At 60.7% G+C, this 48405-nt stretch carries 43 protein-coding genes and 4 pseudogenes (1 of these 47 only partly in view); 31 read left to right on the top strand and 16 right to left on the bottom strand.

The window, feature by feature from the left end:
• From MUN73_RS17985 to MUN73_RS17965, 5 genes and pseudogenes are all read right to left on the bottom strand, one after another.
• Nucleotides 1–72: pseudogene (locus MUN73_RS17985) on the bottom strand (IS6 family transposase); the annotation flags it as partial.
• A 58-nt stretch (nt 73–130) separates the two neighbouring features.
• Nucleotides 131–343, bottom strand: a complete 213-nt coding sequence (locus MUN73_RS17980) for a hypothetical protein (protein WP_250141884.1) — start codon at nt 341–343, stop codon at nt 131–133.
• 133 nt (nt 344–476) lie between these two features.
• Nucleotides 477–662, bottom strand: coding sequence for a hypothetical protein (locus MUN73_RS17975; RefSeq protein ID WP_250141883.1), 186 nt, complete (start codon nt 660–662; stop codon nt 477–479).
• On the bottom strand, nt 659–1009 hold the full coding sequence (locus tag MUN73_RS17970) for a HalOD1 output domain-containing protein (protein ID WP_250141882.1): 351 nt from the start codon (nt 1007–1009) through the stop codon (nt 659–661). The genes MUN73_RS17975 and MUN73_RS17970 overlap by 4 nt, the downstream gene beginning before the upstream one ends.
• 84 nt (nt 1010–1093) lie before the next feature.
• Nucleotides 1094–1738 carry a helix-turn-helix domain-containing protein gene (locus MUN73_RS17965; protein WP_250141894.1) on the bottom strand — a complete coding sequence of 215 codons (645 nt, stop codon included), beginning with the start codon at nt 1736–1738 and terminating at the stop codon, nt 1094–1096.
• Nucleotides 1739–1928: 190 nt separating this feature from the next.
• On the opposite strand from MUN73_RS17965, the gene MUN73_RS17960 reads away from it, so the two are divergent.
• Together MUN73_RS17960 and MUN73_RS17955 are read left to right on the top strand one after the other, a co-directional pair.
• Nucleotides 1929–2594 (top strand): helix-turn-helix domain-containing protein, encoded by a 666-nt coding sequence (locus MUN73_RS17960; RefSeq protein WP_250141881.1) that lies wholly within the window; start codon nt 1929–1931, stop codon nt 2592–2594.
• A gap of 57 nt (nt 2595–2651) precedes the next feature.
• Entirely contained in the window at nt 2652–3059 is a 408-nt protein-coding gene (locus tag MUN73_RS17955; protein WP_250141880.1) for a DUF7344 domain-containing protein, read from the top strand.
• Between the two features lie 650 nt (nt 3060–3709).
• Here the strand turns inward: MUN73_RS17955 and MUN73_RS17950 are convergent.
• On the bottom strand, nt 3710–3904 hold the full coding sequence (locus tag MUN73_RS17950; RefSeq protein ID WP_250141879.1) for a HalOD1 output domain-containing protein: 195 nt from the start codon (nt 3902–3904) through the stop codon (nt 3710–3712).
• A gap of 197 nt (nt 3905–4101) precedes the next feature.
• On the opposite strand from MUN73_RS17950, the gene MUN73_RS17945 reads away from it, so the two are divergent.
• The gene (locus MUN73_RS17945) at nt 4102–4317 is read left to right on the top strand and encodes a hypothetical protein (RefSeq protein ID WP_250141878.1); all 216 of its coding nucleotides are present in this window, start codon (nt 4102–4104) and stop codon (nt 4315–4317) included.
• 429 nt (nt 4318–4746) lie between these two features.
• On the top strand, nt 4747–5961 hold the full coding sequence (locus tag MUN73_RS17940) for a CBS domain-containing protein (protein ID WP_250141877.1): 1215 nt from the start codon (nt 4747–4749) through the stop codon (nt 5959–5961).
• A 230-nt stretch (nt 5962–6191) separates the two neighbouring features.
• Here the strand turns inward: MUN73_RS17940 and MUN73_RS17935 are convergent, their stop codons facing one another.
• The 3 genes from MUN73_RS17935 to MUN73_RS17925 all read right to left on the bottom strand — a co-directional run bounded on the left by MUN73_RS17935 (nt 6192) and on the right by MUN73_RS17925 (nt 8488).
• Nucleotides 6192–7022 carry an IS5 family transposase gene (locus MUN73_RS17935; protein ID WP_250141876.1) on the bottom strand — a complete coding sequence of 277 codons (831 nt, stop codon included), beginning with the start codon at nt 7020–7022 and terminating at the stop codon, nt 6192–6194.
• A gap of 265 nt (nt 7023–7287) precedes the next feature.
• Nucleotides 7288–7803, bottom strand: coding sequence for a DUF8154 family protein (locus MUN73_RS17930; protein ID WP_250141893.1), 516 nt, complete (start codon nt 7801–7803; stop codon nt 7288–7290).
• Entirely contained in the window at nt 7796–8488 is a 693-nt protein-coding gene (locus MUN73_RS17925; RefSeq protein WP_250141875.1) for a nucleotidyltransferase domain-containing protein, read from the bottom strand. The genes MUN73_RS17930 and MUN73_RS17925 overlap by 8 nt, the downstream gene beginning before the upstream one ends.
• 302 nt (nt 8489–8790) lie before the next feature.
• Here MUN73_RS17925 and MUN73_RS17920 point away from each other — a divergent pair, with 302 nt between their 5' ends.
• The 4 genes from MUN73_RS17920 to MUN73_RS17905 all read left to right on the top strand — a co-directional run bounded on the left by MUN73_RS17920 (nt 8791) and on the right by MUN73_RS17905 (nt 13759).
• Complete coding sequence (locus MUN73_RS17920; RefSeq protein ID WP_250141874.1) at nt 8791–9561, top strand: ABC transporter ATP-binding protein; 771 nt, start codon at nt 8791–8793, stop codon at nt 9559–9561.
• Entirely contained in the window at nt 9554–11320 is a 1767-nt protein-coding gene (locus MUN73_RS17915; RefSeq protein ID WP_250141873.1) for a hypothetical protein, read from the top strand. The genes MUN73_RS17920 and MUN73_RS17915 overlap by 8 nt, the downstream gene beginning before the upstream one ends.
• Nucleotides 11321–11706: 386 nt before the next feature.
• Complete coding sequence (locus MUN73_RS17910) at nt 11707–12000, top strand: amphi-Trp domain-containing protein (RefSeq protein WP_250141872.1); 294 nt, start codon at nt 11707–11709, stop codon at nt 11998–12000.
• A 355-nt stretch (nt 12001–12355) separates the two neighbouring features.
• Nucleotides 12356–13759, top strand: a complete 1404-nt coding sequence (locus MUN73_RS17905) for a carotenoid oxygenase family protein (protein WP_250141871.1) — start codon at nt 12356–12358, stop codon at nt 13757–13759.
• Nucleotides 13760–13809: 50 nt separating this feature from the next.
• Here the strand turns inward: MUN73_RS17905 and MUN73_RS22810 are convergent.
• Nucleotides 13810–14115, bottom strand: a pseudogene (locus tag MUN73_RS22810) (site-specific integrase); the annotation flags it as partial.
• Between the two features lie 209 nt (nt 14116–14324).
• On the opposite strand from MUN73_RS22810, the gene MUN73_RS17895 reads away from it, so the two are divergent.
• From MUN73_RS17895 to MUN73_RS17880, 4 genes are all read left to right on the top strand, one after another.
• Nucleotides 14325–15155, top strand: coding sequence for a hypothetical protein (locus tag MUN73_RS17895; RefSeq protein ID WP_250141892.1), 831 nt, complete (start codon nt 14325–14327; stop codon nt 15153–15155).
• Nucleotides 15156–15222: 67 nt separating this feature from the next.
• Nucleotides 15223–16098: a DUF6544 family protein gene (locus tag MUN73_RS17890; protein ID WP_250141870.1), complete on the top strand. Its 876-nt coding sequence runs from the start codon at nt 15223–15225 to the stop codon at nt 16096–16098.
• Nucleotides 16099–16487: 389 nt separating this feature from the next.
• Nucleotides 16488–17765, top strand: coding sequence for an MFS transporter (locus tag MUN73_RS17885; protein ID WP_250141869.1), 1278 nt, complete (start codon nt 16488–16490; stop codon nt 17763–17765).
• On the top strand, nt 17762–18625 hold the full coding sequence (locus MUN73_RS17880) for a bactofilin family protein (protein ID WP_250141868.1): 864 nt from the start codon (nt 17762–17764) through the stop codon (nt 18623–18625). Before MUN73_RS17885 ends, MUN73_RS17880 begins: the two co-directional genes overlap by 4 nt.
• A 39-nt stretch (nt 18626–18664) precedes the next feature.
• On the opposite strand, the gene MUN73_RS17875 is transcribed toward MUN73_RS17880, so the two are convergent.
• Together MUN73_RS17875 and MUN73_RS17870 are read right to left on the bottom strand one after the other, a co-directional pair.
• The gene (locus tag MUN73_RS17875; protein ID WP_250141867.1) at nt 18665–19552 is read right to left on the bottom strand and encodes a DUF7351 domain-containing protein; all 888 of its coding nucleotides are present in this window, start codon (nt 19550–19552) and stop codon (nt 18665–18667) included.
• Between the two features lie 462 nt (nt 19553–20014).
• Complete coding sequence (locus tag MUN73_RS17870) at nt 20015–21298, bottom strand: MFS transporter (protein ID WP_250141866.1); 1284 nt, start codon at nt 21296–21298, stop codon at nt 20015–20017.
• 609 nt (nt 21299–21907) lie between these two features.
• On the opposite strand from MUN73_RS17870, the gene MUN73_RS17865 reads away from it, so the two are divergent.
• The 3 genes from MUN73_RS17865 to MUN73_RS17855 all read left to right on the top strand — a co-directional run bounded on the left by MUN73_RS17865 (nt 21908) and on the right by MUN73_RS17855 (nt 25649).
• The gene (locus tag MUN73_RS17865; protein ID WP_250141865.1) at nt 21908–22780 is read left to right on the top strand and encodes a DMT family transporter; all 873 of its coding nucleotides are present in this window, start codon (nt 21908–21910) and stop codon (nt 22778–22780) included.
• A 454-nt stretch (nt 22781–23234) separates the two neighbouring features.
• A complete protein-coding gene (locus tag MUN73_RS17860; protein ID WP_250141864.1) occupies nt 23235–24320 on the top strand; it encodes a hypothetical protein in 1086 nt (361 codons plus the stop codon).
• Between the two features lie 237 nt (nt 24321–24557).
• Nucleotides 24558–25649 carry a glycolaldehyde reductase gene (locus MUN73_RS17855; protein WP_250141863.1) on the top strand — a complete coding sequence of 364 codons (1092 nt, stop codon included), beginning with the start codon at nt 24558–24560 and terminating at the stop codon, nt 25647–25649.
• An 80-nt stretch (nt 25650–25729) separates the two neighbouring features.
• Here MUN73_RS17855 and MUN73_RS17850 read toward each other — a convergent pair whose 3' ends face one another.
• The gene (locus tag MUN73_RS17850) at nt 25730–26662 is read right to left on the bottom strand and encodes an SDR family NAD(P)-dependent oxidoreductase (protein ID WP_250141891.1); all 933 of its coding nucleotides are present in this window, start codon (nt 26660–26662) and stop codon (nt 25730–25732) included.
• 310 nt (nt 26663–26972) lie between these two features.
• On the opposite strand from MUN73_RS17850, the gene MUN73_RS17845 reads away from it, so the two are divergent.
• Complete coding sequence (locus tag MUN73_RS17845; RefSeq protein WP_250141862.1) at nt 26973–27887, top strand: FAD-binding oxidoreductase; 915 nt, start codon at nt 26973–26975, stop codon at nt 27885–27887.
• A 277-nt stretch (nt 27888–28164) separates the two neighbouring features.
• Nucleotides 28165–29086: pseudogene (locus tag MUN73_RS22625) on the top strand (ADP-ribosylglycohydrolase family protein).
• A gap of 930 nt (nt 29087–30016) precedes the next feature.
• Here MUN73_RS22625 and MUN73_RS17835 read toward each other — a convergent pair.
• The gene (locus MUN73_RS17835; protein WP_250141861.1) at nt 30017–31147 is read right to left on the bottom strand and encodes an iron-containing alcohol dehydrogenase family protein; all 1131 of its coding nucleotides are present in this window, start codon (nt 31145–31147) and stop codon (nt 30017–30019) included.
• A 154-nt stretch (nt 31148–31301) separates the two neighbouring features.
• Complete coding sequence (locus tag MUN73_RS17830; protein WP_250141860.1) at nt 31302–32738, bottom strand: aldehyde dehydrogenase family protein; 1437 nt, start codon at nt 32736–32738, stop codon at nt 31302–31304.
• A 192-nt stretch (nt 32739–32930) separates the two neighbouring features.
• Between MUN73_RS17830 and MUN73_RS17825 the strand changes: the two are divergent.
• Nucleotides 32931–33565, top strand: a pseudogene (locus MUN73_RS17825) (IS6 family transposase).
• Between the two features lie 514 nt (nt 33566–34079).
• Here MUN73_RS17825 and MUN73_RS17820 read toward each other — a convergent pair.
• Nucleotides 34080–34859, bottom strand: coding sequence for a carbon-nitrogen hydrolase family protein (locus tag MUN73_RS17820; RefSeq protein ID WP_250141859.1), 780 nt, complete (start codon nt 34857–34859; stop codon nt 34080–34082).
• A gap of 143 nt (nt 34860–35002) precedes the next feature.
• Between MUN73_RS17820 and MUN73_RS17815 the strand changes: the two genes are divergently transcribed.
• From MUN73_RS17815 to MUN73_RS17755, 13 genes are all read left to right on the top strand, one after another.
• Nucleotides 35003–37882, top strand: coding sequence for an FAD-binding and (Fe-S)-binding domain-containing protein (locus tag MUN73_RS17815; RefSeq protein WP_250141858.1), 2880 nt, complete (start codon nt 35003–35005; stop codon nt 37880–37882).
• Nucleotides 37879–38736, top strand: coding sequence for a DUF6282 family protein (locus tag MUN73_RS17810; RefSeq protein WP_250141857.1), 858 nt, complete (start codon nt 37879–37881; stop codon nt 38734–38736). Before MUN73_RS17815 ends, MUN73_RS17810 begins: the two co-directional genes overlap by 4 nt.
• An 87-nt stretch (nt 38737–38823) precedes the next feature.
• Entirely contained in the window at nt 38824–39642 is an 819-nt protein-coding gene (locus MUN73_RS17805) for an amidohydrolase family protein (RefSeq protein WP_250141856.1), read from the top strand.
• A 9-nt stretch (nt 39643–39651) separates the two neighbouring features.
• Nucleotides 39652–39876: a hypothetical protein gene (locus MUN73_RS17800; RefSeq protein WP_250141855.1), complete on the top strand. Its 225-nt coding sequence runs from the start codon at nt 39652–39654 to the stop codon at nt 39874–39876.
• 269 nt (nt 39877–40145) lie between these two features.
• A complete protein-coding gene (locus MUN73_RS17795) occupies nt 40146–40862 on the top strand; it encodes a helix-turn-helix domain-containing protein (RefSeq protein ID WP_250141854.1) in 717 nt (238 codons plus the stop codon).
• Between the two features lie 147 nt (nt 40863–41009).
• Nucleotides 41010–41453: a universal stress protein gene (locus MUN73_RS17790; protein ID WP_250141853.1), complete on the top strand. Its 444-nt coding sequence runs from the start codon at nt 41010–41012 to the stop codon at nt 41451–41453.
• Between the two features lie 441 nt (nt 41454–41894).
• Entirely contained in the window at nt 41895–42752 is an 858-nt protein-coding gene (locus MUN73_RS17785) for a glycine betaine ABC transporter substrate-binding protein (RefSeq protein ID WP_250141852.1), read from the top strand.
• Nucleotides 42753–42780: 28 nt separating this feature from the next.
• Nucleotides 42781–43494 (top strand): ABC transporter permease, encoded by a 714-nt coding sequence (locus tag MUN73_RS17780; RefSeq protein WP_265339303.1) that lies wholly within the window; start codon nt 42781–42783, stop codon nt 43492–43494.
• An 8-nt stretch (nt 43495–43502) separates the two neighbouring features.
• Nucleotides 43503–44519, top strand: a complete 1017-nt coding sequence (locus MUN73_RS17775; RefSeq protein ID WP_250141850.1) for an ABC transporter ATP-binding protein — start codon at nt 43503–43505, stop codon at nt 44517–44519.
• Nucleotide 44520: 1 nt separating this feature from the next.
• A complete protein-coding gene (locus MUN73_RS17770) occupies nt 44521–45189 on the top strand; it encodes an ABC transporter permease (RefSeq protein WP_250141849.1) in 669 nt (222 codons plus the stop codon).
• A 175-nt stretch (nt 45190–45364) separates the two neighbouring features.
• On the top strand, nt 45365–46813 hold the full coding sequence (locus MUN73_RS17765; protein ID WP_250141848.1) for an aldehyde dehydrogenase family protein: 1449 nt from the start codon (nt 45365–45367) through the stop codon (nt 46811–46813).
• Nucleotides 46814–46890: 77 nt separating this feature from the next.
• On the top strand, nt 46891–47313 hold the full coding sequence (locus MUN73_RS17760; RefSeq protein ID WP_265339282.1) for a nuclear transport factor 2 family protein: 423 nt from the start codon (nt 46891–46893) through the stop codon (nt 47311–47313).
• A protein-coding gene (locus tag MUN73_RS17755; protein WP_250141846.1) for a zinc-binding dehydrogenase crosses the window boundary here: on the top strand, nt 47310–48405 show its 5' portion. Its footprint extends 41 nt past the window's final position; the window shows 1096 of its 1137 coding nt (coding positions 1–1096); the start codon lies at nt 47310–47312; the stop codon falls past the right edge of the window. Before MUN73_RS17760 ends, MUN73_RS17755 begins: the two co-directional genes overlap by 4 nt.

The raw sequence follows: 48405 nt of genomic DNA, 5'->3' as shown, positions 1-48405 counted from the left end.
GGTGCGCTCGTTCTCCCAAACCTCATCACAATCCACGTCTAAGGTCTCTCTGAGCAGGTTGGCGAGTTGCATTGGACACTTCTCGCCACCACCTGCTCATTCCTCAAACTCTCATCTAGACAGTGCCGGGTTACTTGTCATGATCGTCAGCAATCTGTTCGAGAAATCGATGCACCTCGTCGAATCTCAGTCCTCGCCGTACCTCGTCTTCGAACCTGTCGAACTCGACAAGTCTCATATCCGCTAATTCGGGGAGTAGAACGTGATGGAGTTCGTAACAGATCGTGAGGTACTCCCCGGCGTCAAGAGTCTCTCCCTTTCGAAGAATCGGATCTGCAGCCATCACGCTCTCGTCCAGTAGCGCACGTAATACTCTCCACTGTTGCGCTGAGAGCACACGTTCGATGCGATCATCGTTGCAGCGTTTCTCTCTCACGGACCTGTTATTTGAGACGACCGGTAACCCTCGTCGTCGGTCACTCCGAATGCTCGTTCTTTTCGACTTCCGTGACGATCACGTCCCAGTCGGGATGTTCGACCCCATTTCGACATTCGAATCCGCCTTCCACATCGATTCCACTCTCGTAGGCCCTGCGAAGGAGGGCTTTCAGCTCCGCGTTCAATTCCCCCGTCGACGTAAGCGCTGTCTCTTCAGACGTCATCTCCCCGCACCCCTTTCGTGTTTCTCCGCTGTAAGTTCGTGTTCTGGTGTGATGGTGATCACACCGTAGCTGTGTACGGTTATTGCGTGCCCCTCGTGCGTGAATGCAGCGTGGGTATCCCCGTTCGTCCCGTTGCGAACGCGGACGAGCGCATCTAATTCGTCGGGGTTGACAGTGGACTGGAGCGGGTCCAGTTCTACCGGGTCAGTGTCCAGTACATCCGCCAGCGTTGCGATAACAGCTATGCTCGCGGGTGTCTTTTCCTGATCAAACTGCGTGCGAACAGTCCCAGATTCCTGAGAGTACTCGACCGCTTCGACTCCAACCCCAGATACCTTTGTGTCCATCTTGCCCGATTCTAGCCGTCTGAGTCGGTTCAATAGGGGTACTGATTATACAGGGGGTTTAATACAAAGAGCCTATCCGAACGATCATACCGAACTACTGAGTGTCGCTCCAATGAGGCGTCGATGCCCGCGTCGAAGGCGTGACGATAGTGATTGCTGGGTGATGTCGAGCTCGTCAGCGATCTCTTCGAGCGACGCCTCGCGTGGGGTGTCGAAGTAGCCCCGCTCGTAGGCCAATATCAGCGCCTCACGTTGGGTCTCGGTCAACTCGTAGCCTTCCCCCTGGATCGGAAGCATTGCGTGGACGGCGGTGATCGCTATCGGAATGTCGTTTTCCTGGCAGTACTCTCGAAACTCGGCGATTGCCTCCTGACTCTCGGCGCGCACCTCGAATCGCCACTCGTCTTTCGTACCGATTCCGGAGAGCACGACGACGTTGGCCTCGGCAAGCGCACTCAAGATACCGAAGTACTCTTGCTCCCACTCGGCACGCATGAGATACTCGTCTTCGACGCTATCGACCAGTCGGATGTTGCTCACGCCAGCGTGTTGTTCGAACGCAGCTTCGATGTCCTCCGTTTCCGTATCGCGCACCCAGAAATACGGGATAATCAGCGTCTCGTGTGGGATAAGTCGCTCCAGTTCGACGGTCACACCCGGCAAATTCTCGAACACACTCCCCAGTGGAAACTCCGCTACCGGACTCGTAAACTCCATTACAGTCGCCATGTGGAAGCTTTCGTCCGGCAGACGAATAACCGGCATGGGTGGTGTGCCATGGCTTCGAGACGAGCCAACGCACCGTTGATGGCTGAGATAGTATGTTCTGCGAGCGGGAAGTCCGTTGGTACCCGGACAGCCATGGTACACCATGTCATCTCCTTTTGTACGACCGACCAATCTAGTCTTACAAGTTAGCATGAGTGTGATAACGGAGATTCGCATCCCATCCGATGATTTTGAACTCGGGCAAATTCTCAGTATAGAGGATGCGTCGGCCATCGAACTCGAAACGCTCGTCCCGAGCGGGAACGTGACCGTGCCGCTCTTTTGGGTCTACGAACCGGTCGAAAACGGCTTTCTTGATACCGTCGAACGCTATCCAACTGTCAACAGCGTCACGGAGGTGGACGTCTTCGACGACCGGACGCTGATCAGGCTCGACTGGGATGCGAGCCAGGACCACCTTTTTCAGTGCATCTTGGAACACGACGGGCAAATACTGGGTGCTACTGGATCACCGGAAGGGTGGAATTTCGAGATACGGTTCTCTGACCGCGAGGCATTGAGTCAGTGTCAGGACTGTTGTGAGGACGCGCACATCTCCCTGGAGCTAATTCGTATATACAATCCGACGGACCCCGAGTCTGGTCCGTGGTACGGCTTGAGTGAGCCCCAACGAGAAGCGCTGACGCTTGCCGTCCGATTGGGATACTACGACATTCCACGCGGCTGTACGACCGCGGAGTTAGCTAGCGAACTCGGGATTTCCGATCAGGCAGTGACGGAGCGACTGCGTCGTGCCATCGGTGAGTTCGGGAGGTACGCGCTTCTTGCGCCCGAGTCAGCGACGGAAGTGGACTGACTGTTCCATTATACACCATGGGACAGAACCAGACAGTTGGGCCGACGCTAGGTGAGTATGGATGAGAGTCGAAAGCTGGGGACACGTAATATCCAGTCAATTGATGCGGGTTCCGGTTCTTCGGGGCGTGAGAAACCAATCTCCCCCGATACGATTCTGTCGGCAGTAGCGAACGAACATCGGCGCGCCATCCTTGACGCATTGGACAACGCATCCGAGAAGACACTGGAATACGATGTGCTCGTAGATCGCGTTGCAGACCGGGTTCGGGATGAAGACGCAAAACGAGAGTCAGACGAACACCGACAGCGCATCCGGATCGCACTTCACCATACCCATCTTCCAAAATTGGAGGAGGCTCGGATAATCGACTATGAGACTGAAACGGGTTACATCCAGTTTATTGGCGGTGAACTGGAACAGAAGATCCTGACGCTGGTCGAACCGTACGACATCCACGAGTGAGAGGTGTGATTGAGTAACTCCAGTTTCAAACTCATTTCACTCGCCCAACGTGGTGATGTTATTCACCAAGTGAGGAGGAGTGGCTCCATTCAGCGAGTCGCTGCGATTCAGGACGGGCGGGAATTGAGGGGTCGTGTTTCCTCCTTTACAACAACGCATGGATTTTCGAATGTCTCCCGGACCAGACTATCGATTCTGATGATTTCTTAATTATAATTAATTCATATATTTAATGAATCACCAGAGCGTTCAAAGACCGATCAAAATGGCTTGAAACAATCGAAGCCAAACGCTGAACCCATGCTCTGCATGCAATTTCTATCAGAGGTCGGTTAGATCACAATCTGACGCATTACATCCTTCGCCTGCACTGAGCGATCACCACTCCCGTAAGTCGAGTTAGCCTTCGTGCGACATTCGCGCTATCTATTCAGCAGAGACGCAACGAACTACCGAACTGCTGTCAGAACTGACGTGCGAGATGCAGAGCATTAGTGCAGCACGGCGATCAAGGTTTTTCCGCTCTCAATATAGTGAATCAGCTGTGCTGTGGAGCGTCCGTACTAACCGTGAGTGCTGGTTTCGAGCGCTTGGACGAAAAACGTCATGAGGAATTCGTTACGGCTCGTCCGGTTCGATTAGAGTGATGTTCACCCGTTGTCTACAGTGACGATGTATCCAGCGTATTCGAAGACGAGAGATCCGCGAGACTTCTTCCCTTCGAATAGGGTGTCCAAAGCATCCGGATTGATAGCTTCGAAGAGTGGGGGACAGTCAACTGGGTCAATACCCATTACATCTGCAACAGCCCCTACGATCCGAAGACTGAGAGCGGGTTCATCCACGAACGCCGATCCTCCTTTTTTCGAAGTGTGCCCACTTCATTGCACTCATTATGTTAAACTAAGCAGGTTCTCAACGGTCATAACATCATCCCCCAACTAGTGCGAACTGCTCGGTTATTTCCACCTGAAGCATGGGTAAGTCGTAATAGCAGAGTTATACTCTTGTTTTATGATTCCAGACATCAAACTTAGTTTCGATGTGTTCCATCGAGGTTGATCCACTTGATCCACGGGTTCTGCGCCGTAATTATGAGTACGTGCAGAAGAACGTGTGGCTTCTCGCACTATGGTACGAGTACGATACTGAGCAGATGGTTGAGCTACTGGCGGAACACGACATCAAGCTCTCGCGTAACGATCAACTGCAGTTCGGGGCCGAGTATCGAGCAAAGCAGCAGAATTTGTGCGGGTAACGCGATCAGTGGATGACCACTGAATGGTATGACAATTCGACTGTACTGTTAGAGAGAAGTATACCTCCTGTACTGATCATTCACGATCTCTCGCTGGTTAGAAGTGTGTTGCATTTGCGCCCTGTTTTCAGCACGACCTCCGAAATATATCATCTACTGAGGGTTTCAACAGGGCCGGCGCAGTAAAAATATTCGTTTCATATTAGAATTGGAGCGTCAAACGCCCTACTGCCGAGTTACAAGGGAAAATTTCGATCCCACCCTTTCGTACTGTGCCCTCAGCCTCTCTATCTCGCAGTCGATTTCTACCAACTCCTGTTCCGTGATCGAATCAGCCCACGGGAATTGAGTTCGAGCTCACGGCTCCTCGCCTCTCGGTCGTGGGACAGTCATAACCGTACGGCGATCCTCTACTGAGAGAGAGTCAACATGGACATCACCGAGATCGTTTCCACGTCGTTCACCGAATTCGACATTGGGACACCGCTCTCGAAGGTCGCAGGTGCGTTTGAGAACCAGGAGCTCGACGCCGTCGTCGTCACGGACGGCGACGAGTATCGCGGCGTCGTCAGCCGTCGACAGCTGGCATCGTCGTCCAATCAGCCCTCCGCGAAGGTCGGCTCGCAGGTGCAACACGTCCCGGCCGTCGAACGAACCGAAGACGTCCGCGAGGTCGCCCGGCTCATGATCGGGAGCGACGCCAAGACACTTCCCGTCCTCGACGACGAACGCGTCTATGGCGTCGTAACCGCAGATGCCGTCCTCGCGGCCGTCCGTCCGTTCCTCGACGCGGCGACCGTCGACGAAGCGCACTCGGCCGAGTTGATCAGCGTGACCCCCGAGATCGGTATCGGAGAAGCGCTCAACACTCTGCGGGAATCGGGCATCGCCCATCTCCCGGTCGTCGAGGATGACGAAGTAGTGGGGATGCTAAGTCTCTACGATGTCATCGAGTTCACGACGCGAGGGGGGAGTCGAAGCCAGGGGGGGTCATCCGGCAACGTCGGCGGCGGTGGGAAAGCCGCCGGTGGGAGCCACGGGGGCTTCGGCGCGCGCGAGGGGGAGTCTGATCGGATGCTTGATCTGCCGGTCCGGAACCTGATGTCCGATGCGGTCGTGACCATCGGGCGAGACGCAACGCTCGACGAGGTGGTCGAGACGATGTTCGAGCAGGAAATCTCCTCGCTCGTCGTTACTGACAGCGAGACAGACGAGCCCAGCGGTATCGTCACGAAGACGGATGTCATCAAGGCACTCACTTGGGAGCAAGACGACGGGCGCCAGCCTGTGCAAGTGTTTGGTCTCGACCTGCTCGATGGCATGGACTACGACGGCGTCTCCGCGTTGATCGAGAGCATGACCTCGAAGTACGGCGATATGCAGGTGATCAAGGCCAGCATCGAACTGCAAGAGCACAAGGAACAGACCCGGGGCGTGCCGCTCGTGCTGGCACGAATCAGGCTGGTCACTGATCGAGGCTACTTCACCGCCGACGGCGAGGGTTACGGCGCTACCCATGCACTCCGTCTCGCCGCGAATACAGTCGAACGACAACTCCTAAAGGGGAAAACGTACGGCCAATCGAAGAAACACCCCGACGCCGAGGAGCAGGAGAAGCTCTACGGCTGGTGGCTCGGTGGATGACGGTATCAGGCACACTTACCGAGCAACGTGAACCGGGACGACCAACGTACCTCGATTGCTTACAGAAATTGGTTTTACTATCGGCTCCACCCTATTCCCTTGGACTGGGAAGACTCACCCTGCACGAATGGGTCCAGATGGGGCCTTGGCAAACTCGGATTAAGCAATTTTGAGATAGCTTTGCTGAATATGCGCTGTTGGGCTTGTTTAGACGCGTGAGATCAGTGGTATCAGAGCTTCACGGCTTGCTCGATGTTTCTGACGGCAGCCTTTAGGACGAGCTCTCTGAACTGGCCAAACCACGTTCTGGCCCGTAACGTCTCGCCGAATCGATGTTTTAGAGCGAAGAAGATCGCTTCGACGATCGAGCGGCGGTGATAGACGTTCTCGTCGTGGCGAGCGTTATGCGCTTTGTCGAGTGCGTAGAACTCTCGATGTTTGATCACCGGGCGAATGCCAGCGTCTCTGAGTTCGTGCCGCAGCGCGTCCCAGTCGTAACTTTTGTCGGCGGTGATCGTGGTCAATCGGGTGAGATTTCTCGTCAGTACCTGCCGTCCGACCTGAGTGTCGTGCGGTTGTTTCATCGAGCAATGGATATCGAGGATGACGCTGGTATCGCAATCAACGAGCGCTGTCGTCTTGATATCGTCAAAATTGTAGCCGACACGAAGAACGTAGTGACGGCTGGCTTGATGGCGTTTGAACCCAGTTGCGTCGATCGCCTGAACGTCGCCGAGTTCGTGCAGTGAGACAGACAACCGCAGTAACACCCGCCAGATCCGCATTTTGAGATCTTGTTTCCGCGTGCAGACGGTGGTGAAATCCGGTAGCTGATCCACAGAAAGTCCGAGTTTAGCGGCGATTCCGGGCATCTCATGCAGAATATCGAGCAACCGGCGGTAGGGCTGGTTCAGGTACTCTCGGAGGCAGTGGATCGAGACGATCACCCAGTCAGCGTAGCCGCCGTCACCCTTCTTGATCGCCGGCGCTGGCTTACCGATGACAGCGTTCTGGGACAAATCGACGCATCGGTCGGTGAACTGGGCGAGTTGAGACGGCATACTCGCCGCTTCCTCGCTCAACCCCACATAATCCCGGTCGAGACGCCAACTGAGCGGCGTCTAAACACGGCCAGCGCTGTGTATTCAGCACGCTGTTTATATCAACTGCTGATGATTTCAACAGAGCCGGGAATTTTGGCTCGTCCCGCACACCACTCTTGTCGTGTGCTGCGTGAGCTCACGAGGATGTTATTGCTGTAGAGTAAATTGCTTCGAACAAGTGGTTGGGTTGTGAGTGAGGAATCTGCCTGTTAGTGGAAAGCCGTTAGTTTCGTGAATTGCAGACGCAGACGCCACCTTCCCTGATTTGATTTGTGACGTGTTCGTGGATACTTCGAGCGAGTTGTTGCATCGTGTTTGCTTGGCGCTCTGTCGGGCGTCGTCCGCCGTAGTAACTGTCGGTGCGGTTGATGGCGTACAGTTGCCGGAGTTCGCGTGTCGTTGCGGCGGAGAGAAGTCCGAGGTCGGTGGCACGATCGTAGCAAGTGGTGTGGTCGTGGAAATCATCGATCTCGTCGCCGCCTTCGGCTAACGCGAAGGCTTCAACCGATCGTTCGGTCGCGCCGAAACACAATTCGATAGTGGCGGTGTAGAATCCTTGCTCGGCGATCGTATCGACTGCAGCCAGCAATCGGCACGCCTTCGTCAGCTGGGTTTTCCAGTCAGCGTCTGCGTCAATCGCCTCCTCTCGCGTAGGGACGCCGTATCCTTCCTCGTTGAACGCGTCGATGGCCGCGGTGAGCGCGTCCGTGATGACCTCTGGATCGGATTCCCTACTCATCGAGATCACCGTGGAACACCATCTTCCGGACGGTTTCGAAGTTCTCTGTGTCGTGGACGACGAGGCCATCGCTGAGTATGTCTTGGAGTTCGTCAGTGTAGTTCGGGACGGCTGGAAGCGATTCGACGTCGATCTCGTATGCGTACCGACCGGTGTCGAACTCACGGTCTTCGAGGTCTTGCCGGACGCGGTTCGCAGTTCGTTGATTCACCATCCGGTCCTCCTCGACGAGAACCCACAGGTCGATGTCACTCCGCCGATCAGCGTCTCCACGCGCGACACTGCCGTACAACACGATACCGACTATGTCGTCAAGCCGTTCTACTAATTCGTCGATGGCGGTGCGGACGGGGGTGTGGAATTCTGCTTGCGGGATCTGTAGAAACGGATCGTCGGGATGGTGCAACCGTTCCCGGTTGATCTGTACCAGTCGAGCGTTCCCTTCCCGATGGTCGGTGACGAGATCGTTGGCGACCAGGATGTCGACGGCCTTTGAGATGCTGGGCTGGGAGTAGTCTACCGCGTCGGTCAGTTCCGTGATCGAGAACTCGTCAGTATGGTATCGAGATAAAAACGAGAGGACCTCGTGAACGGCCTGACTCTTGAATAGATTCGTGTCCTGGGCGGGGACATCGAGGACAATCTTCGATCCACCTCCTGACACAGTATTCGACTTGCTTTCCATAGCAAAGCATACCGTGTGCTACGCACTTAAACTTCATATTGTGTTCTGGGTCTTATTTATATGATGCCAGCATGGTTGAGTAGCCTCGGCTATCTAGGTAGATGTGTTTTCCGTGAAGTTCGATGTCCTGGGTATTGACATTCTCCCCGCGCTGAAGCGCGAGGATTCCTCCGTTGGGGTTCGGCTACCGACCCACGGAGGCAACTTGCGGGTTCGTGCACACTTCATGTTCCACTCAGATTAACGTTCCGAGAGAGTGACTTATTTCAGGCCGTGGGCCGATAGCGCTCCCAACGCCCTCCATGGAAGCCATCGAAACCACTGCCCTGACCAAACGCTACGGCGAGACGACCGCCGTCGACCGACTCGACCTGGCCGTTCCCGACGGGACCGTCTACGGCTTTCTTGGCCCCAACGGTTCCGGCAAGACCACGACGATGCGGATGCTCACCGGCCTGACGACGCCGACCAGCGGCAGTGCGACCGTCGCCGGAGTCTCCGTCACCGACCGGGACGCCCTCCGCTCCCACATCGGCTACCTTCCCGAGGAACCACCACTCTACGAGCAGGCCACGGCGTACGAACAACTCGAGTACGTCGCCGGACTCCGGGATCTCCCCCAGCAGGACACCCAGGACCGCATCGACGGCCTCCTCGACCAGCTTGGCCTGCCGCCCGAGGACGCCACGACCCGCATCGCCGACTACTCGAAGGGGATGCGACAGAAGGTCGCCTACGTCCAGGCCATCCTCCACAGTCCCGACGTCGCCTTCCTCGACGAACCCACCTCGGGCCTCGACCCGCGCGCGGCTCGAACCATCCGCGAACTCATCCGCGAACTCACCGACGAGGGGACGACGGTCTTCCTCTCGACCCACATCCTCCCGGTGGTCGAGGAGATCGCCGATACCGTCGGCATCCTCTACGAGGGGCAACTCGTCGCCGAGGACACGCCCGATCAACTGACCCAGCGTGCCGAGACCGGCGAGACGCGGACCCTCGAAGACGCGTTCCTCGAACTCACGAGCACCGACCCGGTAGCGGAGGCGTCCGTGGAGGCGAGGGATGGCTGAACCCGGCTGGCCACGACACGCCATCCAGGTCGGCGTCTTCGAGTTCCGGCGCTCGGTCAGAGCCATCTGGCAGGACAAGGCCCGCGCGTTCCTGATGGCCGCCGGACTAGTGTTCCCGTGTCTCATGCTCGTCGGCTTCCTCTACCTTTTCTCCGATGCAATCAGCGGGGCCGGCCCAGTCTCACTGCCCCCGGTCGCCCGCGGGACGGTCGCCCTCTTCTGGCTGTTCGGCGTGTTCATCGCCACCCAGCGCGTCGTCTCCGCTCGCCCCCGCATCGATGCCGAACCGCTCATGCTCACGACCGTCTCCGCCCGGACGGTCGTTGGGGGGCTGTTGGTCGCAGAAACGCTCCGCGTGCTCGCGTATCTTGGCTTGCCGGTGCTGGTCCTGACGGGCGGGGCGGTCTACCTCTTTGCCTCGCCACTGAGTGCCGTCCTAATTCCGCTCGCAGCGGTGCTCCTGGGTCTCACCGCCGTCCTCGTGGGAATGGCGCTGGGCTACGCCATCGCGCTGTTGATCGCCACCTCCCCGTTCGTCGCCCGCTACAAGACCATCCTCGGGGGCGTCGCCGCCCTCCTCGCCATGGGGGGCTACCTCCTGGTGACACTCCCTCAGTTCGGCGGCGTCGGCCAGGAGGAACTCGCGGTGCTCCCCGTCGGGTGGTTCGTGGACCTCGCCGTCCTCGGGAGTCCCGTCCGTGGGTCGACGATCCGGGCTGGCGTCATCGTGAGTGGGAGCCTCGTCGTCGTCCTCGTCGGCATTGCCCTCGTCGAGCGGGAGGCGAGCCGCCTCTGGTTCACTGACCCCGTCAGCGGCGAAGAGGGAATGACAGCGTCCCCCGAGCGTTCCGAGCCCGATACCGATGGGACGCGGACGGCACTTGCCGACGCCATCACCCCGGTCGCGATTCCACGCAGCGTTCCCCAGCCGGTTCGTCGCGTGGCCCAGTGGAGCGTCCTGCGAACCCGCCGAGACCCGCGCCGACTCAACTTCCTGCTGCTCCCCGTGGTGATGGCCGGGAGCGGACTGATCAGTTCGAGCGCACAGTTCGGTTCGATATGGGTCGTCCTCGCCCCAGCCGCTGCCGTCTTGCTCCCCTGGGTTGCCGGCGCCACGTTCGCCATGAACCCATTCGGAGACGAGGGGCCTGTCCTCTCGACGACGCTCATCGCCATCTCCGGCTCGGCGTACGTCTGTGGGCTGATGCTCCCGGGCCTTCTGTTCGGGGTCCCACTCGTCGTCCTCGTGACGGTGGGTGCCGCGCTGGCCGGGCCGTTCGAACTCCCAGTCGTCGCCGGGCTCGTCGCGGTCAGTGTCCTCGTCACGCTCGTAGCCGTCACCACCGCCCCCGCCGTTGGGATGTGGTTTCCCCGGTTCAGCGCGATCAGCATCGGACAGAGCCGTGACGTGATTCCGCCACGATTGCTGACGACGACCCTCCACTTCCTCGGGGTGACGGTCCCGGGGATGCTGCTGGTCGTACTCCTCGTCGACGCTCACCTCGCCCGTGCGCTCGTCGCTGGTGTCGTGGGCTTTCTCCCGTCAGTCCTCTTCCAGCTGGCTGCCGGAAGAGATGGGGGCACCCTCTTAGACGTTGGGACGTGGTTCCAGGACATCGGGACCTGGGTGCAGTCCATCGGCGTCGACGCGTTCCAGCTCACGGCCAGTGGGCTACTCGTATTCGGAGCGGTCGTCGTCGCAGCCCTCTCGTACCGCCTGAGTGTGCGACGGTTCGACCGATACTCGCCGCCAACGTGATCGGCTCGAGTTCCCCCTTGACGAACTGTCGGACGGTACCGTACGTCTCGCTTCCTGCTGTCGTCGTATCGGTGGCCACAACGGGTCGGTTCCATTCCCGCGCCCGGGGTACCGGCTCCTCGGCGTATGTGGCTGTGGAGCGGAGGGCTGGTCCGCGATCCTACCCGTGGCCCCGAGGACGCCACCGATCCCGGTGCTACCGGCTAGCCCGAGACGCGTGCGACGTCGCATCGTTTCGATTGGATCTCGCTGAGATAGAATAATTGTTGATAACACCCGGAGACGTCTGCCCACTAGATGCCTCGATAGAAGTGGTGACTACCGCCGATCGAACTGGGCGGATATGAAGGCCGAGTTATTTTATTTGGAGTCGTTGTAGGTCCGGTATGGCAAACGACGAACAAGAATCCGAGAACGAAGCGGAATCGGAAGCTGATGAGACGGAACGTGAAGGTAAGCGAGTGATGAGTCGGGCAGACGGTGCGGGGATCCTCCGTGAAGTCGCCGACGGCGTCGAGAACGGGACGATCAACATCGAAGGAGAGGACGGCTTCACGGTGGCGGTACCGGAGCACTTCGAACTGGAAGTCGAGTACGAGGTTACTGACGACGAAGCCGAGTTCGAAGTTGAACTCGAATGGCAGATGGAGGACGGCGAACCGGTATCGGCGGACGAATAATAGGGTTGCCGGCCTCTATTGCGGCCAATCGTGGGAGAATCGTATCCGTTCAATAATCGGACGGTGGAGTATCCTCCGAACCTGAGAAGAACCGAATCACGATGTAGCGGTTCCTGTCTGGTGCACCACCGACTGAGTGAGGAGTCTGTTCGATGGTTTGCACCCCTCGGAGCGCTGCACGAGATGGAAGTGAATCACCGCCAGTGTTGCAGGTTCGCTGGCCGAGATGCTGGTCGATGATCGCGTCGCTGGACCGTCGGGACGAGTGCGAGGATGGTGACGCATCTACAGCGTACAGACCGCCCGGGTCGACGCGCACGATGGATTAATAGCTCTCTCACCCGAATACACGGCCGTGACAGCATCCGGCGCCGGCTTTCACTCGTTGACCACCGAAGTCCACGACCATCACCCGACAGTCGAGGGCACCATCCCCGACTGGCTCTCCGGGACGCTGGTTCGCAACGGACCCGCCCGTTTCGAAGCAGGCGATCGCCGTGTCAACCACTGGTTCGACGGGCTAGCAATGCTCCGGCGCTACGCGTTCACCGACGGCCGACTCCGCTACTCGAACCGGTTTCTCCGCACCGATGCCTACGAGGAAGCGATGGACGGGCGGCTGACCGGCCAGTTCGGCACTGACACGCGTGGCTGGCGTCGTCTCCTCGAAACGGTAACTTCGCGGGGGGTCCCCGAGCCGACGGACAACGCAAACGTCCACGTCGCCCGCATCGACGGCGAGTACGTCGCGCTCACGGAGGCCCCGCGCCGGGTCGCCTTCGATCCCGAGACGCTCGAGACACGCGGGCACTTTCGATTCCACGACGACCTACCCGAACACATCACGGCTGCGCATCTCGTCGACGACCCCCACCGAGACGAACTGGTCGGCTTCACCACGCAGTTCGGCCGGACGCCACAGTATCATCTCTATCGTCTCCCACGGGGGAGTCGTACGCGGGAGGTCATCGCCTCCCTCGACGCGAACGGGCCGGCGTACATCCACGACTGCAGCGTCACCGCCGACCACGTCATCATCGTGGAGTCGCCACTCGTCCTCTCGGTACTCCGGGCACTGAATCCGTTTACCGAGGGTGCGATCGACATGCTCGACTGGCAACCGGAGCGCGACACGCGCGTGCTCGTGGTCGACCGCGATACCGGTGACCTAGTGGCCGACCCGACGCTCGATCCGGCCTTCACCTTCCATCACGTCAACGCCTACGTCGACGGCGGAACGATCGTCCTCGACCTCGTGGAGTTCCCCGACGACGACATCGTCGACACGATGGCGCTGTCCGAACTCGACGGCGACGGCTTTCCTGCCGTGCCCGACGCTCACCTGATGCGGTACCGTATCGATCCCGACGCGAACAGGGTCAGCCGAACGCGCCTCTACGATGGCGCGATGGAGATGCCACGCGTCGCTCGTTCGGTCGTCGGGCGACACCACCGCTACGCGTACGGCCAAGCGACCGATCGCGCAGGGGCGAACGGACTGGTCAAAGTGGACTGTGAGACGTGCACCGCCAGGGAGTGGTGGGAGCGGTCGGTCTACATCGAGGAACCAGTTCCCGTCCAGCATCCCGATGCCGACGCCGAGGATGCGGGAGTCGTGCTCGCGACGGCGCTGGACACCCAACGTGAGCGGACGTCGCTCATGATATTTGATGCAGCGACGCTGGCTGTCCAGGCGCGGGCAGTTCTCCCACACCCGGAACCCTTCGGCTTCCACGGCCGGTTCTTCCAGGGCGTGTAGCTCGTGCGAGGTCGGCGAGCGTCCCCGACGTGACGGGGTTCGTTAGCGGGTCGAGCATCGTCTTCGCTCGCCGTCGGGAAGATTATTTTCTCGTCGAGCCCTGGCACTACTGCAGTCACCGTCGCACAGAAGCGAAGGAATATTCTCAGGGTTGCTAGCTGTCCCTTCATGCTGGCAGTTGCGAGTTCGTCTTCATTTCTCCGTTTGACGCGGAATCGGTGGATATCCTGCCGGTTAAATTCGTTGAGATTGTCGATACCGTCCTGTTCACACCACGGGACGAACTGCTTGAGACGATACCGGTGCGACTGGATCGTCGCGTCTGCGAGTTCATGCCGTCGCTTGTCGAGGTACATTCGCACAGACCTGTTGGTGGTTCTGGATGGAACCAACGTAGGTGCGAGTGACCTCAATCGCCATACATAGTCTATGTAGACAAACCTACTTAATAGTGCGGATAATCGTGGAATATCCAGCCTGTCGTCACCGGTTGATTGTGCAGTCGAGTGACGCGATTCACGCCCGGCGTAAACGCCGGGATTCTCTCGCTGTCTAAAGATAGCCTCTGCTGGTGCGAGTGGTTCGAGGTTGTCGGTCATCGCTTACGACGCTACTGCTGACGACAGTTGCCACCCTCGTCGGACTGTTCGCCCCGAACTTCTACCGCGATCACCCAGTGTTGCTTCCCCAGATCTACGGGCAAGACCTGTTAACGCTCGTGGTTGGCGTTCCAGCCCTCGCTGTTTCGCTGTACTACGCAGACCGTGGGTCGCTACGGGGCTACGACGTATGGCTCGGCGTGACTGGCTACCTGTTGTATACCTATTCCTCGTATGCCTTCATGACCGCGTTCAACGAACTGTATCTCGTGTATGTAGCGTTGCTCTGGCTGACGCTGTTCACGTTCGTCGGCGGGATGGTCCGGCTCGACGCGGCGACGCTGAAACGGGACCTGAGTGGGACGTCCGTCCGCCCCTACGTCGCCTTCCAGCTATCGCTGGCCGTATTAGTCTCGTTGCTATGGCTCTCGGAGATTCTACCGGCGACCCTCGCCGGGACGACACCGCCGGCCATCGCCGAGGCGGGACTCCCCACGGCAGTCATCTATTCGCTGGATCTTGGCATCATCGTCCCCGGGTTTGCCCTGACGGCCTCCTGGCTCCGGAACCGTCGGGCCTGGGGCTACGCGTTCACTGCCGTCTTGCTCGTGAAGATCGCTACGCTCGGCGGCGCCGTCCTCGCAATGATCGTTTTCATGATCCTCGATGGCCAGGTCGTGCCGCTGCCCCAGATTCTCATCTTCGGAACGCTGACGGCCGTCAGTCTGGTGCTGATGGGTCGGTTTCTGGTGGCGATCGATCCCGAGTCCGACCCAGTTCGGGCAGGAACGTCGTAGACGAGCCCTCGGCGATCCGACGCTGTCAGTGGAATACTCTTAAGCCGTGGGCCGCGGTCCTGTACCCATGCGACACGTACGTATTCTCAAACGAATGATCAGCGCCACCGTCGCTCTCTTCATCCTCGGTCTCGCCGGCACCGTCTGGCGCCAGCATGAGACGGCTCGGCGTGTGGACGAACTTCGTCAGTCTGCGAACAGTGGAAACGAGGCGGTGTTCACGGAAGACGACGTAGAAGGAGTACCCGATCCCGTCCGTGAGTACCTGACCAGCGCACTCCCTCAGGGACAACCATACGTTGACCTGGTCCGGCTCGAACAGAAGGGGGAACTGCGTCTGGGTGATGCGTCGTCATCGTGGAGGCCGTTCACCGCGACACAGCACGTCACCGTAGATCCGCCGGGGTTCTATTGGGACGCGTCGATCGGACTCGCCCCGCTTCTCTCGGTGCGCGTCCGTGACCTGTTCTGTGACCGTGAAGGCACTGCGAGCGTGTCCCTGTTCGGCGTCATCCCGCTCGACAGAGCCAATTCGAGTCCGGAGTTAGAAGAAGCAGAACTGATGCGCTATCTCGCCGAGGCGGTCTGGTATCCGACCGCGTTCCTTCCCGCAGCGGGCGTCGAGTGGGAGTCGATCGACGACAGTACGGCAAAAGCGACCGTCGAAGACGGACACGTGTCCGCTTCCCTCACGTTCTCGTTTAACGAGGACGACGAGGTGACCAGGGTCCACGCCGATCGGTATCGACGCGTAGACGACGGGTACGAACTGACGACCTGGTCCGGCTACTGGCGGAACTACGAGACGCGGAACGGCGTACGTGTGCCGACGGAGGGGGAGGTCGTCTGGCATCTTCCGGACGGCGACATGCACGCGTGGCAGGGGCGGGTCACGGACATACAGTACGACGAATTTCTATCCTGTCGTGGACGTGAGCGATGACGCTGACTCTCTTCGCCTCGTCTGAATTCGATACCGAACAATGACTCCGTCCTCGTCCACTGACACTGGACGGGGTGTCGATGGAACCACTCGGACCATCGAGGGGCTGAATGCGTTCACTATCGGCTGGACCGTACTCGCGCTCGTGACGCTCCTGATAGTCCAACGATAGCCGTCACGAAGACTACCACAGAGAAAGCAACGATCGCACCGTGAACCAGTGGTTGTTCTAGTATCGAAAAATTATTCATCGGCGTACAGTGGAGATGGTGGATTCTACTGCTCCGTGACGGATACACAAGAAGACCTCAAACATATTTGAGTTACATTGTTGCCAATATGTAGACTAGGAGACAATATTTATGCCAGATTGAGGATTACAGCACTCTATGAAACTCTTCGAGTTCGTCCGTGAGCGCCAGTGGATCCCCATCACTGGATATCTGATCTACGTGTCTGCGCTCACGGCCGGATACTATTACAACCTCACGTTTGTCCAACTGGGACTGACCGATCTCGGAACGCAGAAGATCGGTATGCCCCCAGGGGACGTGTCGATAGTGATGGCCATACTTGCGCTGCTCACCCTCGTTGCAGCCGTCGTCAGCGGCGTCCTGATGGATCGGCGTGGATGGAGCACTGACCTGTACGTGAAGTTCCGGTTGCTCTTTCTGGTCATTTTCGTCCAACTGCTTCTGACGGTCGCTGCCCCATACGTGAGTACAATCGAACTGTTCGTGCTCTGGGTGATCGTCTGTTCGATGGCGCTCGGCGTCGGAATTCCAGTGTCCTTCAGTTTCATGCTCGATTTCATTCCCGTGAGGGACCGCGGATACGTCGCTGCCGTCGTGGCAGGATTGTCGTTCTTCGTCGCAGCCCTGTATCCGATCGAGTGGCGAATCGACGAGTTTAGTCTCGTCATGAGTGCAATGATGGTTCCAGCTGTCCTCGTTCTCGCCGTTCTCTCAGTCAAGCGGTTCCGATTCGTCGATAGCCTCGCCAGTCAATACGAACGCGACACGTTCGGAACTGGCCGATTCTGCCGACCGGTACCGGTTCGAACGGTCAGTTTCGCGTTCTTGGGACCGGTTCTGCTGATGTTCGGCGTCTTCTTCATCGATAGCCTGGGCTTTCTCCGGATCATCGAAACGCCGCTGTACATCTACACGTCCTGGCAATCCCCCGACCTGAGCGTCCGGTTGTTTATCGCTGGCTTGCACGTCATTGGGGCGCTCGCCGCTGGCGTCATCTACACGAATTTCGATCGGAATTGGCTGTTCCTCTGGGTATTCGGCCTGTTCGCGTTCACGCACCTCCTGTATGTCTTCCATATCCAGTTTGGAGCGGGTGATACCCCACCACTGGTACTACCGATGTTCTACGTGCTCGCGGTCAGTTTCTACACGACACTCAACTTTGCACTCTGGCCGGATCTCTCCACACCCGAGACCATCGGCACGCACACGGCCCTCGGTGTCGGGATAGCGGGGTGGCTGGCGACCTTCTTGAGTACCTCGCTAGCGCTGTACTCCGAGGGGGTCGGACTCTCACTGCTGAACCATCTGACGTACGTGAACGCGCTGGCACTGCTGTTCGTCGTCACGCTGCCGGTGTTGCTATACGTGCATCGGATGGTTGAATTGGCTCGTGGGGGGACGACGCCATGAATCTGGAACTCATCCCGCTCTTGATAATCGTGCTACTCATGATCTCGGCGGGTGGAGCAGACGTCGAGACCACCGAGTTCGTTATTGAAGGAGACCACGAGATAACCGAGCACCGAGGCGCGTTGATCGTCGGGGATGCGACGGTCACGGTGCCGGCCGACGAAGCGGTGTCCGGTCCAGTCTACGTTATCGGTGGCGAGTTCCGGGTCCATGGAACAGTCGAAGGTGACGTGACGCAACTCTCCGGATCACTCGTCGTCGAGGACGGTGCAACGATCGATGGAGAACTCCAGCACATTGGCGGGAGCGAGGAACTGTCCACCGAAGCAACCATTATGGAGCGGACCACTGTCGCGTTTGAATCCTCCGAACCCGGCCCGATCGCCGCGTATACGCCGATCGTGCTGACGACGTTGATACTAGCGCTTGTGGGAGCGTTGCTCTCCCGAAAACATGAACTACTGCTCGATAATGTCGGGGCAGCCGCGCAAGATCATCCACTGATCAGCCTCACCGTGGGAGCACTCCTCTCCGTAACGTTCCTCTCCGTGTTCGTCTTCATGGCGTTCACCCTGATCCTCCTCCCTGTGAGCATACTCGGTCTTCTAATCGGCTTGTTGATAATTGCTTACGGAATCATCGCACTGGGATATCTCGCTGGTCAACAGTTGAACACCCCACGAGTTGGGCTGGCGACTGGTCTCGGAGTCGTTGTTGTCATGGTGCTCTTACAGCTGATCGGAGTGATTCCGATCCTCGGGGACCTGGTCGCGGGTGGGCTTCTCCTGACCGGACTGGGGGCTGTCGTACTGACGTACTTCGGACTGCAAGAGTTCGAACCGGTATCGCTTCCGGAGTGATACTGAGGGTAACAGGCAAGGAGTAGACGAATCATCCCCTCACAGTCCAATTGAAACTGTTCCTGTATCGTCCATTTTGAGATAAATCGTCTCATCGTTCGGCGTGATTTCGAACGTAGCTGCAAACGGATCATCGGAGACGATATCCGTTACGATTACATCGGATACGATGTACTCGAAAAATTCCCACAGTGGAACGTCCAGTAGCGAAATGCCGTGCTCCCAAAACCGGTGGAGGACTGCTGGGTGAAACGCAACTGTCACTTCAATTGGGATGCTTACTATATGTTGACATTCACGACACGAGCTAATATGGAGATGGTGTGATTTCCCATTGTGCTCGTACACGTCAACAGTCGTATCGACGCGGCCAAAACACTCCGGACAAACGTCTCCTCGCAGTTGAATGTACATACTCCAGATACGGTAGCCAACACTTTCGATGATCTCCGCAGTCGTCCGGCCACGCGTTTGACTCTTAGGAAAGAAATCGGTTACGAGGGTCGCGTCACACGAGGTGCAGCGAATACGGAATTGTTCGGCGTCGAGTGTGGCTAGAAGTGACGCCTCTCCACAGAACAAACAGGCACCGGAGACCTCGCTGTCTTCAAACGTTGAAGTGCTTTCGTACACACCGGAGACGATCGTACGAACGATTTTGTTCCCACTGTATGTGAGTCGGTATCCGTCAGCAGTTTCGCTGACAAATTGTCCGACGAGTTGATCGAGGTGATACGAAAATTGAGACGTGCTATCCACGTCAATCGCATCGTACAGTTCCGTAAAGGACATCGTATGCCACGGTTTCTGGTGTTCTTGTTCCACCTTATCTAATGCGAGTAATATTTCTAGCCGTTTGGAATTTCCGAGTGCGTTAACCGCGTCAACTACTCCTTGATCGATTTGAACGTTCTGGTCCACTACCATATTCCATCAACTACTATCCATCTGTACTTCCAGCGAGATAAGGGCGTCAAACTCCGTCGAATCGGGTTCTTCAGGAATCAATTTCAAGTCCTGAATTTGTTGTAGTTCCGTCTTCGAATTGCGTCGGTTAAATAATTTGGAGAGGACGGGTCTGGGACTCTGTGTACTAAGCATGAGTCAGACATCATATAGGACGGTGACACACCCGAGCATTGATATTTTCGAGAGTAGGTATACAGATATGAGCACGACTAACTCCACATCTCGTTCAAAGGCAATCAGTGCAGGTATCGGGATTGGAATCGGTATTGGTGCCGGTTGGGGAACGTGCCAGGGAGCACCCAGGCCGGGGTTCCCATGGTCCCGTACGCCGTTGCTGTGGTCGCCACAGCAGTCGTGCTTGGCTGGCTCTACAATGCCCCGTTCGGTAGACCTGCGTAGTAACCGCGAACAATGTGCCACCTACGTTCCAGTTTTCGGATTCGAACTGATTGATGACTGTTCGATTGGTGACTCCCAGAGTAAGATCACAACCGAACCGACGACCAGTATTACACCTGCTGCCGAAAGTGCGATTACCGGTGAGACGATATCCGAAATCACGCCGCTTCCGAGCTGAAACGGGATGACGGTTACCGCACTCACCATCGCCATCGCGCTCAAGACAGTTGCACGACCGAGCGTTTCGATGCGGTCGTTCACGTACTGTCCCGCAAGCACTCGCGTCGGCTCAACACACGCCCATCCGACGAACAACGCGACGAGCGCTATCGGAGGCACGAACACCATTACTGTCAGAAGCCCACCGACGAGGAGCGGAATTGCGATAAACCACCGTCGCAATCCAACCCACTCTTCGATAAGACTGATACGGTAGCTGATTGCCGCCGAGACGAGATTGATCGCTGCATAATACACCCCCAGAAGCGTTTCGACGTTCTCGGTCGAGAGAGCGAGTGTGTAGGGGTCTCCTTGACCGGGAACCGGGAGTGAGAAAGTGAGACTCATGTTCAGATCGGTCACGACCGACTCGAATATCGGCTGGAGGAAAATAAACACGAGATAGGTAACGGCCGAGAACAGCACGAAGTAGTAGACGATGAACGATCGAATGCGACGCTGACCGACGGCCTGTTTGACGACACCCCACGCCTCTCGGATGCCCATCTCGCTCGAGCCGCTTTCCTCGTACGTTGCCGGTTCGTCCAGCGTCACGATCACGAGCAGGCCCAGCCCAGTGAACAGCGCAGCTGCGAGAAACGGGTATGCGAGGTCGAGATCGCCGAGGTAGCCACCGACGAGGGACGCACCGACACCGGCCGTCAAGGCAATCGATTGCCCACGTCCACGAACACGGGTGAACTCGTCACTTGCAGACACGTCCGTGAGCGTTTCATAAACCCACGCATCCTCCGTTCCCGAGCGGAAGTTATAGCCAAGCGACCAACAAATAAAGAGGAGGGCGAACGCGAGAAACGAAGACGCGAACGCGATGCCAACTAACGTCGCCGTAATGAGTGCTGACCCGATAAGAAGGCTGTTTCGGCGCCCAATTCGGTCACCGACGTACCCGGTCGGCATCTCGCCGAGGACTGTCGTAAGGTTGTAAAGCGCCTCGATGATGACGATTTGCGTGAAAGATAATCCCTGCGAGAGAAAATAGAGGTACATGATCGGCCGATAAAACTCGACCGCTTCCGTCGCTTTGTAGAGATAATATTTGAAGACGGTTCTGGAGATCGCCATATCCAAATAGTCACGCCACCCATCGGTAATGACTTCGGTAGTGACCTGCGTTCTCCGGTTCTCTCTTCGGACTGAAACGTGTCCAGAAACTGCGATCAGTTCCGGATACACGATACTGACAGATCACTCACCTTCATAGATCGACCTTCAACCCGTGCCACATTCGCGCCCTGATTCAGGACACACTCTATGAATTACCCGATTCTTGCCAGAAACGACGTGACCGACTCAGAGGCTGCATGCATCACGGACGTTCAGTTCTAGTTATCGACTGGATCAACCGTTTTCTCTGGTCTACCGTCAGTCCGTTTCAGACGTAGAAGATTCCTCGCTAGCGATGATGGCAGCTGGACACGTGGCCCAGAGGACGAGCGATACGTCGCTGATCGCTCGACTGAAACCCTTCTCGAGATCAGTGCCGGCGAAACGTCGCCTCCGCAGCCTGCTCTATGCGTTTCAGTCGGTCCGATGACGATCGACGAGATCGGTCGCCAGCAACTCGAGACGCACCCCGAACTCGGTTGGAACCCGGAGGATCGTGTTCCAGAGCGGGAAACCGCGAGCAATCGATCGAACGACTGATAAACGACATCTCCCTCCAGCCACGTAATGGATTCCGGGATCGGATTTGCGATTGCTGCAGCCTTCGTCTGGGGGTTCTACATCTACGTTTTGAAACGGTCGTTTTCGGGGTATCCGCCGGCGGCGCTGACGGTCCTTCTCAACACGTTCGCGATCGCGTGGTACCTGCCGATCGCCCTCACACGGACGGAGTTTTCGGACGTGGTGCTCGAGAGCTTCGACCTCGTCGACCTGGCCGTCGTCGCAGTGACGATACTCACGACCGCCCTCGCGTTCGTGCTGTTCCTCCGGGCGATCGCCGAGGGCGACGTCTCATACGTGACGCCGATCAACAAACTCGTCCCGCTGTTCGTTCTGCCGCTCGAAATCCTGTTTCTCGGCCAGTTTCTCACTCTGTTGCAAGTCTTCGGCGTCGTCGTCGCGACGGGCGCGGTGTACGTCGCGAACTACGACCCCGGCGGATTGTTCCGTCCGTTCGTCAAGGCCGCGCGGTCACGACCCGCGCAACTCGCGTTGCTGAGTGCGATGTGTTACGCGGTGAGCGACCTCGGGAAGCGCGTCTCACTGCAAGAACTCGCCATCCCGGGCACGCTCTGGGTCCCGATCCTGCTGGTTGGCGTCGCGATCGTCCTTCTTCCCAGCGCCGTCCGGAATCCACCGACGGCGGTTCGCGCCGACTTTTCGAAACTCGCGGCCGGCGGGGCGCTGGTCGCGTTCGGCGAACACGCGACGACGCTCGCGTTCGCGGCGTTGCCGGCGAGTATCGCCTCGCCGATTATCAATACGCAGGCGATCGTCGCCGTCGTCCTCGGCGGCGTCCTCCTCGGCGAACGGCACTTCCGCATCCGGCTCGTCGCCGCCGCACTGGCAGTTGCCGGAGTCTCGCTGATCGCAATGTAGCCGGCCACGGTCTGACGGAACGCCTCCTGGAGGTTCGCTACGGACGAAATACACGCTCGTCGTTCCGCAGGAACACCGGGGACTCAAGCCGGTACGAGGCCGCGTGTGTTCTCGTTGAGAAGGTCCAGCAGACGCTCGCCCAAACCGGCATCGCCGACGACCACGGGATTGACGTCAGCGGTGGGATCTGCATGGCTGGCACACGACAATGTCTCATGGTGTGGACTAGCGTGGAATATCCGGGTCGGCCATCGACGGTGGTTGGTGGAGGAGTTGTCGGATTCACGCCCGCCGTAAACGGCGGGATTCTCTCCTTGAAGGAAGATAGCTCAAAGAAGCGATTGACCTTGGAGAAGAGACTTATCCATACTCACACTTCTTGGACACGCTCATGGACGTAACTCGTCGCAAGACTCTACTTGCAACGGGGGCTGCCGTCGGTCTTACCGGCTGCATGGACGACGCAACCAGTAGAACCGACGACAACACCGACAACAACGGGGGCGGGAACGAAGACAGCGGCGACGTGGAGTACGAGGTCTTCCAACTCGACCCGTCGCTCGCCCAACCGCTGTGGGCGACGGCCGAGGACGTGACTGGTTTCATCACCCTCCTCGAGGACGAGTACGATGACATTTGGATGGTCGAGAATCCCGACGAGGTCGACGGACTCCTGTCGTGGCTCGAGGAGACGGAGTTCGAGAAGTCCTCGATCGTGTACGCAGAGGCCGCTGGGCCGAACACCTGCTACAACACACTCGACATCAGCGACGTGGCCGTCACAAACGGCGAAATCGTCGGCACTGCGGAGACGGTCGACACCAGCGACGAGAACGATGGATGCGGGTCCGCCGAGACGTATCCGTCGGCGGTCGTCCGCGTGACTGCCGACGACCTGCCCAGCAACGCCACGTTCACCGTCGTCGACGGCTGGGGCGAGTCAAGCGAGGTCGCCGCCAACGGGCGCTACGCCGACCCGGCGAACCTGCCCGGCTACGTCCATCCGGACGGCGACCCCCCGAAGCTCAAGGAGCTGACCTGCGACGACAAGAGCTTCCAGCGACTCCAGGGGCCGCAAGACGGCGAAGCCGCGCTGGGCGAAGCGTACAACGACGAAGAGCTGACGTTCGCGATGCGCGTCCACGCCACGCAGGCGCTCGCCGGTGGCGAGCAGGGGTCGCCGCGGGTCGGGCGCGGCGACGAGGTGCGGATCACGATGTGGAACGTCTCGACGGACGTGCAACACACCGGGAACCGCCACGAGTGGAACCTGCAGGTGCTGACGATGGACGGCTGGCAAGACGTCCGCGGGACGACGGACGGCGATCGCATCGGATACGACGACGTGGCGATCGAACACCGCCCGGGCGAGGGCTTCGAGTGGACGTTCGAGATGACCGAGGCGGGCATCGTGGCGGGCCACGACCACGAAGGCAAACTCGAGGTTTGCCCCGACCTGCAATCCGGGCGGTACCGCTTCGTCTACCGCGGCATCGTCAGCGGCGAGCCGCTCGCCGTCGAGTTCGACTACAACGAATAGTTCGTATCTGACTATCCGGCGGCTCCATTTCACGTGAACCGCCTCGGGACCAGCTCGGAGGCACTCGGCCTGGTCAGCCTATAGATGTACGTATTGATCACTGAGGGCCCGACCAGTTTCAGATGTTGTCCAGTGAGTCGTGCTGAATTCGGGGCGCGGTACGATCACCAGCCGTCCAATAATTGCTCACGAGAGCCGGGGCCAAACTACATTATCGTGATAGTGGTTCGTTCACACATGGCAAAGATATTCGCGTCTCCCGCGAACTACACACAGGGCCGTGGTGTCGCTGCGGAGATCGGAACGCACGCGGAGGACCTCGGAGGTAGCGCCGTCCTCCTCGCTGACGACATTGTGATGGACATCGTGGGTGATACCGTCACGGAGAGTCTCGAAGACCACGAGTTCGATACCGAGACGATGGAGTTCCGGGGCGAGTGCTCGGAACGGGAGATCGAACGCGTCGCCGACCAGGCGAGCGAGTACGGGAGCGACGTCATCGTCAGTGCCGGCGGGGGCAAGGCGCTCGATGCGGCCAAGGCAGTCGCGGAACGGCTCGACATCGCCATGGTTTCGATGCCCACCATCGCGTCGACGGACGCTCCCACGAGTTCGCTCTCGGTGATCTACACCGAACACGGCGAGTTCGAGGAGTACTGGTTCCACTCGAAGAACCCGGAACTCGTCCTCGTAGATACGGCGATCATCGCGGGGGCACCGACCCGGACGTTCCGGTCAGGCATCGCCGACGCGCTCGCGACGTGGTTCGAGGCCGACGCGACCTACCGCTCGCACGGCGAGAACATCTTCGGTGGAGCCTCAACCCGGGCCGGTCACGCGCTCGCCGAACTCTGTTACGAGACGCTCCGCCGGCACGGCGTCTCGGCTGTCCACGCCGTCGAGAACGGTGCCGTGACGGAAAGCGTCGAAGCCGTGACCGAGGCGAACACGCTCCTGAGCGGCCTCGGATTCGAGAGCGGCGGGCTCGCGGCGGCCCACTCGATCCACAACGGACTGACGCAACTCGAGGCGACCCACGACGCGACCCACGGGGAGAAGGTCAACATCGGCACCCTCTCCCAACTTGTCCTCGAGGGCAAGGACGACGCGTTCGTCGAAGACGTCATCGAGTTCTCGCTCGACATCGGGCTTCCGGTCACGCTCGCGGACATCGGTCTCGACGATCCGACGGACGACCAGCTCGAGACGGTCGCCGAGGCGGCCTGCGTCGAGGAGGAGACGATCCACAACGAGCCGTTCCCGGTCGAGCCCGCGATGGTCCGGGACGCGCTGGTGACCGTGAACGAACTCGGCGAACGCCACAAGTAGCGCGTTCCCGTATCGGAACGGGACCGCTCGACGATCGGTGTCGGCCTGGCTTCCAGTTCGTCCCCGCCACCTCGAGTCAGTCAGTCTGATGGGGAGCCGATGCTCTCGCCAAAGTCCGCAAGCGGTTCATCGATGTCGAGGAGGGTCGCACTTCGTTCCCACAGACGGCGGGCAGCATCGTCGTTTCTAGCCGGACGCGACGGTGTTCTGGTCGATTGGTCTGCAAAATACTGGCCAGTGATGTCCGCGGTTTCGGGCGAGAGAGCGACGTACAGCAGTTCTGCAGCACCGTCGGCGACCGACGTGATACCGGGAACCACATCGAGCGTAGAGATGAGCGTTGGAAGCGGTCGTGGCAGGAACCGGCTGAAGTTGCTTCCCGGTATCGCTCCTGGATGAACGCTGTTCGAACTGATCGATTGGCCCACAGGAGCTACCCGACGTGCGAGTTCCCGCGAAAAGAGGATATTCGCGAGTTTCGAGTGGCCGTAAGCCCACATCGAGGAATACGACTCGACGGTTTCGACACGGTCCAGATCGAGCGATACACCGCGGTGTGCTGCCGACGATGTCGTGACGATGCAGGCATCGTCGGAGAAGTGGTCGATCAGGTCCGTGGTCAGCTGATACGGTCCAAGGTGATTGACGTGAAACGTGTACTCGATACCCAGGTCCGTGAGTCGACCCGTACGGAAATACCCGCCAGCGTTGTTGAACAGGTAATCGAGGCCGTCGGTTTCCTCCCGAACTGTCATGGCGAGTTCTCGAACGGCATCGGGATCTGTGAAATCAGCCGGGATGAACGCCGCCTCGACACCGATCGTCTCCAGGTCGTCGACGACGGACTCGCCAGCGCTCACATCTCGTCCGTGGACGATCACGTCAGCGCCGAGTCGGCCGAGCGCGAGTGCAGTAGCTTGCCCGATTCCACTCGTCGAACCCGTAATCAGCGCGGTTTGCCCGCTACAATTCACGTGGCTCACGCCGGCGAGTTCTTCCGGACGATCTTTCATACCCCGACCACGAGTTCCGTTCTCAAAACGACACACCCTCACCTTGTTATCTGGTGACGATCGAGATGCTTGCGAGAGGCGATACCTCCGAGCAGTTCAAGGCCCTCGTAGAGGACGTCGTCTCTCACTGTCGGGCTGCAGCGCGTACGTAAACGCTCAGTAATTTACCGAGTGCATAGAAGTATGTTTCAACCGTTTGTTATTAAAACTAGAGACCCGTAGACAGGATGGCTGTATATCGATAAGAAGCCGCGATATCTAATTCATTTGCAGGATATAAATTCCAAATGACTAGTTGTTTCGACTGACTATGACTGCTCACACGCACCCCCTGGGTGTGGTCGCGCAACTCGATGAGAACGACCTTCGGGAGTTCGATGAAGACCTCCGCGGCGACCTCATCTTCCCCGATAGCGAGGAGTACGAGGACGCACGCAACGTCTGGAACGGCCTGATTAACGAGTACCCCGCCGTGATCGTCCGCGTCAACGGCGCATCCGACGTCGCTCGCTCAGTTACGTTCGCCCGCGACAACAACCTCGAACTGGCTATTCGCAGCGGCGCCCACCATCAGGCGGGCAGCGCCATCGTCGAGGGTGGACTCGTCATTGACCTCGAAGAGATGAACACTGTACGCGTGGACGCCGAAAAGCAGGTCGCACACGTCCAGCCTGGTACCCGCACAGAGGACGTTCTCGCCGAGACGCAACAGTACGGCCCCGCCACGCCAACCGGGAGCGCGGGCGAGGTCGGCATTCCCGGCTCGACGCTCGGTGGCGGTATCGGCTGGATCCGCCGCAAGCACGGCCTCGGAATCGACGCGCTCCGTAGCGTCGAAATCGTTACGCCCGACGGCGAACTTCGAGAGGCAAGTCCCGACCACAACGAAGATCTGTTCTGGGCCATCCGCGGTGGCGGTGGTAACTTCGGCGTCGTCACCAACTTCGAGTTCGAACTGTACGAGGTCGGCCCGATAGTACAGGCCCTCGGAATCTTCTACCCGTACGACGCCGCCGAGGACGTGCTGGAAACTCACCGTCAGGTCATGAGCGACGCATCTGAGGAACTGACCACCATCCTCCTCAGTGGGCATATCCCCGGACTCCCGCCGATGCCGGACGAACTCGCTGGCACGGACGCCGTCGGAAGTACGATCCCGAGAACGTCTTCAACCGCAACGTTACCGTCGGTCCTGACGACGCGTAACACCGTTCCGATCGCGTAACCGGTCGTATCTCCCTCCTGCCTTTCGCGCCCAGGGAAAAGACGAACTCAACCAGTCGTCTCGGTAAGCCACGACGCGAGATTCTCGATCGCGTCTTCTGCCGACGGCTTTCGGAACACCACGGGTTCCAGATATACGCCGGAAAGCGATCCGCGCTGATAGTAGTGGTCCAGGTCGGCGTAATTCATTGATCGATCTCTTCAGACACAGATCGGGTTCTGCTCTTCCGACCACGATAATTAACAACCCAACGCGAGTGGATCACGTATGGCAGACGATAGTCGATCGCGAGCACAGGGAACCTTTTGGGCTCGCATGTGGGGATGCACTCGGACGCCCAGTCGAATTCCAGAGTCCGGACCGGATTGAGCGAACACACGGGCAGGTAACCGAGATGCTGGCTAACGGAACTCACGGACAGCCTGCAGGGACGATCACTGACGATTCGGAGATGGCACTCTGTATCGCTCGCAGTCTCGCAGAACACGGCGCGTTCGAACCGGAGGATATCGCTTCCCGATTCGTGGACTGAAAACAATCCGGCCCGTTTGACATCGGCATCATGACCTCGAGTGCACTCCGGCGAATCCAGAACGGCGAGTCCTGGGACGAGGCTGGCCGTCGAGTGGGAGGCGAGCGTAGAGGGAAGCAACGCCGGCAACGGCAGCCTGATGCGGTGTGCGCCGTACGCGATCGCGTATCGAAATGAGCCAGACGAACTCGTCGAAGTTAGCCGGCAGTCGTCGGCGATCACCCACGCCGATCCACGCTGTCAGTGGAGTTGTGCGCTTTTCAATCGGACACTCGCTAATCTTGTAACCGATGTCGAACAGCCTCTCGAAACCGCCATGGATGATATCGAATCCGATCTCCCTGACGATGTTCGAAACGCCGTTGAACCGATCACTGCCGCCCTCCGTGGCGAGTCAGTGGATATCTCCCTCGAAAATTTGGGATACGTCGTTACAACGCTGCAGGCGGCTCTGTATCACGGCTTGACTGCAGGGACTGCCGAAGATGCGATCGCCGACGCAGTGATGATGGGCGGTGATACGGATACGATTGGTGCCGTCGCTGGCGCAGTCGCAGGTGCGCGGTTCGGTGTGGATGCACTTCCCGAACGATGGGTAAGCGAGATCGACGAGGAAGCCGAACTTCGGCGGTTAGCGACTGAGTTGTTCGACCGACAATCGAACTAATCACGCAGGATTAGCGCTCAACAGTTCTCCGCACTGGAGATAGTAGGAACCTATCTTCATTCTGTCCCGGGAGTCGACTCGGTTCACAACCCAGAGGCACCCCCCATTTTGTAAGTCATTAGCTAGGGAAGACCAACAACCTGTTACAGGAGGTGCGAAGTTTCGGCGGCAGAGCGCCAATTGACCCACCAACTCGAAGAAGTGGAGTTGTCGACTGTCGAGACAGAGCGCGATTAGTTCATCGACGATTTCGAAACCGCTCTGAGGCGATACTCACCGAACACGATCCGATGCGGGCCGTCTCCGAGCGATCGGCGGTGAGGTCACGAATTCCGCCAGTGTTCTTGATACCGCTGTCAAGTGTGCCACAAATTTACCACAGGACGTTGTTGTCCGAGTTCTGATAGCTCCCCGTGTCCCGGTATTGTTGACCGATTCGAAACACGTGATTCATGATAGCGCTCCATTTCGTCTGTTACTCAATAAAGCACCTCCCCAAGGTCAGGTCATTATTTTACCCGCTAGTCATGTCTCCGATGATCACTATGTGGTTCCTCTCACTAGATGGTCTGATCAGTTCGCAGGTCTACTGAGCAGTCGGTTCACCGGTTTCGGCGTGAAACAAATGAAGTCGTCGTACTAAACTCATCCTCTGAATCGGTCACGCTGGTCTTGATAGAATATGGGGGGTCAATAGCGCTCGTGCAAGATTCACAGCGCGAATGTGGTACTTGCAGCGCTACGAATGCCAGGCCGTAACGGAGTCGCTGAACCTGACGATGATGTTGACGTTGCAGTCCGAGGACGGCAGCGACGTGATTCCGTGCGAGAGGGAGTGATGCGATTTGAATCCCACGTCTGGAGAAGCTTCGATCTCCCCGGAGACGAACTGGGTACGGTTGCCGATCCCTGCGCTCCAGACGGTGGAGGCTATGCCGCGTCCGGGAGTGCATGCCGGCAGATGGACACGACGGCGTCCTCGTCGTACTCGAATGGATTCGTCTTCATGTTGAGGTTGTCAACGGCCGTCTCGGCGACAATCTCCAGCTGCCAGTCCTCGGGGACGTCCGGCAAGTGTTGCAACCCGACGTCGCGTCGGAGGCGTTCCACGCGATCGGCGAGCTCCACGTGCGGGCGGCGGGCTGACTCCACGAGGGTGGCGTATCGCGCCCGTGCTCCCGGATCTCGCTCGCCGTTGCGACGGACGACCGCCGGGAGGAGCATCGCGTTCAGGTGACCGTGTGGAAGATCGTGGACGCCGCCGAGCGCGTGACTCACTGCGTGGACGGCACCCAGCCCGGCGTTGTTCATCGCGACACCGGCCAGATAGCTGGCCTGCTGCAGCGATTCACGGGCGGCGAGGTCGTCGCCGTCCGCGACCACCGCCCTGAGTGACTCTCTCGCGATGTCATAGGCGTGGCGGCTGTAGGGGAGTGTCAGTTCTGTCGCGCCACTGGCGGTGAGTGATTCGATGGCGTGCGTGAGTACGTCGAACCCCGTCGCGGCCGTCAGGACTGGCGGCAGCGAGAGGGTCAGTTCGGGGTCGAGGACGGCCGCGTCAGCCAGCATCGAGGGGTGACCGATGCTCCGCTTCTCCGCGCGGTCGTGGTCGGAGACGACGGCCCAGTAGCCGGTTTCGGTACCCGTTCCGGATGTCGTCGGCACCAGAACGAACGGGACGCGGCGGTCCAGATGGTCCAGGGAGATCTCCGGGGAGAGGTCCAGCGGGTCAGTGGTCGCCGCCGAGACGGTCGGTGCGATGCACGCAGCCTTCGTTGCGTCCATCGGACTCCCCCCACCGACCCCCACGGCGAAGTCAGCGGCTACAAGCCGGTCGGAAAGCGACAGAACGGTCTCCCGGTCCGGGTTCGGCGGGACGTCCGTGTGGACGGTCGGTTCGACCGGCAATTGATCACGAACCGCGTCGACGACGCCAGCGTTCGCGACACCCTCGTCGGTCACGACGTGAACGTCGCTCGCGTCGTCTGGCACGAGGTCCGCGAGCCGGGACCGGGAGCCTGGCCCGGTGAACGTGCGCGGTGGGGAAACGAACTCCGTCATGTTCGATCGAAATGCTCTCCAGTTGGATTCAGCGTCGCGACGCGAGCGAGTTTGATCGACCGCAGAGAGCTCTCGGTGCGCCCCGACGATCGCGTCCTGCCACGAGTTCCTGCTCGGTCGTTATCCCGGATGCGTGGCGTGGAGTCGTGGTGGCTCATCGGTTGATGTTGATGCCGACGTTCTTTTTCTGCGTATAGTTCTCGATCGCCGAGAGCCCCTTCTCGCGACCGACGCCGCTGTTGTCGTACCCGCCGAACGGCGTCTCGATCCCGCCCACGAACCACTCGTTGACGTATATCTGCCCGGCATGGACGTCGCGAGCGAAGCGGTGCGCGCGCCGCAGATCTTCAGTGAACACCCCGGCGACGAGCCCGTAGTCGACGTCGTTGGTGAGTTCGATGGCCTCCGTCTCGTCGGCGAAGGTCGTCACAACGAGCACTGGCCCGAAGATTTCCTCCTGTGCGAGGCGAGAGTCGTGGTCCACGTCGTCGAAGATCGTTGGTTCGACGAAGTAGCCAGTCCAGTCCGGGACGCCTCCGATGAGCGGGGCGCCGTACTCCCGCCGACCCGCGTCGACGTAGGAAGCGACGCGGTCGAGTTGGTCGGCCGAAATCAGTGGGCCCACGTCCGGGTCGTCCATACCGGGGCCGACCGTGAGCGACTCGACCCGCGCAGCGAGCTGCTCGACGACTGCGTCGTGAACGTCCTCGTGGACGAGCAGGCGGGAGGCCCCGGAGCAGATCTGGCCGGCGTTCGAGGTGAACAACCCGGCAACAGCGCTCTCGATGGCAGCGTCCAAGTCGGCGTCCCCAAACACGACCAGCGGGCTCTTCCCTCCGAGTTCGAGGTGTACGTGCGCGAGATGCTCCATGGCCGCCTTCCCGACCTGGCGGCCTGTTTCGACCGATCCGGTGAAGCTCACGCCGTCGACGTCGGGGTGGCTGGAAAGGGCAGCCCCCGCCTCGTCCCCGCGGCCAGGAACGACGTTGAGAACGCCGTTGGGGAGGCCAGCGTCGGCCGCGATCTCGGCAACCCTGACCGACGAGAGGGGCGCCTCCTCGGCCGGCTTCACGACCGCTGTGTTGCCCGCGGCGAGCGCCGGAGCGACTGATCGGCCGAAGATGCCGATCGGGTAGTTCCACGGGATGATCTGGGCGGTGACACCCAGCGGTTCTCGAACGGTGTAGTCCACGTACTCCTCGCCGAGCGGGATACTATCGCCGTGTATCTTGTCGGCGATACCCGCGTAGTACTCGAAGGCGCGGGCGCAGCCGTCCACGTCGGCGAGTGCCTGAGACCGGGGTTTGCCGGTGTCGAGTGTCTCCAGGTTCGCAAGCTCCGTCCGCGCGGCCCGGATACGGTCTGCAACGTCGGCGAGCAGTTCGGCGCGTTCCGCTGGCGGCCGAGACCGCCAGTCAGCGAGCGTCTCGCGGGCTGCGGCCACGGCTCTATCGACGTCTCGACTGTCACCGGCAGCGACCGTCGTGAGCTCGGTCTCCGTGGACGGGTTCACGATCGACAATCGGCCACCCGTCACGGACTCGACCTGGTTTCCATCGACGAAGAGACGATACTCGTTCCTGATATCCATGGTGGGCGTGATACCGCTGATCACATCACGGTTGGCGGTTACATGGGTCAGGATTTATACCTATCTTCGCTGGTGATAGTCGCGCCCGCATACGAGCTGCCGTCGGTTCGTCTCGAAATGCGTTTGGACCAAACGACGGGCGGTGTTTAGTTTGAGTATGAAGTGGTGAGGCGGTGGCAGTTTTTGGTGCCTATGCCGAAAACTGCCAGCCTCAGAGGATCTAGTGGATGGATTGACTTGGAGTTTGTGCAGCGAGAGCGGACACCGCGCGAGCTGATGGCGCTGGGTATTCGACTCCGTTTGGGTGGATTATCGCTCTCGAATACAGTTCGAAAACTCGAGAAGTACGGTGTCGAACGGAGTCGAAAAGCTGTCCACGACTGGGTGCACAAAGCCGACCTTGCTCCTGTTGAGGGTGCTGAGCCAGCCAAAGTTACACTCGACGAGACGGTGATCTGGATCGATAGGCAGCAGTATTGGCTGTACGCAGCGGTCGATCCAGCAACGAACCGGTTTCTGCACGTTCGGCTGTATTCGACACGTACGACCGCTCTCACCGAAATGTTTCTTGCGGAACTCATGGAGAAACACGACGTCGAAGACGCTCTGTTTCTGGTTGATTCAGCCGCCTGGTTGAAAGCCGCACTCCACCGCCGTGGTCTCGAGTTTCGATACGAACGATATGGTGATCGAAACTCCATTGAACGTGTTTACAGAGAAGTAAAACGCCGAAACTCTTCGTTCTCAAACTCGTTCAGCCCGTCGATCCAGCAACGGCTAATTCATGGCTTCAAGCCTTCGCCCGCTGGCACAATGAGACAAACTAAACACGACCAAACGACGCAAGGAAAGATATGTATCGAATCATCGGCTCCCGCTCCAGATACCCCTGCTCGACATGCTCCTTTCTTGCCCCTGGTGGTGCTCCGGGGAGTCCTAACGGCACTGGTGGGGATGTTTCTCGTGCGGGTGGATGGCGGTACTCCTTGGCCCAGATGCATCGCAAGGCCGCCAAGAGAGAAAGGTCCCACCGACGAACCCCCTTGACGGTGCCCTCCTTCTCACTCTAAGCCTCGTTACTGATTTTGTCGGGTTCGTTTTCGTCCTGGCGCCGACCCGATACCCCGTCCGTTTGGCGCTGAAGAAGCGAGTGGTCACGCCCTACGTCGACGCAAGAGCCCCAGCTTCGCCACCGGAAACGTCTACATCGCGGCTTCTCCCAACGAGAACGACTTTAGCGGGGGCCGGGCGCTGGCGGGCCAAGCGCCGGTCGGGGCGAGACCGTCGACCTCTGGAAAGACGCCTACGACGTCGAGTTCGAAGAAGCGAGCGACACCTGACTCAGGTCTCCCGGGCCCGGCGCGTCTCGAGGACCGGGTTCCGCTCGCGAGCGGTCGCGATTCGCCCCCGGTCGAACGATTCGGCCACGGTCGTCTTGCCGTCACCGGTCTCCACGAGTATGTCGCCCTCGGGGCCCACAACGAGGCTTCCACCGGCGTGGACGCGACCGCGCTGGTCGCCGGCGTGATTCGCACCGACGACATAACACGTGCCGTCGAACCCGCGAGCCCGGCAGAGGAGACGCCAGTCCGACCGATAGGACTCGCGCCAGGCTGCGCTGACCGCCAGGAGGTCACACTCAGCGCGACCGTACGCCAGCGTCACCTCGGGAAAGTTCAGGTCGTAGCACAGGACGAAGCCGACGGTCCCGACGGTTGTTTCGACGGTTACGGGCCCCGACCCGGTAGCGAACCGGTCTGCCTCGTCGCCCCAGAGGTACTGCTTGCGGTACGTCGCTGCGACGCCGTCACCCGTGACGCAGACAAGGTCGTTGTACAGTGCGTTGCCGTCCCGCTCAGGGAGACCGACGACGAGGGTTGTCCCGTGGAAGTCCGCTACTTCGATCAGGCGATCGGTGAGCCGTCCGGGGATTTTCGCTGCGTGCACCTCGGCCACGTCAACGTCGTAGCCCGTCACGCAGAGTTCGGGAAATACGGCCAGCTCGATCGAATCAGAAAGCGACCCCAGTAGTTGATCGATTTGTTCGACGTTCGCGTTGACATCGCCCACCGTCGGTTCGAACTGACAGGCCGCGACGGCCGGGGCGTCCGGGTCGGGCATGGTTCTGGGCTACGTAGACGGTCTCCGGACTTGAGCGTACCCGAGAACATGTGGGCCATTTAGAGTGCCCCGCCCCCGGCCCGAATAAACCGTGGACATGTGGGTCGCGAGGGTTAATGGGCTGAACCCGCAGCTTTCATCCCATGAGTATCGACAGCGAACCGCGTCCCGGCGGGCCGAGGGACCTCGCCGCGCTCGACAGGCGGATCGACGGTGACGTTGACGCCAGCGACGCGACGCGGGCCCTCTACGCGACGGACGCGAGCATCTACAGGGTAGAGCCCGCGGGCGTGGTCTGGCCGGCTGACCGCGACGACGTCCGCGAGATCGTTCGGTTTGCCCACGAAAACAACGTCAGCCTCACCGCCCGTGGCGCCGGTAGCAGCCTCACCGGCAACGCCATCGGCGAGGGGCTGGTGGTCGAGTGTACCCGATACCTCAACGAGATCGTGGCGGTCGACCCAGAGCGCGGGACCGCGACCGTCCAGCCAGGAGTCGTCCTGGACGACCTCAACGCGGCACTCGCCGACCACGACCTGTACTTTCCGCCAGACCCCAGCACGTCGAGCACTTGCACGATCGGAGGGATGGTCGCCAACGACGCGGCCGGGCCCCACTCGGTTCGTCACGGTACGACCCGCGAGAACGTCGCCGCCGTCGAGTGCGTCCTCGCCGACGGGAGCCTCGAGACCTTCGAGCACCGCTCGGGGCCGGCACTTGAGCGAGCGCGAGACCGGGACGACCGTGTTGGCGACTTGTACCGGACAGTGCTGGACGCCCGGGAACGACTGGCCGAGGAGATCGACGAGCGGTATCCCGACGTCGAACGGAACTCCAGCGGGTACGACCTCCAGGCGGCCGCGGCACCCGACGGGTCGTGGGCGGACCTCTCGCAACTGCTCGTCGGCAGCGAAGGGACGCTGGGGTTCATCGTCGAGGTGACGATCGAGGTGACCGAGCGACCGTCAGCGCGAGCGGCCGCCCTCTGTTTCTACGACGACGTTGTCGATGCCGCGGCTGCGGTCGTCCCGGCCCGGGCGGCCGAGACGAGCGCCATCGAACTCGTCGACGACGCCGTCCTTGGCTACGCCCGTGACGCCTGGGGGATCGACCTCGTCCCGGAGGCGGCAGGCGCCGCACTCCTCATAGAGGTAGAAGGCGAGCCGGCGGACTTGGAGGACCGACTCGACGAGGCCGTCGCTGCGGCCACGACGGCGGACCTGGTCGGCGTCGAGCGGGCAATGTCGGACGAGAAGCAGGACGTGCTGTGGAAGGTCCGCAAGGCGTCGAACCCCCTGTTGAACCGGCGTCCCGGCGACGAGCAGGCGTTGTCGTTCGTCGAGGACGCCGCGGTGCCACCCGAGCGCCTCCCCGAATATCTCGAGCGCATCGGAGACGTCCTCCGCGAGCACGACCTGGAGGCGAGCGTCTTCGGCCACGCCGGCCAGGGCGTACTCCACGTCAAGCCCTTCCTCGACCTCTCGACTGAAGCCGACCGGGAACGCCTGCAGGCGGTCTCGGCGACGGTCCACGAACTCGTGCTCGACCTGGGCGGCTGTGTCTCCGGCGAGCACGGCGACGGCCGATTGCGGTCCCAGTACCTCCCACAGATGTACGGTGAGGATGTCTACGAGACGTTTTGCGCGATCAAGCGGGCTGCCGACCCCCGGGACGTGTTCAACCCAGCGAAGGTGGTTCCCAACGCCGAGGGAAATCTCGCTAGTGTCACGGAGGACCTCCGGTTCGAGGGCTACGACCCGCAGACGGTGGAGACGGCGCTGGACTTCACGGCCGAGGGCGGGTTCGGCTCGCTTGTCGAACAGTGCAACGGCTGCTCGAAGTGTCGGTCGACCGGCGATGGCGTGATGTGTCCCTCCTACCGGGCGGCCGACACGGAAGTCACGAGCACCCGGGGTCGCGCTAACATGCTCCGGGAGGCAATCGACGGCGAACTCGGTGAGGACGCGCTAACCAGCGATTGGTTCCAGGAGGAGGTATTGGACCGCTGTCTGGCTTGCAAGGCCTGTGAGACAGAGTGCCCCACCGGCGTCGACATGGCGAAGCTCAAGACCGAGGCGAAACACCGACGCCACCAGGAGCATGGGGTCCCCCTGCGTTCGCGGCTGTTCGGTAACGTCAGGACGCTCAACCGGCTGGGCAGCGCGCTGGCACCGCTGGCCAACCGCCTCGCGACGTTCGGTCCAGGCCGCGTCGTGGCGGAGAAAGTACTCGGCATCGACCGGCGGCGGTCCGTCCCCCGATTCGCTGCCGAGTCGTTCCCGGAGTGGGTCGCAGCACGCGAACCTGCGGCCACTGCTGGCGAGTGCGGCCGGGTCGTCCTCTACCCGGACTGCTATACGGCTTACAATCATCCCCAGGTCGGCAAGGCGGCCGTCCGCCTCCTAGAGGCTCTCGGCTACGCCGTCGAGGTTCCCGCCGTGAACTGCTGTGGCCGGCCGGCACTATCCCAGGGTATGGTCGAGCGCACGCGTGCCGACGCAGCCGAAACCGTCGACGTCCTCGCCGACTACGTCGACGACGGTGTTCCCGTGCTCGCAGTCGAGCCTTCCTGTGCCAGCGCGCTCGTCGAGTACGACGATCTGCTCGAAGAGACAGCCGGCGTTCCCGACGCGGCAGCGACGGTCTCGACGTTCCTCTATGACAGAGTGGTGACCGACGACCTGGCGTTGCGCGAAGCCGTCGATGGCGAGCGCGTCGCGTTCCACGGCCACTGCCACGAGACCACCAGGGGATGGGACCACGCACCGATCGCTCTGCTCCGCGAGGTTGGCTACGAGGTTGAGCCGGTAGCGGCCACCTGCTGTGGCATGGCGGGCTCGTTCGGCTACGAGACCGAGCACTACGGCCTCTCGACGACGCTTGGCGCGGACCTCGTCGAGACTATCGAGGCCGGGGCGCCGGACGTGGTCGCCGCGACGGGTGCGTCCTGCAGCCAGCAACTCGGGGACTTCGATGTCGATACTCGTCATCCGGTCGAACTCCTCGCGGAGGCGGTCGTATGACCGACGATGTCCTCGACGGCGCGATCGACTGCCACGTTCATACGGCGCCTGACCTCGTCGAGCGCTATCAGACGGATCTGGCGCTCGCTCGTGAGGCGATCCAGGCTGGCATGCGCGGCGTCGTCGTCAAGAGCCACGTCCTCCCGACCGTCGGACGGGTCGACCAGGTCAACGAGGCGCTCGGTGCGACGGTCCTTCACGGCGGTGTCGCGCTCAACGGAACCGTTGGCGGGCTGAACCCGGACGCCGTCGAGACCGCGCTCGAACTCGGTGCGCGGATCGTCTGGCTGCCGACGGCCTGGGCCGCCAACCACGCCAGCCAGGCGCGAGCGGCTGGCCGGTCGCGGTTCGTCGGCCAGCGGGTCCCCGGCCCCGACGAGGAGATCCGCGTCGCTCGCGACGGCGAGGTAACCGAGGCGACCCAGCGCGTCGTGAACCTGGTCGCCGAATACGACGCGACGCTCGGGACGGGTCACGCCAGTCCCGACGAGATCGACGCCGTCGTCGAGGCCTGCGACGCCGCCAGCGTCAGGTGCCTGGTAAACCACCCCTGCTTCCGCGTCGTCGACCTGCCCCTGGAACGGCAGGTCGCCCTCGCCGAGCGCGGTGCCGTCATGGAGTACTGTGCGTACGCTGTCGAGAGCACGCCAGACCACTCCGTCGACCGCCTCGCGCGCGCCGTCAACCGGATCGGCCCGGAGCGGTGTCTGCTCGCCACCGACTACGGACAGGCTGAGAATGCGGCGGTGTCTGGCCTGGCCACGTTCGCACGCGACGTTCAGGAGGCAGGCGTCCCCCGCGAGGCGGTGCGGACGATGCTGACAGAGACGCCGGCCCGGGTCCTCGGACTATGAGGCGTAGTCTGTCCCCCACCCTGTTTTAAACCCTCCATACTGTTGGAGTGAAGACTGATGCGGGGTCTCAGTCAACATCGTAGTTGTATGCCAGACTATCCCATCGTCAACGCACACCACCATATCGGCCACCCCGACGACGACCAGGACAGCGTTTTCCAGTGGAGCGAGAGCGTCGCCCAAATCATCGACACGATGGACGAAAATCGGGTCGACGCGAGCATGTTGATGCCCCTCGGCGGCGAGAATGACCGGAGCGTCACCGAAGTACACGACAGCATTTACGAGGCGAGCGAGGCCTATCCTGGCCGGATCTTCGGTATCACCGCACCCAATGCCCACCTCGGGCGCGAGTTCGTCCACGAGGAGATTACCCGGTGTGTGGAGGAACTGGACTTCAAGTACGCCAAGCTCCACACGCTGGCCTGGGGCGTCGACCCCACCTCCGACGTAGCCTACGACTTTTACGACGCCTGCGTCGAGAACGATATCCCCGTCATGATCCACACCGGTCCCCACGGGATGCCCTTCTCCGTGCCCGGGATGCTCATCCCGGTCGCCGAGGACTACCCAGAACTCGACATCGTGATGGCCCATATGGGCGGCGCCTATACGCTCACTCAGGAGGCAATCATCCTGGCGAAACGCTATGAGAACTTGTATTTGGACACGACCTTGGCGCTGAACATGTACGTCCGGCGGGCGATGGAAGAGGTTGGCGCCGACCGCCTGCTGATGGCCGCCGAGCACTCCTCTAACATCCCGGTCGCCCTGACGAAGATCGACTGCATCGGGGCCAGCGAGGATCAGAAGCGCCAGATCCTCGGCGGGAACGCTATCGACCTGTACGACCTCGACGTGGCCGTCCAGGACTGGGAAGAGAAAGAGATTTCAGCGGCCGACTGAGAGCAAGCCGTGAGCACCGCCCGCGCTGTTGCGTTCGCGACGGACGCCACGCTGGCCGACGCGCCACCAGCAGTCGGGCGGCACGTCCGGCGGCGCGTCCTCGACACGCTCGCGGCGATAGTCGCGGGATTCCGCACGCCTAGTATCGACGTCACTATGGCGTACGCCCGCGATAGACCCGACCGCGAGGGAGGCGACACTCTTCGACGGGACGGGAACGCGCCTCTCACTTGAAGATACGGTGCTGGCCAACGCCACCGTGGCCAATACACTGGATATCGACGACAGCCACCGGTAGGTCAAGAGCCACCCGGCGGCGGTCGTCTTCCCGCCGCACTGGCGCCGGCAGAGGAAACTGGCCCTACCCTACCATCGGCGAGTTCCTCGACACCGTCCTCGCTAGATGTGAACTCGGCGTTCGCGCGGGGTTGGCGGGTCCCGTTCACTGGGATCCACCGGAATGAGGTGGTGTTTTATGTACCCCACTGCCCGAGTAAGGGGTGATGCTAACGGCCAAGGTGTGCGTCCGGTACGAGAACGACTGGACGGCCCAACTCCAGCGGTACGACGTGTTCGCGGAGTTCCTCGCATCCACGTTTCGCAACCGGCGCTACATCGGCCTCGTCGCGCTTGAGGCGGACGACCTCGACGCGGCACTCGAAGTCATCGAGGGACACGACGACGTCAGCGAGGTGCAGGTCATCGAGCGGTTCGACGCGGACAGTGCTGGTCGAACCGCCAGCACGATCTTCGTCCGCGGGCAGCTATCGCAGTTCACGCCACTCCAGACGCTGATGTACGAGGGCTTTCTCCCGCTCGGATCGACCAAACTCGAAAACGGCAGGGAGTGTTTCGACCTTTTGCTGGAGGGCCGCGAGGAACTGGCGGACGCGACCGACCTGCTCAGGGAATTTGGCGCCGTCTCTGTTGAACGCGTAACCAGGGAGTTCCGCCGAGAGGTCACTCCTAGTGCGGCCGAGTGGCAGGAGGTGCTGGGGACCATCCCGGAACGCCAGCGCGAGATTCTCCGCTTGGCCGTCAAGCGGGGATACTTCAAGATCCCCCGTGAGATCACGCTGGCCGAACTGGCCGAGGAGATGGGTATCACCAAAACGACCGCGTCGAACCACATGCGAAAGGTCCAGCAAAGCATCATCGAGTTCCTCGCACCGTATATCGCCCTGGCAGCCGAGGGCGACAGTGATCTGTCATCGTTGTAGACGTGATCGCCGCACCGTCGACACAAACCTCTTCGTTCCCTCTCTGGTGTATATGCGTGTGCCGCGAACGGCAGAACGCGGCCGCTACATAAAGGCCACACATGTTCGACAGGCAACATACGGTCACGAGCGGTAACTATGCGAGTAATGGATACCATTCTCGTTCCGGTTCCCGGCCACGACAAGTGGTCCAAAGAGACCGCAGAGGTACTGGCCGACATCGAAACTGATCCGGAGGTTTTCCTCCTCTATACGTTCACCGACGAAGACGTGTCGACCACTTCCGATAACTTGGGCCAGTCACCGGAGTCTGTCGACCTCGACGAACTGGCGTCGCGGAAGTCGGCTGTCCGGATGGCTTCACGCGCGCTCGAGACTGCCGGAATCGAGACCAACGTCGTCGGTGCCAGCGGGGACGAGGACCGAGGCGACGCAATTCTGTCGACCATCGATGACGTCGACGCCGACAGGGCGTACATATTCAGCCGAAAGCGCAGTCCGGTCGGCAAGGCAGTCTTCGGGAGCGCGATACAGGACGTACTGTTCGAGAGTCCCGTCCCGATCGTCGTGGTACCGCTGGCAGCCGTGTGAAATGGACAACAGGATAGGGATCTAACTCCCGAGACTTGCCCACTGGCTCGGGGAGACGCAAAACCAACATCGTGCAACTTGTCGCCGGTCGTCCGAAGCAGAACGGCGCTGGGAGAGTGCCGTCCGAAAGACTCAAGACCCAGAAACGACGGCCTCGATGGAGCTACGCAACTCCCTGAGGAAGTTCGATCTTGACCGTCGAACGTCCCGGGACGAAGTGGAATGTCTGCCACCCGAAACTGTTAGTTGCAGACATTAAAACGCCGGAAATCGAGTGAGGTCTTAAAAAACGCTACAAGTGTTCGAGGCAAATTATATCCCATTATGAGAGAGTATTTGACCAGCATGGCAAACCAAGGCACACGTCGAAAGTTCCTCAGGCATGGTAGCGCAGTGGCGACAGCGATCGGTCTCAGTAGTCTGGCCGGGTGTAGCTCGCTTTTGAGTTCGGGCGGCGAGGGCGGTGTCACCGTCGGCTCGAAGCAGTTCGCCGAACAGGAGATTCTCGGCTACCTCGGCTATCACGGGCTCGCAGAGAACACCGACCTCGACGTGGTCGACGAGGTGTCACTCGGCGGGTCCAACACGAACTTCGAGGCACTCAAGAACGACAACATCGACTTCTACTGGGAGTACACCGGGACGGCGTGGGCGACGTTGCCGCCACAACAGGATGAGGTGATCTCCGACTCGGACGAACTCCATCAGCGCCTGAACGAAGAGTTCTCCGAGGAACACGATCTCGAGTTCCTCGATTACGCGACGTTCAACAACGCGTACGTCCTCATGACGACGGCCGAATGGCAGGACGAGACCGGCGTCGAGTCGATGTCGGACCTCGCCGAGTACGTCAACGACGGCAACACTGACATGACGATCGTCATGGACGCCGAGTTCGAGGATCGCGATGACGGCTGGCCGGGGCTGATCGAGCACTACGGCTTCGCGGACGCCGCGAGCGACCTCGACACGAGGGCGATGGAGGCCGGCCTCGTCTACCAGGCCGTCAACGAGGGCGAGTCGGAGGTTGGCATGGGCTTCAACACGAACCCCAACATCGTTCGGTTCGACCTGCAGGTGCTCGAAGACGACGAGGGCTTCTTCCCGGTCTACAACCCGGCACCGCTCGTCCGGCAGGATACGCTGGAGGAGTTCGACGAGATGGTCGACCCGCTCGAGTCGATCGCAAACTCGCTGGACACGGAGACGATCCGGCAACTCAACCAGCGGGTCTCGATCGACAACGAGAACGCCGAGGACGTCGCACTGGAGTACCTCCAGAATAACGACCTCGCCTGATATGAGCCCCACCGACGCAGTCCTCGCGATGAATGCGGTGGTACTGGTAGTGGATACAGTCGCCGACCTCGTGACGTACCTCGTCAACAACTCCGACGCGCTGGTGAAGCTGACTATCGAGCACATCGATATCATCGCACTCTCCATCGGGATCGCCGTCCCGATCGGCGTCATCACCGGGGCAGCGATCACCGCGAACGATCGCCTGGCGACGATCGTCATCTGGCTGGCCGGCATCATGATGACGATCCCGAGCATCGCGCTGTTCGGTCTGCTGATTCCGATTTTCGGCATCGGCGACCCGCCGGTCGTGGTCGCGCTGGTGATGTACTCCCAGCTCCCCATCATCCGCAATACGTACGTGGGGTTACAGCAGGTCGACCCTGCAGCCATCGAGGCCGGACGGGGACTCGGGATGTCGCGTCTGCAGCGCCTCCGGCACGTCCAGTTCCCCATCGCGCTCCCGGTCATCATGGCGGGTGTTCGCAACGCGGTGGTCATCCTCATCGGCATTGCGGCCATTGGAGCGTACATCGGCGCCGGCGGCCTGGGTCGGCCGATCTTCGACGGTATCAGAGACGCCTACACGTCCCAGATCGTGGTCGCCACGATCGTCCTGTCGGCCTTGGCGCTCCTGGTCGATTACGTGCTGGGCGTCGTCGAGCAGTTCCTGCGGCTGCGGAACGGCGAGGACATCGACCGAACGCTTCCGACCCGCCTCGTACAGGGGGTCCTAGAATGACGAGACCAATGATAGAATTCGACGACGTTACCAAGGTGTATCCAGACGGCACAGTCGCCATCGAGAACGTGAGCTTCGAGGTCGAAGAGGGCACGACGACGGTGCTCGTCGGTCCGTCAGGCTGTGGCAAGACGACGACGATGAAGTTGGTGAACCGACTCGAAGACCCGACGGAGGGAACCGTCTACTTCGACGGCAGTGACGTTCAGCAGCAGGATAAGATCGAGCTCCGGCGGAGCATCGGGTACGTCATCCAGGAGATCGGGCTGTTCGACCACATGACCGTCGGTGAGAACGTCGCGACGGTCCCCAAGTTGCTCGACTGGGATCGCGAGCGGATCGACGACCGCGTCGACGAACTACTCGAACTCATGGACCTCCCGCCGGAGAGCTACCGTGACCAGTACCCGCCGGAGTTGTCGGGCGGCCAGCGCCAGCGCGTCGGCGTCGCTCGCGCCCTGGCAGCCGATCCGGACGTCCTCCTCATGGACGAACCCTTCGGTGCACTGGACCCGATCACCCGCGAGAATCTTCAGGACGAGTTCCTCGAGATTCAAAAACAGATCAACACGACGATCCTCTTCGTCACCCATAGCGTCGAAGAGGCACTGAAGATGGGCGACCGGATCGCCGTCTTCGACGTCGGGGAACTCGTTCGGTACGACGAGCCCCGAAACATCCTCGAGGACCCTGGAAGCGAGTTCGTCGCCGACTTCATCGGCTCCGACAGGATGCTGAAACTCTTGCAGGTAACGCACGTCGAGGAAATATACCAGACCGAAGTGGCGTCAGCCCACGAAGACATCGTCGATGTCGTAGAGAACGGCAGCGACGGCGAGGTAGCTCCGGACGTCGTCCCCGTGCGCCCCGAGGAAAGTGCCCAGGTAGCGTTCTCCCGGATCATGCAGGCAGAGACGGAGGCGATTCCGGTCGTCGACGACGGTGAGGTGGTCGGGGTCGTGACCGAGGAGCGCATCCGAGAGGAGACTGCCGGCCCGAAGCTGACCGACACAGAGGTGGCCTGACGTGAGTACGGTCGATACCCTTGTCGGCGGCTGGCAGTTCCTCATGGAGAACTTCGACCAGTTTCTCATTCTCCTGCGCGAGCACCTGACGATGGTCCTCCTTGCCGAGGTGCTGGCGCTGGCCGTAGCACTGCCGCTCGGCGTCTTCGCCATCCGGGACGAGCGGGCAAAACGGGTCATCCTCAGCTTCGGGAACGTCGCCCAGACGATTCCGACACTGGCGATCATCGCGCTCGCGTTCCCCATCCTGGGACTCGGCTTCAAACCCTCGGTCCTCGCCCTGTTCGCGTACGCCCTGCTGCCGATCCTGATCAACACGATCGCCGGACTGGACGAGGTCGACGAGGACACCATCGAGGCTGCCAAGGGCATGGGGATGACCAAGATGGAAATCCTCCGGAAGATCCGGTTCCCCCTGGCCATTCCTGTGATCTTCGCCGGCATCCGTACGAGCGCCGTCATCAACGTCGGGACCGCCTACCTCGCGTTCTTCATCGGCGGTGGCGGCCTGGGCGTGTGGGTCATAGGGGGCATCAACCTCTTCAACATGGAGCAGATGGTCGCCGGGGCGATTCCCGGCGCCTTGCTCGCCATCGGGCTAGACACGCTGTTCGCAATGATCGAGCGTCGACTCGGGGGACAGGTCTCGATCGACAGCGTCCCCGCCTGACGGTCCTCCTTCGACCGAGTGGCTCCGCTCCTGTGGCGTGAGAGACCGCAAGCGATGCTGCCCGGATTCGATGCCGGATGGCGGCCCTAGCGAGGACACTCGAACGACCAGATACAAAGACCTTGGACATGTTCAACAGAACTGCAATGCCGAGTGGAGACACAACTGACTCTCGATGACGATCCAGTCAGGCACGAGTACGTACGACCTGGTTATCGACGGCGACCCCGTTCAGGCAGCCGCTGAGGAGCGGTTCGACACGGTCAACCCAGCGACCGAATCGGTCATCGCCTCGGTCTCGCGGGCGCGGGAGGAAGACGTCGACAGCGCCGTCGCAGCAGCGCGAGACGCCCTCCCAGACTGGCGATCGATGCCGCCCCAGGATCGGGGCCGCCTGCTCGCTGCGCTGGCAGAGAAAATCCGCGCCCAGCAGGAGAGCCTGACCCTACTCGAGACACGAGATAACGGCAAGCCGCTGTCCCACGCCCGGGCCGACGTCGAGACGTGTGCACGATACTTTGAGTACTACGCCGGCGTGGCCGACAAGCTCCACGGCGATTCGATCCCGCTTACCGACGAGTACGTCGACTACACGGTACGAGAACCGCTAGGCGTCACCGCCCAGATTATCCCCTGGAACCTGCCGACCAATATCTTCGGCCGGAGCGTCGCGCCGGCGCTGGCGACCGGAAACGTCGCCGTCGTGAAACCCGCCGAGCAGACGCCGCTGACCGCCGTCGAGATTGCCCGCCTCGCTTCTGAGGTCGGAATCCCCGACGGCGTGCTCAACGTCGTCCCCGGCTTCGGCACTGAGGCCGGCGCGGCCCTCTCTGGGCATCCCGACGTCGACGGCGTGAGCTTCACCGGCTCGGTTCCCACCGGCATCGAGGTGGGCAAGACCGCCGTCGAGAACGTCACGAACGTCCACCTCGAACTCGGCGGGAAGAGTCCGAACGTCGTCTACCCCGACGCCGATCTCGACACGGCCGTCGACAGTACGATGACCGGAATCTTCGCCAACGCCGGCCAGGTCTGCTCGGCTGGATCCCGGCTTCTCGTCCACGAGGACGTCAAAGACAAGTTCCTGAACGAACTGGTCGACCGTATCGAGGAGATGTCTATCGACTCGGGCGAACTTGACCCCGACATGGGGCCGCTCGTCTCTGAGGAGCATTTCGAGAAGGTGACGCGCTACCTTGAGGTGGGCCGCACCGAGGCCGGCGACCCGCTGGTCGGCGGCGAGGCCCTCGAACGCGACGGCTACTTCGTAGAGCCGACAGTCTTCGACGGCGTCGACAACGACATGCGGATCGCCCAGGAGGAGATCTTCGGGCCGGTCCTCTCGGTCATCGAGTTCGCCACCGAAGAAGAGGCCATCGAGATCGCCAACGACGTCGACTACGGGCTGGTCGCGGGGATCCACACCAGCGATATCGGCCGTGCACATCGGTTCGCCCGGGACGTCCATGCCGGCCAGGTGTACATCAACGAGTGGTTCGCTGGCGGCGAGGAGACGCCGTTCGGCGGCTACAAGCAGAGCGGCTTCGGCCGCGAGAAGGGGCTGGCTGCTGTCGACGCCTACACCCAGGTCAAAAACGTCTGTGCGAACATCGCGCCAGAATAGGTCACCGCCCCTGATTAAAAACGCCGAACTATGTTTGCCTAAAACAGTATCCGGCGTCCGCGGCAACGTACTTGCGGATGAGCGTCGAAGTCGCACAACGATATTTCGAGCTGATGGACAGTTCCGACGCTGGAACAGACGACGTCATCGAGCTGTACGCCGAGGACCCGGTCGTCCACTCCTCGCGGGCCGGGGTCGTTCGTGGCCGGGAAGAGATCCGGCAGTTCTACGAGGACAACGCCGAGTTCTTCACCGGCGGCGCACACCACATGGAGGCCTTCCACCAGGACGGAAACGTCGTGGTTTGCGAGGGCTACCTCGACGGCGAGACGGCTGTCGGCCGGTCGGCAGACGGCGTCCCCCTCTGTGACGTGATGGAGTTCAACGACGACGACGAGATCGTCGCCTTCCGTGCCTACCTCGACTACCGGGGCTACGTCGACGAAGTGCCGGAGGACGTTCCGAACGTCCGGGCCGAGGCCACCAGCGAGGACGCATGACCAGTTCTGGCGACGTAACCGGCGAGACGGACGAGGCCGCGGAGACGGGCGAACTCGTCTACATCAACGGTCCGAAGGACCTCGAGTTCCGGGAGTACGAGGTACCCGAACCGGAGCCAGGCGCCGTCGTTACCGAGGTCGTTCGCGCCAACGTTTGCGGGTCGGAGCTCCACGTTTGGAAGGGCGACCACCCCCTCCAGGACTGTGTCCTCGGTCACGAGGCACTCGTTCGCGTAGCCGAACTCGGCGAGGGCGTCGAGACCGACAGCGCCGGCAACCCGATCGAGGAGGGTGACCTGGTCGCACCGGTCTACTTCCAGACCTGCCAGGCCTGCGAGTTCTGTCGCCGCGGCGAGTTCTACCGCTGCGAGAACGACTACGAACACACCGGGAAGTCCCCGGAGATCTGGCCGCACTTCCACGCCCCCTGGGCCACCCACTACTACATCTACCCGGACAACCACTTCTACAAGATTCCCGATGAACTCGAGTCGCACCTGAACGTCGCGGCGGCGGCCAACTGCGCGCTGTCACAGGTGAAGTTCGGTCTCGACCAGGTCGGTCTCGAGTTCGGCGAGACGGTGGTCATCCAGGGTGCCGGTGGCCTCGGGCTGAACGCGACCGTGGTCGCCAACGAGTACGGCGCAGAGACCATCGTCGTCGACGGCGTTGACGGGCGCCTCGAGCAGGCCAGGGCGTTTGGTGCCGACCACGTCATCGACTTCCGGGAGGACGAAACCGTGGAGGCGCGGGTCAAACGGGTCGAGGAGATCACCGACGGACTCGGGGCCGACGTCGGCGTCGAGGTTGCGGGCGTCCCGGAGGCGTTCACCGAAGGGATCGAACTGCTCCGGACCGGCGGGCGCTACCTCGAGATGGGGAACGTCCGGCCGGGCCACGAGGTGGACTTCGACCCCGGCAAGCTCACCAGGAAGTCCATCGACGTCACGACGGCCGTCGAGTACGACCCCTGGACGCTCTACGAGTCGCTTCAGTTGCTTGCGGAGACGGTCGACAGCTATCCGTACGACGACCTGATCGATACCGAGTATCCGCTGTCGGACGTGGAGGCTGCACTGGAACACTCCGAGA

This window comes from Halosolutus amylolyticus (genome assembly GCF_023566055.1).
Taxonomy (GTDB): domain Archaea; phylum Halobacteriota; class Halobacteria; order Halobacteriales; family Natrialbaceae; genus Halosolutus; species Halosolutus amylolyticus.
The sequence above is the reverse complement of the archived record's forward strand: the minus strand, read 5'-3'. Positions and strand labels throughout refer to the sequence as shown.

Excerpts from the sequence above, each read along its gene's own strand:
- MUN73_RS17980 (WP_250141884.1), bottom strand. The coding sequence starts at position 343 with ATGGCTGCAGATCCGATTCTTCGAAAGGGAGAGACTCTTGACGCCGGG.
- MUN73_RS17975 (WP_250141883.1), bottom strand. The coding sequence starts at position 662 with ATGACGTCTGAAGAGACAGCGCTTACGTCGACGGGGGAATTGAACGCG.
- MUN73_RS17970 (WP_250141882.1), bottom strand. The coding sequence starts at position 1,009 with ATGGACACAAAGGTATCTGGGGTTGGAGTCGAAGCGGTCGAGTACTCT.
- MUN73_RS17965 (WP_250141894.1), bottom strand. The coding sequence starts at position 1,738 with ATGGCGACTGTAATGGAGTTTACGAGTCCGGTAGCGGAGTTTCCACTG.
- MUN73_RS17960 (WP_250141881.1), top strand. The coding sequence starts at position 1,929 with ATGAGTGTGATAACGGAGATTCGCATCCCATCCGATGATTTTGAACTC.
- MUN73_RS17955 (WP_250141880.1), top strand. The coding sequence starts at position 2,652 with ATGGATGAGAGTCGAAAGCTGGGGACACGTAATATCCAGTCAATTGAT.
- MUN73_RS17945 (WP_250141878.1), top strand. The coding sequence starts at position 4,102 with ATGTGTTCCATCGAGGTTGATCCACTTGATCCACGGGTTCTGCGCCGT.
- MUN73_RS17940 (WP_250141877.1), top strand. The coding sequence starts at position 4,747 with ATGGACATCACCGAGATCGTTTCCACGTCGTTCACCGAATTCGACATT.
- MUN73_RS17935 (WP_250141876.1), bottom strand. The coding sequence starts at position 7,022 with ATGCCGTCTCAACTCGCCCAGTTCACCGACCGATGCGTCGATTTGTCC.
- MUN73_RS17930 (WP_250141893.1), bottom strand. The coding sequence starts at position 7,803 with ATGAGTAGGGAATCCGATCCAGAGGTCATCACGGACGCGCTCACCGCG.
- MUN73_RS17925 (WP_250141875.1), bottom strand. The coding sequence starts at position 8,488 with ATGGAAAGCAAGTCGAATACTGTGTCAGGAGGTGGATCGAAGATTGTC.
- MUN73_RS17920 (WP_250141874.1), top strand. The coding sequence starts at position 8,791 with ATGGAAGCCATCGAAACCACTGCCCTGACCAAACGCTACGGCGAGACG.
- MUN73_RS17915 (WP_250141873.1), top strand. The coding sequence starts at position 9,554 with ATGGCTGAACCCGGCTGGCCACGACACGCCATCCAGGTCGGCGTCTTC.
- MUN73_RS17910 (WP_250141872.1), top strand. The coding sequence starts at position 11,707 with ATGGCAAACGACGAACAAGAATCCGAGAACGAAGCGGAATCGGAAGCT.
- MUN73_RS17890 (WP_250141870.1), top strand. The coding sequence starts at position 15,223 with ATGCGACACGTACGTATTCTCAAACGAATGATCAGCGCCACCGTCGCT.
- MUN73_RS17885 (WP_250141869.1), top strand. The coding sequence starts at position 16,488 with ATGAAACTCTTCGAGTTCGTCCGTGAGCGCCAGTGGATCCCCATCACT.
- MUN73_RS17880 (WP_250141868.1), top strand. The coding sequence starts at position 17,762 with ATGAATCTGGAACTCATCCCGCTCTTGATAATCGTGCTACTCATGATC.
- MUN73_RS17875 (WP_250141867.1), bottom strand. The coding sequence starts at position 19,552 with ATGGTAGTGGACCAGAACGTTCAAATCGATCAAGGAGTAGTTGACGCG.
- MUN73_RS17870 (WP_250141866.1), bottom strand. The coding sequence starts at position 21,298 with ATGGCGATCTCCAGAACCGTCTTCAAATATTATCTCTACAAAGCGACG.
- MUN73_RS17865 (WP_250141865.1), top strand. The coding sequence starts at position 21,908 with ATGGATTCCGGGATCGGATTTGCGATTGCTGCAGCCTTCGTCTGGGGG.
- MUN73_RS17860 (WP_250141864.1), top strand. The coding sequence starts at position 23,235 with ATGGACGACGCAACCAGTAGAACCGACGACAACACCGACAACAACGGG.
- MUN73_RS17855 (WP_250141863.1), top strand. The coding sequence starts at position 24,558 with ATGGCAAAGATATTCGCGTCTCCCGCGAACTACACACAGGGCCGTGGT.
- MUN73_RS17850 (WP_250141891.1), bottom strand. The coding sequence starts at position 26,662 with ATGAAAGATCGTCCGGAAGAACTCGCCGGCGTGAGCCACGTGAATTGT.
- MUN73_RS17845 (WP_250141862.1), top strand. The coding sequence starts at position 26,973 with ATGACTGCTCACACGCACCCCCTGGGTGTGGTCGCGCAACTCGATGAG.
- MUN73_RS17835 (WP_250141861.1), bottom strand. The coding sequence starts at position 31,147 with ATGACGGAGTTCGTTTCCCCACCGCGCACGTTCACCGGGCCAGGCTCC.
- MUN73_RS17830 (WP_250141860.1), bottom strand. The coding sequence starts at position 32,738 with ATGGATATCAGGAACGAGTATCGTCTCTTCGTCGATGGAAACCAGGTC.
- MUN73_RS17820 (WP_250141859.1), bottom strand. The coding sequence starts at position 34,859 with ATGCCCGACCCGGACGCCCCGGCCGTCGCGGCCTGTCAGTTCGAACCG.
- MUN73_RS17815 (WP_250141858.1), top strand. The coding sequence starts at position 35,003 with ATGAGTATCGACAGCGAACCGCGTCCCGGCGGGCCGAGGGACCTCGCC.
- MUN73_RS17810 (WP_250141857.1), top strand. The coding sequence starts at position 37,879 with ATGACCGACGATGTCCTCGACGGCGCGATCGACTGCCACGTTCATACG.
- MUN73_RS17805 (WP_250141856.1), top strand. The coding sequence starts at position 38,824 with ATGCCAGACTATCCCATCGTCAACGCACACCACCATATCGGCCACCCC.
- MUN73_RS17795 (WP_250141854.1), top strand. The coding sequence starts at position 40,146 with ATGCTAACGGCCAAGGTGTGCGTCCGGTACGAGAACGACTGGACGGCC.
- MUN73_RS17790 (WP_250141853.1), top strand. The coding sequence starts at position 41,010 with ATGGATACCATTCTCGTTCCGGTTCCCGGCCACGACAAGTGGTCCAAA.
- MUN73_RS17780 (WP_265339303.1), top strand. The coding sequence starts at position 42,781 with ATGAATGCGGTGGTACTGGTAGTGGATACAGTCGCCGACCTCGTGACG.
- MUN73_RS17775 (WP_250141850.1), top strand. The coding sequence starts at position 43,503 with ATGATAGAATTCGACGACGTTACCAAGGTGTATCCAGACGGCACAGTC.
- MUN73_RS17765 (WP_250141848.1), top strand. The coding sequence starts at position 45,365 with ATGACGATCCAGTCAGGCACGAGTACGTACGACCTGGTTATCGACGGC.
- MUN73_RS17760 (WP_265339282.1), top strand. The coding sequence starts at position 46,891 with ATGAGCGTCGAAGTCGCACAACGATATTTCGAGCTGATGGACAGTTCC.